The organism is Bacillus halotolerans (assembly GCF_001517105.1).
GTDB classification, from domain to species: domain Bacteria; phylum Bacillota; class Bacilli; order Bacillales; family Bacillaceae; genus Bacillus; species Bacillus halotolerans.
Genome location: NZ_LPVF01000008.1, coordinates 980,415 through 1,026,941 on the forward strand (window position 1 = coordinate 980,415; position 46,527 = coordinate 1,026,941).

The 46,527-nt window shown below is 41.1% G+C and carries 44 protein-coding genes and 3 pseudogenes (1 of these 47 cut by a window edge); 20 read left to right on the plus strand and 27 right to left on the minus strand.

Annotated elements, in window-relative coordinates:
- Positions 1 to 66, minus strand: the 5' end (the start) of a protein-coding gene (locus AU387_RS07400; RefSeq protein ID WP_044160230.1) for an MBL fold metallo-hydrolase. It extends 597 nt beyond the left edge of the window; only the first 66 of its 663 coding nucleotides appear in the window; it begins with the start codon at positions 64 to 66; its stop codon lies off the left edge, out of view.
- Between the two features lie 630 nt (positions 67 to 696).
- On the minus strand, positions 697 to 1,377 hold the full coding sequence (locus AU387_RS07405; RefSeq protein WP_059292128.1) for an ArsR/SmtB family transcription factor: 681 nt from the start codon (positions 1,375 to 1,377) through the stop codon (positions 697 to 699).
- 89 nt (positions 1,378 to 1,466) lie between these two features.
- Here AU387_RS07405 and AU387_RS07410 point away from each other — a divergent pair, with 89 nt between their 5' ends.
- Together AU387_RS07410 and AU387_RS22290 are read left to right on the plus strand one after the other, a co-directional pair.
- Entirely contained in the window at positions 1,467 to 2,090 is a 624-nt protein-coding gene (locus AU387_RS07410) for a flavin reductase family protein (protein ID WP_044160235.1), read from the plus strand.
- 99 nt (positions 2,091 to 2,189) lie between these two features.
- Positions 2,190 to 2,600, plus strand: a pseudogene (locus AU387_RS22290) (hypothetical protein).
- Positions 2,601 to 3,161: 561 nt separating this feature from the next.
- Here AU387_RS22290 and AU387_RS07420 read toward each other — a convergent pair.
- The 3 genes from AU387_RS07420 to ydfH form a co-directional block, all read right to left on the minus strand.
- A complete protein-coding gene (locus AU387_RS07420) occupies positions 3,162 to 5,336 on the minus strand; it encodes an MMPL family transporter (RefSeq protein WP_059335335.1) in 2,175 nt (724 codons plus the stop codon).
- A 117-nt stretch (positions 5,337 to 5,453) separates the two neighbouring features.
- Positions 5,454 to 6,095, minus strand: coding sequence for a two-component system response regulator YdfI (gene ydfI, locus AU387_RS07425; RefSeq protein WP_044160239.1), 642 nt, complete (start codon positions 6,093 to 6,095; stop codon positions 5,454 to 5,456).
- Positions 6,088 to 7,308 carry a two-component system sensor histidine kinase YdfH gene (ydfH, locus tag AU387_RS07430; RefSeq protein WP_059335336.1) on the minus strand — a complete coding sequence of 407 codons (1,221 nt, stop codon included), beginning with the start codon at positions 7,306 to 7,308 and terminating at the stop codon, positions 6,088 to 6,090. The genes ydfI and ydfH overlap by 8 nt, the downstream gene beginning before the upstream one ends.
- Before the next feature lie 443 nt (positions 7,309 to 7,751).
- On the opposite strand from ydfH, the gene AU387_RS21105 reads away from it, so the two are divergent.
- The 8 genes and pseudogenes from AU387_RS21105 to AU387_RS07460 all read left to right on the plus strand — a co-directional run bounded on the left by AU387_RS21105 (position 7,752) and on the right by AU387_RS07460 (position 14,411).
- Entirely contained in the window at positions 7,752 to 7,922 is a 171-nt protein-coding gene (locus AU387_RS21105) for a hypothetical protein (protein WP_081720807.1), read from the plus strand.
- A 217-nt stretch (positions 7,923 to 8,139) separates the two neighbouring features.
- Positions 8,140 to 8,244, plus strand: a pseudogene (locus tag AU387_RS21110) (DUF255 domain-containing protein); the annotation flags it as partial.
- A 179-nt stretch (positions 8,245 to 8,423) separates the two neighbouring features.
- The gene (locus tag AU387_RS07435) at positions 8,424 to 9,236 is read left to right on the plus strand and encodes a MerR family transcriptional regulator (protein WP_059335337.1); all 813 of its coding nucleotides are present in this window, start codon (positions 8,424 to 8,426) and stop codon (positions 9,234 to 9,236) included.
- 90 nt (positions 9,237 to 9,326) lie between these two features.
- Positions 9,327 to 10,016: a DUF554 domain-containing protein gene (locus tag AU387_RS07440; RefSeq protein WP_059335338.1), complete on the plus strand. Its 690-nt coding sequence runs from the start codon at positions 9,327 to 9,329 to the stop codon at positions 10,014 to 10,016.
- 17 nt (positions 10,017 to 10,033) lie between these two features.
- Positions 10,034 to 10,165: pseudogene (locus tag AU387_RS21480) on the plus strand (AraC family transcriptional regulator); the annotation flags it as partial.
- An 816-nt stretch (positions 10,166 to 10,981) separates the two neighbouring features.
- On the plus strand, positions 10,982 to 11,356 hold the full coding sequence (locus AU387_RS07450) for a MerR family transcriptional regulator (RefSeq protein ID WP_232460831.1): 375 nt from the start codon (positions 10,982 to 10,984) through the stop codon (positions 11,354 to 11,356).
- Positions 11,353 to 12,270 (plus strand): DMT family transporter, encoded by a 918-nt coding sequence (locus AU387_RS07455; RefSeq protein ID WP_059335340.1) that lies wholly within the window; start codon positions 11,353 to 11,355, stop codon positions 12,268 to 12,270. The genes AU387_RS07450 and AU387_RS07455 overlap by 4 nt, the downstream gene beginning before the upstream one ends.
- 71 nt (positions 12,271 to 12,341) lie before the next feature.
- Positions 12,342 to 14,411 (plus strand): thioredoxin domain-containing protein, encoded by a 2,070-nt coding sequence (locus AU387_RS07460; RefSeq protein WP_059335341.1) that lies wholly within the window; start codon positions 12,342 to 12,344, stop codon positions 14,409 to 14,411.
- Here the strand turns inward: AU387_RS07460 and AU387_RS07465 are convergent.
- Entirely contained in the window at positions 14,408 to 15,307 is a 900-nt protein-coding gene (locus AU387_RS07465; RefSeq protein ID WP_059335342.1) for a CPBP family intramembrane glutamic endopeptidase, read from the minus strand. The genes AU387_RS07460 and AU387_RS07465 overlap by 4 nt on opposite strands.
- A gap of 228 nt (positions 15,308 to 15,535) precedes the next feature.
- Between AU387_RS07465 and AU387_RS07470 the strand changes: the two genes are divergently transcribed.
- Positions 15,536 to 16,888 (plus strand): MFS transporter, encoded by a 1,353-nt coding sequence (locus AU387_RS07470; RefSeq protein ID WP_059335343.1) that lies wholly within the window; start codon positions 15,536 to 15,538, stop codon positions 16,886 to 16,888.
- Positions 16,889 to 16,918: 30 nt separating this feature from the next.
- Here the strand turns inward: AU387_RS07470 and AU387_RS07475 are convergent, their stop codons facing one another.
- The 11 genes from AU387_RS07475 to AU387_RS07525 all read right to left on the minus strand — a co-directional run bounded on the left by AU387_RS07475 (position 16,919) and on the right by AU387_RS07525 (position 25,585).
- A complete protein-coding gene (locus AU387_RS07475; protein WP_059335344.1) occupies positions 16,919 to 17,473 on the minus strand; it encodes a maltose acetyltransferase domain-containing protein in 555 nt (184 codons plus the stop codon).
- An 18-nt stretch (positions 17,474 to 17,491) separates the two neighbouring features.
- Positions 17,492 to 17,872 (minus strand): VOC family protein, encoded by a 381-nt coding sequence (locus tag AU387_RS07480; protein ID WP_059335345.1) that lies wholly within the window; start codon positions 17,870 to 17,872, stop codon positions 17,492 to 17,494.
- Between the two features lie 56 nt (positions 17,873 to 17,928).
- On the minus strand, positions 17,929 to 18,864 hold the full coding sequence (ccpB, locus tag AU387_RS07485) for a transcriptional regulator CcpB (RefSeq protein ID WP_059335346.1): 936 nt from the start codon (positions 18,862 to 18,864) through the stop codon (positions 17,929 to 17,931).
- Positions 18,865 to 18,924: 60 nt separating this feature from the next.
- On the minus strand, positions 18,925 to 19,683 hold the full coding sequence (gene xth / locus AU387_RS07490; protein WP_059335347.1) for an exodeoxyribonuclease III: 759 nt from the start codon (positions 19,681 to 19,683) through the stop codon (positions 18,925 to 18,927).
- A gap of 65 nt (positions 19,684 to 19,748) precedes the next feature.
- Complete coding sequence (gene rpsR, locus AU387_RS07495) at positions 19,749 to 19,988, minus strand: 30S ribosomal protein S18 (RefSeq protein ID WP_010332656.1); 240 nt, start codon at positions 19,986 to 19,988, stop codon at positions 19,749 to 19,751.
- A gap of 42 nt (positions 19,989 to 20,030) precedes the next feature.
- Positions 20,031 to 20,549: a single-stranded DNA-binding protein SsbA gene (gene ssbA, locus AU387_RS07500; protein ID WP_010332657.1), complete on the minus strand. Its 519-nt coding sequence runs from the start codon at positions 20,547 to 20,549 to the stop codon at positions 20,031 to 20,033.
- A 40-nt stretch (positions 20,550 to 20,589) separates the two neighbouring features.
- Positions 20,590 to 20,877 (minus strand): 30S ribosomal protein S6, encoded by a 288-nt coding sequence (gene rpsF, locus AU387_RS07505; protein ID WP_010332658.1) that lies wholly within the window; start codon positions 20,875 to 20,877, stop codon positions 20,590 to 20,592.
- 110 nt (positions 20,878 to 20,987) lie between these two features.
- Positions 20,988 to 22,088 carry a redox-regulated ATPase YchF gene (gene ychF / locus AU387_RS07510; protein WP_059335348.1) on the minus strand — a complete coding sequence of 367 codons (1,101 nt, stop codon included), beginning with the start codon at positions 22,086 to 22,088 and terminating at the stop codon, positions 20,988 to 20,990.
- 126 nt (positions 22,089 to 22,214) lie between these two features.
- A complete protein-coding gene (locus tag AU387_RS07515; protein ID WP_059335349.1) occupies positions 22,215 to 24,218 on the minus strand; it encodes a molybdopterin-dependent oxidoreductase in 2,004 nt (667 codons plus the stop codon).
- A gap of 50 nt (positions 24,219 to 24,268) precedes the next feature.
- Positions 24,269 to 24,475 carry a DUF951 domain-containing protein gene (locus tag AU387_RS07520; RefSeq protein WP_044160282.1) on the minus strand — a complete coding sequence of 69 codons (207 nt, stop codon included), beginning with the start codon at positions 24,473 to 24,475 and terminating at the stop codon, positions 24,269 to 24,271.
- 93 nt (positions 24,476 to 24,568) lie between these two features.
- On the minus strand, positions 24,569 to 25,585 hold the full coding sequence (locus AU387_RS07525; protein WP_059335350.1) for a YkvI family membrane protein: 1,017 nt from the start codon (positions 25,583 to 25,585) through the stop codon (positions 24,569 to 24,571).
- Between the two features lie 507 nt (positions 25,586 to 26,092).
- On the opposite strand from AU387_RS07525, the gene yyaC reads away from it, so the two are divergent.
- On the plus strand, positions 26,093 to 26,710 hold the full coding sequence (gene yyaC, locus AU387_RS07530; protein WP_044160286.1) for a spore protease YyaC: 618 nt from the start codon (positions 26,093 to 26,095) through the stop codon (positions 26,708 to 26,710).
- Between the two features lie 38 nt (positions 26,711 to 26,748).
- On the opposite strand, the gene spo0J is transcribed toward yyaC, so the two are convergent.
- Positions 26,749 to 27,597 (minus strand): stage 0 sporulation protein Spo0J, encoded by an 849-nt coding sequence (gene spo0J / locus AU387_RS07535; protein ID WP_044160288.1) that lies wholly within the window; start codon positions 27,595 to 27,597, stop codon positions 26,749 to 26,751.
- Positions 27,590 to 28,351 carry a sporulation initiation inhibitor protein Soj gene (soj, locus tag AU387_RS07540; RefSeq protein WP_010332665.1) on the minus strand — a complete coding sequence of 254 codons (762 nt, stop codon included), beginning with the start codon at positions 28,349 to 28,351 and terminating at the stop codon, positions 27,590 to 27,592. The genes spo0J and soj overlap by 8 nt, the downstream gene beginning before the upstream one ends.
- A gap of 248 nt (positions 28,352 to 28,599) precedes the next feature.
- On the opposite strand from soj, the gene AU387_RS07545 reads away from it, so the two are divergent.
- A complete protein-coding gene (locus AU387_RS07545) occupies positions 28,600 to 29,040 on the plus strand; it encodes a PH domain-containing protein (protein ID WP_059335351.1) in 441 nt (146 codons plus the stop codon).
- 43 nt (positions 29,041 to 29,083) lie between these two features.
- On the opposite strand, the gene noc is transcribed toward AU387_RS07545, so the two are convergent.
- The 8 genes from noc to rpmH all read right to left on the minus strand — a co-directional run bounded on the left by noc (position 29,084) and on the right by rpmH (position 36,577).
- On the minus strand, positions 29,084 to 29,935 hold the full coding sequence (gene noc / locus AU387_RS07550; RefSeq protein WP_003219249.1) for a nucleoid occlusion protein: 852 nt from the start codon (positions 29,933 to 29,935) through the stop codon (positions 29,084 to 29,086).
- Positions 29,936 to 30,056: 121 nt separating this feature from the next.
- Complete coding sequence (gene rsmG, locus AU387_RS07555; protein ID WP_024123575.1) at positions 30,057 to 30,776, minus strand: 16S rRNA (guanine(527)-N(7))-methyltransferase RsmG; 720 nt, start codon at positions 30,774 to 30,776, stop codon at positions 30,057 to 30,059.
- 13 nt (positions 30,777 to 30,789) lie between these two features.
- Positions 30,790 to 32,676 carry a tRNA uridine-5-carboxymethylaminomethyl(34) synthesis enzyme MnmG gene (mnmG, locus tag AU387_RS07560; protein ID WP_059335352.1) on the minus strand — a complete coding sequence of 629 codons (1,887 nt, stop codon included), beginning with the start codon at positions 32,674 to 32,676 and terminating at the stop codon, positions 30,790 to 30,792.
- Positions 32,677 to 32,696: 20 nt separating this feature from the next.
- Entirely contained in the window at positions 32,697 to 34,076 is a 1,380-nt protein-coding gene (mnmE, locus tag AU387_RS07565) for a tRNA uridine-5-carboxymethylaminomethyl(34) synthesis GTPase MnmE (RefSeq protein WP_059335353.1), read from the minus strand.
- Positions 34,077 to 34,391: 315 nt separating this feature from the next.
- Positions 34,392 to 35,018, minus strand: coding sequence for an RNA-binding cell elongation regulator Jag/EloR (gene jag / locus AU387_RS07570; protein WP_044160291.1), 627 nt, complete (start codon positions 35,016 to 35,018; stop codon positions 34,392 to 34,394).
- Positions 35,015 to 35,800: a YidC family membrane integrase SpoIIIJ gene (gene spoIIIJ / locus AU387_RS07575; protein WP_081638392.1), complete on the minus strand. Its 786-nt coding sequence runs from the start codon at positions 35,798 to 35,800 to the stop codon at positions 35,015 to 35,017. Before spoIIIJ ends, jag begins: the two co-directional genes overlap by 4 nt.
- Positions 35,801 to 35,941: 141 nt before the next feature.
- On the minus strand, positions 35,942 to 36,295 hold the full coding sequence (gene rnpA, locus AU387_RS07580) for a ribonuclease P protein component (RefSeq protein WP_010332672.1): 354 nt from the start codon (positions 36,293 to 36,295) through the stop codon (positions 35,942 to 35,944).
- Positions 36,296 to 36,442: 147 nt separating this feature from the next.
- Positions 36,443 to 36,577, minus strand: a complete 135-nt coding sequence (gene rpmH / locus AU387_RS07585; protein WP_003178075.1) for a 50S ribosomal protein L34 — start codon at positions 36,575 to 36,577, stop codon at positions 36,443 to 36,445.
- A 630-nt stretch (positions 36,578 to 37,207) separates the two neighbouring features.
- On the opposite strand from rpmH, the gene dnaA reads away from it, so the two are divergent.
- The 7 genes from dnaA (at position 37,208) to gyrA (ending at position 46,269) form a co-directional block, all read left to right on the plus strand.
- Positions 37,208 to 38,548, plus strand: a complete 1,341-nt coding sequence (gene dnaA / locus AU387_RS07590; RefSeq protein ID WP_003242674.1) for a chromosomal replication initiator protein DnaA — start codon at positions 37,208 to 37,210, stop codon at positions 38,546 to 38,548.
- 191 nt (positions 38,549 to 38,739) lie between these two features.
- Entirely contained in the window at positions 38,740 to 39,876 is a 1,137-nt protein-coding gene (dnaN, locus tag AU387_RS07595; protein ID WP_010332674.1) for a DNA polymerase III subunit beta, read from the plus strand.
- A gap of 131 nt (positions 39,877 to 40,007) precedes the next feature.
- Positions 40,008 to 40,223: a ribosome maturation protein RlbA gene (gene rlbA / locus AU387_RS07600; RefSeq protein WP_003219264.1), complete on the plus strand. Its 216-nt coding sequence runs from the start codon at positions 40,008 to 40,010 to the stop codon at positions 40,221 to 40,223.
- Positions 40,224 to 40,238: 15 nt separating this feature from the next.
- Complete coding sequence (recF, locus tag AU387_RS07605; protein ID WP_024123582.1) at positions 40,239 to 41,351, plus strand: DNA replication/repair protein RecF; 1,113 nt, start codon at positions 40,239 to 40,241, stop codon at positions 41,349 to 41,351.
- 17 nt (positions 41,352 to 41,368) lie between these two features.
- The gene (gene remB, locus AU387_RS07610; protein ID WP_059335354.1) at positions 41,369 to 41,614 is read left to right on the plus strand and encodes an extracellular matrix regulator RemB; all 246 of its coding nucleotides are present in this window, start codon (positions 41,369 to 41,371) and stop codon (positions 41,612 to 41,614) included.
- Between the two features lie 55 nt (positions 41,615 to 41,669).
- Positions 41,670 to 43,586 (plus strand): DNA topoisomerase (ATP-hydrolyzing) subunit B, encoded by a 1,917-nt coding sequence (gyrB, locus tag AU387_RS07615; protein WP_024123584.1) that lies wholly within the window; start codon positions 41,670 to 41,672, stop codon positions 43,584 to 43,586.
- 211 nt (positions 43,587 to 43,797) lie between these two features.
- The gene (gyrA, locus tag AU387_RS07620) at positions 43,798 to 46,269 is read left to right on the plus strand and encodes a DNA gyrase subunit A (protein ID WP_044160296.1); all 2,472 of its coding nucleotides are present in this window, start codon (positions 43,798 to 43,800) and stop codon (positions 46,267 to 46,269) included.
- Positions 46,270 to 46,527 lie beyond the last annotated feature (258 nt).

Genomic DNA, 46,527 nt, shown 5'->3' on the forward strand with positions numbered 1-46,527 from the left:
ATGAATCGGTACATCGAGTTCAAATTCACACTGATAGACATGTTCTGATATTTGTATTAAGTTCAAGCAAACCACTTCCTTTGTATATTTTTGTTACCATTACTGTAATACATATTCCAAATAAGTTGGATATGTAATGATGCACATTTTTGTAACTTAAATTACGAGGTGACGATACGGGAAATCGGTTCAATGGGTATGGTGCTTGCAGTGCAGAAGGAAAAAAGCATGTCCTGCAGAAATGACTTTACACATTATCCGCGGAAAATGGAAAGGGAATCATCATCGATATCCTATCTCATCAACCGGTCAGGTTTAATGAACTGAAAAGATGAATACCAGGTATCAGACAAAGGATGCTGACGTTGCAGCTAAGGGAACTACGCAGATGGTATATTCTTTAACAGAACTCGGCGAAAAAGCTATCTCCTATCATTTCATCGATGGGGAATCGAATATCTGAGTCATTCAAAAACCGCCCAGAGCGTCATGAAAGGGACATGGCTGACTATGAGACATAGCTTCATGCCAATTAAAAAACCTGGACGAAAAAATTCAAGATCATCACAGGCTTTAAGTATTTCAAAATATAAGGAATTACATCACTTTACTTTGCGTTTTTATCAATATGGCGCCGTCCATCTGCTTTGTACACTCTCTATGTTCTTTTTACAGATGGAGAAAGTATGTTTTCTATTAGATACTCAATTTAAAGTATTTCTCAAATGCAGCTTTTCCGCTTTGTGTAACCTTAATAGCTCTAGTTTTAGGCATACGCACAATCCATTGTTGTTCTAGCATCCTATCTAATAATGCATGTCCCAAAGCGCCTGCTAAATGATGCTGCCGCTCGCTCCAATCTAAACAGCAAAGCGCAAAAGATCTCCTCTTATTTCTTTGTTTTTCTTCGTCGACTCCAAAATCCTTGAAAAACAAAGAGCCTTCTGAAGTCACCTCGAACTGTAAATCCGCTTTTCGTAAGAAGCCCTGCTCGACTAATGAATGTGTCACTTGCACGCCGATGTAACCAGCCAGATGATCATAACAGGTACGGGCAAAGTGTAAATCACTTTTTTCTTTTGAATCATTGAAAGACTTCACTTTTGAATCAGGCGAAATACTGAGCAATTGTTCGATCACTTTTGCAGCATCGGCGCTAGCCAATTTATAATACCGATGTCTTCCATGCTTCTCTACACTGATGAGCTGTGCTTCAAGTAATTTTTGCAGGTGAAAGCTCGCAGTTTGAGGCTTGATTTTAGCGAAATATGCAAGCTCTCCAGCAGGGTGTATTCTTCCATCCATAAGGCTCAAAAGAATAGAAGAACGCGTGGGATCAGATAGTAACGAAGCAACCTTTGCAATATTAGGATTCATCATTCTCCTCCTTACATTCATATTTCGATGATAGTTGAAATGTTAAACCTTTACAATATAAATAAATAATGATTAGGAGGCAGTAAGCGTTGAACAGTGAAAAACAAGACACCCTTCATTTTAAAGAAATCAAACCAAACATTATGTACTATGGCACATCAACATTCCTTCTTTCCACTTTGAATGAAGACGGAACCACCAATATTAGTCCGATGTCTTCCTCGTGGGCGCTTGGAAACTATATTGTTCTGGGCGTAGGACTAGGAGGAAAAGCCATTGAAAATATAAAGAGACACAAAGAATGTGTCATTAACTTGCCCAGCCCCGATTTATGGAAAAACGTTGAAAGAATTTCGTCTTTTAGCGGAAAAAAGAATATCCCGCCTTTGAAGAAACAGCTCGGGTTTACTTACAAAAAAGAGAAATACGAAGCGGCAGGGTTAACACCTTTACCATCAATGACAGTAGCACCAACAAGAATTAAAGAATGCCCTATCCAAATAGAAGCAGAAGTGAAACATATTCGGATACCAGATTACGAACCATCATTTGCGATTGTGGAAACACAAGCTTTACATTTTCATGCCGAGGAAAAGATCATATTGAACGACAACCACATTGACCCTTCAAAATGGAGTCCGCTTATTTATAATTTCAGACACTATTTTGGTTTAGGAAAAGAAATAGGAAAAACCTTTCGTTCGGAAACATGACTCAATAAACCTTTTAATGGGAAATTGCGTATTATACCCCTTCTATGCTTCAATGGAAATCGTTAGTAACAGCTTAAAATAAAAACGGAGATATTGAAAATGAGAATTTTAAATACGAGATTTAAACGTTTATTGAGATTAAGAGATTTTGAATTCTTTCAAGTAGAATGAAACGATGATGAGAGATGTGCTTTTTTATTATACGTTGATGAAAGATTTCCAGATTCTGAAGAAGGTAACAATATTAATGTTTTTTTGATTTCTCACTTTGAGCTACCTGATTCATCATATCAAGCTGTGCTACGTTTTAATGATGACCTATTGGGTATGAAACATAATTGTTCATATGTAATGGACACTTTAACTGTTACAGAGGAATTTAATTTCGATTTCCCATTTGATATGCCAGCTATTCGTGAATATGTTCAAGAGTTATTGTCCGCTTTAAAAATTGACAAAAAACTTCCTGAATTTGAAGAAACGGATTTCAATTATTTATCTCAAGAATAGTAAAGGATTAGCATGTATAACCAGTAATTTTGGATATGGTGTACAAAGTATTGTATATGCATTAAGAAAGTGTTGTTTGATTTGCACAGAGAAACATTAAAATTCATACTAACTTTATTTGCAGTCTATGCTACATCCAAGTTACAAATGAAATTGGTCCTGCTAACGATTGGTTTCTAAAAAGACTTATTCAGTTTTTAATTTGTATAGTTGTTTTTTTGGTTATTACTTTTATATTCCCCCCAAAAAAGAATAAGTGAATTTCATTTTGGAAAAAAAGAGCTCTCATTGAGCTTTTTTTTAAGTTGTGTACTTCTGGTAAGTCTATATGCTATTCTACTCTGCATTGATGCCATGACTATTAGAATAACCATTTCTTCATTCAGATGACGGAATGAAAAAAGAGTAGACCTTTCAGTCCACTCTTAAATAAATTTTATTTCTCTCGTTCTATATATTCTTCTTTTGTTGTTTATTGCCCATAAAATTTAACCTCTAATACTTTGCCATTAGTTGTATTCAAGCTACATCCTTACATGTTATGAGAACGAGCCTATATGGCTACATACTGATTCGGTGTTTTTGTTCAGTATCTATCTCGGGCTGTATCTCCTTTGTTAGATGATGACCCTCTATATCTACATTCGGAATGATTTTGTCTAACCATTTTGGTAAATACCAAGCTGCATTCCCCATCAACTTCATGATACTTGGAATGAGTGTCATTCTTACAATAAATGCGTCAAACAATACACCAAAGGAAAGAGCTAATCCATTTGCTTTGATAGAAGCTTCACCAGCAAAGATAAATCCTGCAAAAACAAATATCATGATTAGCCCGGCTGCGGTGACAACAGGTCCACTGTGTTTTAATCCAGCTTGAATCGCTTGTACTGGATTCTTTGTTTTCACATATTCTTCACGCATTTTGCTTACAAGGAATACCTGATAATCCATTGCTAAGCCAAAAAGAATACCAATCGTTAAAATAGGCAGAAACGCGAGAATCGGCCCTTTTTCAGGTATATTGAACAAGTCAATAAGATTTCCATCCTGTAACACAAATACACAAACCCCAAGAGTTGCTGTCATTGTTAATATGAAACCTGCTACAGCAACAAGAGGTACTAGCAGCGAACGGAATACGATTGTCAGCAAGATAAACGCAAAACCAACAATGAGTACAGCAAATACTGGTATTGCATCATTAAGACGATCTGAAATATCTATATTCACTGCCGTCGATCCAGTGACGAGCAAATCTACTCCGTTTTGATCTGCTAAACTGCGTACATCTTGTACCAAATCCTTAGTAGCTTTATCGTTTGGACCTGTTGTAGGAACAACCGTAATAATAGCAAAATCGCCTTTTGCATTAGGCATTGCAGGAGTAACACTTGCTACATGGTCTAAATCCTTAATTTCTTTTACTGCATCTGCGAATGCTTCAGCTTTATTTTCTGTAACATTTGTGGCATCCGCCACTATCGTTAATTGGCCATTAAACCCTTCTCCAAAACCTTCGGCAAGCAAGTCGTAAGCCCGGCGCTCGGGATTATCCTTAGCTTTCATTCCTGCATCAGGTAAACCTAGCTCCAAATGCATAGATGGAATACTAATGACTAGCAAGATGAGAATACTAAATACACTTAAAAGAATAGGGTTCTTTGTGACAAAGCGTCCCCAGAAATTTGTTTCAGCGTTTTGTATTTCTTTTTTCTTGTTTGCTTTCGGAATCATGCGTTTCCCTGCTATTGATAAAACGGCAGGCACTAATGTAATTGAAGCTAATACAGCCATGAGCACACTGAGCCCTGCTGTTAGCCCCATTGCGGACATAAAAGGAATATGAACTACAGTCAATCCGCAAAGTGCGACAATAACTGTGAGTCCGGCAAAAACGACAGCACTTCCAGCTGTTCCCGCAGCTCTCGCAATTGATTCATTTTTTTGTATACCTTCACCTAAAAACTGGCGGTGTTTCGAAAAAATAAACAAAGCATAATCAATACCAACTGCAAGGCCGATCATTCCGGCTAATGAAAGACTGACGGAGGCAATATCAAATACTTGTGTTCCAATCAAAGTCAGCCCAATGCTTACACCTAAACCAATAAGTGCAGTTAAAATCGGTAAGCCTGCTATTAATAAAGAGCCAAATGTAATAGCTAGAACAACAAAAGCCAAGACAATACCGACTATTTCTGATACACCGCCAATCTCCATCTCGGCTCCTGGTATATCTCCGCTTAACTCCGTTTGTAACCCATCATCATCAGCAATGGACAAACTATCTTTCACATGTTTTATAGAGTAATCTTTTATATCATCTGCTGATGATTTGTATTTGATATCAGCATAAGCCACTGTCCCATCTTTTGCGATCGTTCCTGCAAGAAAAGGACTTGCAATCGAATCAATGGAATCGTCTTTATTCATTTCCTTTAGTGTATTCTCTATTGCTTCTTTTGCTGATTTGGCAGTAAGTTTCTCCCCATCCTTAGCACCGAATATGATCCGTATGCTCCCTTTATCAGGACCATGAGGAAATTCTTTATTGATCACCTTCATTGCTTTTTCCGAAGGCGTGTCAGGTATTGACATATTCTCAGAAAAACTGGGTTTTAATATGCCGGCTGCCCCTATCGTTGCAATCAACACAACGATCCACGCACATATTACTTTAATGCGATGGCGAGCGACCCATCCGCCTAATTTATATAACATTCTTGACATCATAATCTCCTTTCAATATATTGCTTGATAACATTCTTCCTAATTGTAGTTCATAAAGAAATGAAAAAAACGTACATTCGGGCATGTACGTTTGGGCAACTTTTAAATAACCTTGTGTTATATATCTAAAGTTAAAATACCTCTCTGCATGGCAATCGCGACTGCTTCTGTTCTAGAATCCGCTCCCAATTTATTATAAATGGACGTGAGTCTTGACTTCACGGTTCTTTCTGAGATTCCTAAATCAAAGGCTATCGCTTTGCTTTTGAATCCTTTTGCAATTGCCTTTAGAACAACGATTTCCTTTTCCGTTAACTGAGTATCGCTGCTTGGTTTCTTCATTCTTTCCAATTGAATTTCTTGAAAACGTTTAAGAATGTCAGGCTGCAACAGCACTTCTCCTCTTACTGCTGCATCCATTGTATGAAATAGGGTTTCTGAACTCGTATCCTTCAACAGATATCCTTTTGCTCCTAATTCAATCCCCTCAATCATCAAGTGATCTTCATTATAAGTAGTCAAAATAATAATGGGTATGCTGTGTTTTTCTTTTATGTGTTTAATCGCTTCTAACCCACTCATTTCTGGCATGTATAAATCCATAAGAATGATATCTGGCTTTAATTCATCTGTAAGATAAACCGCCTTTTTTCCATTTTCCGCCTCTCCGATTATTATGTAGTTATCATTCGTCTCAATTAACAGCTTGAGACCTTCTCTCACAACCAGATGGTCATCAACGATTAAAACCTTATTCATCTTCAATCTCTCCCTGATTTGACAAGATTATCTCGATTTGTGTGCCTACTGATTTTTCACTCGTTATATTGAATTGGCCTTTCATTGCTCTGACGCGTTCTTGTATACCAAGAAGTCCATAATGTCCTCTCTTTTTCCTGCCTTTTTCAACATCAAAGCCTTTTCCATTGTCTCTGACGGTTAAATGGAGGTTTCCTTTCTCATCCCAAACTGATACCCATATCGTTTCTGCTTCAGCATGTTTTGCTGCATTTGTAAGGCATTCTCCTATGATGTAATAACAATTTTCAGCAGTGCGAACATCAGGCAATTGAGTTAATCTGTAGTCTAAAAAACAAGACAGACCTGTTGCATCTTTAAAATGATCCATTTGTAAGGTAATTCTTTCTTTTAAAGAATCGATTTCTTCTGATTTGCTGCGAAGATTGTCAATAGCTGAACGTGCATCAGCTAATGTGCTTTTCACTCTATTCATAGATTGTTGAATGATTTCTTTTGCTCTATCTGTGTTACCTTTCGATATATGAACATTAATAGCATCCAGCTGCATATTTAAACTGACCAGCCCTTGAGCAAGCGTATCGTGTAAGTCCCGGGCCATACGCTGCCTTTCGTTTTGCAGCGTCAGCTGTTCGACCTGCTGATGAGCCAGCCCCAGCCTTTCAAGAGTCAGCTGCGCTTTTATTTTTTCATCAACTTGGGCAAATAATGTAGCGGCATAAGTAATAATCACGATCATAATAGGTACGGCAATGACAAGAAAATGCAAATATTCACCTTTGTGAATCTGATGTGTTGCATTGATTGACAGCAGAAGCAGTAAATACAGTATGAGGAAAGTCCTTCTTCTGTCTGCTATTCCTGCAATCTGTCCAATCAAAAATGCATAAAGGCCAATAATGATCAGCACTAAGAAGCCAGTCATGATATTAGCCAGTGTAAAAGTGATCAAACCTTGCAGCACAAAATATAAAATGACCCTTTTCTTAACCCAGCGATATGAATGCCAATGCAACAAAGCAAAAATGGCGGTCAATACTGTAAACACATGAAGCAATATAATGGACCAGCTCCCAATAATAAATTGCAGCACGATAGAGGCTATATATATCATGAGAATAAAAGCTAAGCCTGGCACTCTGAGAGCAAGCATATTTAATGCCCGCCTATTTCGTGAAAAGTAGTTTTTATCAAAAGGCTTTCTTCGAAACATATTGCTTCACTTCCTTTCCTTTGACAGTATAATCACAAAGGATCCACAATAAAAATAGGAACAATCCAGTCATATTTGTCATCTTATCATAAGAGCCGGCAGGCATTTCATTTATCGGCCAGCACGGCAAGAAGAAAACGCAAGATGAACAAAAGTTTAAAAATGCCCCAACGTACATAAGGATATGCCCTTATGTACGTTTTCTATATTCAATTTTAAAATTAAAATAGATGGAGAGTTACTTTCATATGGGAGGATTGCATTTATTGAAACCAATTGATCTCATCATTATAAACTTACAAAGAAAAGGAATCAGGGCTGAAAAAACATTTAAAAATCGGACCCCTCATACATTAAAATCCTCAAAGAAGTAAAGCAGAAGGGCTCTGCAAAATGCCCCCTTAAAGAATAAAGAAAACCTATAGAGAAAAGAGGAACAAGGTATGTATTGGTTTTTTGGTGTTTTATTGTACCTTCTCATCGGTACTTGTATATTCATAGGAGTCATCAAAGACACTCAATCAGGTTCTTGGTTACTACTTGCATTAGCAGCTCCACTCATCATCTTTGGCTATCCTTACTTTTGTTCAAAGCAGCTTCTTTCCAAAAGATAAAGATATATATTGATTACGGAGTTCTTGAAAATAATGATAAATAACCTTTCAAACTCAAACTCAATATTTACCTTCAAGACACAGACAAGACATATCATGCTGCGAACCATTGCCCCTGAAACGATATAAATAGCTAAGTCCTGACATGTACCGGTGCCATGTTCGTTTAGAATAACCAAAACCAGTAATTTGCAGTCCGCACTTTATGAACGTTTTCATTGATTGGTTCCCTCGGGGATAGAAAGCATTTGAAAAAGCGCAACGTGAAAACAAGCCGGTTCTTGTCAGCATCGGCTATTCGACTTGTCATCATTGCCGCGTTCGCTAAAGTAACCATCTGTATTCACCTCAAATCAAATAAAGAATAGATATATCAACTCAATCTTGATTATGGCCGTCTATATAAGGAAAAACTTTACCTTTGGGGTTACTGCATCATATATAATGTGGATGTACATAAACAGTCACTAAACACGCTTTAATAACAGAGAGGTTGTTAGGATGAAGGAATTTTTCTCTATTGGAGAAGTATCTAAGTTATTCAATGTAAACATACCTACTCTTAGGTATTATGATGAAATTGGTCTCTTAAAACCAGAATTTACAGACGAACATAATAACTACAGATATTATTCTACACAACAATTTGAAAGATTGAGTACAATCAAGTACCTGAGAACATTAGGTTTGCCAATAAATAAACTACTTGATTTTTATAATTCTCTTGAGGTAGATACTCTGATTCACTTGCTGAAAGACCAGCAAACCGAAATTGACCGAAAAAAGAGGGAATTGGCACGTATTGAGAGAAAGATCTCTCGTCGCATTAAACAAATGGAAGACGCAGTTAATATGCCGCTAGAAGAAATTTCAAAAATGAAACTTCCTGAACTGCGTGTGGCGTATTTACAACATGAATATATTCTTGGTCAAGATATTGAGTATCCGGTAACAGAATTGAGAACTAAGTTTAAAGTCCACAAAGATCTATTTTTAGGAAAAGTAGGATTATCCATTTCAGCAACAAATATAAAATCAAATCAGTTTGACCGATATTCCAGTATATTTATGGTTCTGGAAGATGAAGATGAAATACATTCACCTGAAATCACTTTCCCCTCAAGAGAATATCTGCAAATTAGATTTAAAGGGTCACATTCAGAAGCAGCACAATACTACGAAATGTTACTTACATATATGAAAAAGCATCATTATGAATTGGCTGGCGACTCAATCGAAATAACACTGATTGATTACGGGGTAACTAATAATCCAGACAATTATGTGACTGAAATACTTTTGCCAATCAAATAAACTTAATTAATGGCTGTTACATACACTTGACCCTCAAGTTACTTGAGGGTTTATTTTTTTGAAAGGAACTATTATTGGAGGAGATAGCCTATGTTTGGAACAATTTTTAACACAGTTATGATCATTGCAGGAAGTTTAATTGGAGGTATATTCAAAAAAGGCATGAAAGATCAGTACCAAGAAATACTTATGCAGGCAATGGGATTCGCCGCAGTTGGACTAGGGATCAACGCCTTTACACAGCATTTGCCTACTAGTAAATACCCAATTCTTTTTATTGTCAGTTTAGCTATTGGGGGATTGATTGGTCAGAGCATAAATCTAGAACTAAGATTTAACAATTTAGTCAACAAGTTCTCCAAAAGCAATTTAGCCGAAGGTTTATCAACTGCAATCTTATTATATTGTATAGGTTCGTTGTCAATATTAGGCCCTGTTAACGCTGCTCTGCATGAAGATTATACTTATCTCCTAACAAACGGTATATTAGATGGAATCACTTCCATTGTTCTCGCTTCCACATTTGGTTTTGGAATAGCAGCATCTGCGGTTGTAGTATTTACCTGGCAAGGCTCAATATATTTATTTGCAAAATTAATGGAAAGCGCATTAAATACAGACCTTATTAATGAAATAACAATTGTCGGCGGTGTATTAATCCTTAGTTCAGGGTTAAGTATTCTGGGAATTAAAAAATTTAAAACTTTGAACCTCCTGCCATCACTGTTAATTCCGCCTATTGTCATTTTAATTATTCATGTGTTTGGATTACCATTTTAAATCCTTAATCTACAATTAACCTGTGGGAAAGTTTAGATGAAGCTGCAATAAATAAACTTAAAAAGCTTTCTAATATAGCGCCTTTGGGACTCATTAGTGCTTCCACGAACTTTTCTGAAGGCCAGACAGAAGAGAAAGGAGAGCTTGATGTTATATTTCTTTAGGGCGGAAATTAATAACGGTATTCGGAAAATCAAAATGTAAAGAAAAAATTACCTGATGCAATCTATAAAAAGTTTCCTAGTGCATTAAAACGCAAACTTTCATGTGCCCAATGGTTTTCTTTTTGGAACGGAATCGTACTTAAGGGTCCATTAGAAGAAGTATATGATACAGTAACAGACTATCTTGATAAGTATGTTTGGCATGCAGTAGCTAGTTCTTGTGGATAAATTGCACAAGATGTTGTATTTGCAATTCTCTAAAGAAAGTGTTGATTAATTTGAACAAAGAGTCGTTTAAATTCATACTAATTTTATTTGCTGTTTTTGCTGTCATTCAGGTGACAAATGAAATTAACTTTACTAACTATTGGTTTATAGACAGACTTATTCAGTTTGCAATTTGTATTATTGTTTTTTTAGTTATGACTTATATATTCCCCGTTAAAAAAACAAGTGAACTTAGGATAGAGCTTCATTGAGCTCTATTTTTTTATAAGATTTGTATTTAAAGTGAGATTATAGGCTATTCAACTCGGCATTGATGGCCTAGGATAATCAACTCGTGTAGTACTCCATTAAAAGATAACAGAAGCCATTTTAAACGGTAATACCATTTGTTCAAATAATGCAGTTTACCTTTTATGTCATTCATTGTTTAAAACCTGTAATCCGTAACCATGCGGTAGCAGGTTTTTTTATTCGCTTGACTTAGAGTTAACTCTAAGTTGTAAACTAACTTTAATCAAAAGAGAGGGATGATGTTTGTTGTATTCCATTAGTAAAGCTGCTGAGAAGACTAGTATGAGCTCGTATACATTAAGATATTACGAAAAGATTGGGTTACTTCCACCACCAAAACGAAAAAACAGTGGAAGGCGTTTTTATACAGAGACTGATATTCAGTTCATGACATTCCTGAAAAGTTTAAAGGAAACAGGTATGTCTTTGGAGGATATGAATGAGTTTGTCAAAGACGGCTGCATCCTGGAAAAAATCAATTCTGATGTTAAATCGGCACAACTCTCTCCATCTATAAATAAACGTATTGAGATTTTAACCAAGCACTTAGAGAAAATGGAAATTAAAAAAAGGGAGCTGGAAGAAGTGATTTCTACTACAAAAGGAAAACTGGATACATATTATTCAATTTTGAAAGAGGAAGTGGAAAACAAATGAAACATTTAAATATATACCTGATGTTACTTGGTTTCTCTATTTTCACGGGAGCTACTTTTAATCTTGCAAAATATACAGTTGGATATTTTTCTCCATCGTCTTCAGCGGCATGGCGTTTCGGTTTAGCTGCTGCGGTGATGCTCATCATTTTGATTTTTACTGAAGGTATAAAGAAGAGTCAATTACGGAAAAACGCCGTTTCATACATTGTTCTTGGAATTATAGGAATCTTTGGATTTAATGCCTTGTTTTTTGTTGGGTTGAAATATACATCTCCCGTTAACGGGGCATTAATAATGGGGCTGAATCCTTTATTAACGGCAATTCTCGCTCGAATTATCTTAAAGGACAAAATGACAAAAAAACAAGTACTCGGTATATTCTTTGCTTTCATTGGTGTATTGCTAGTCATTACACAAGGTTCTATCGAAACCATTAAAACCTTATCAATTTCAGGCGGAGACTTAATAATCTTTACAGGTAACGTTTGTTGGGCACTTTATGGTGTACTTGGACGTCGGTTTGTAAAGGATGGTACTCCGCTATCTACAACCACTTATACGATGGTTATCGGTGCTATTAGTTTAATAGTAGTTTCCTTATTTACATCCAACCCTGTTTCTTTATCGAACATCCCGATTGGAGTTTGGGGGGCAATTGCCTTTATGGCTTTCTTTACAAGTGTTTTGGGTTACCTATGGTGGAATCAGGGGATTAAAGAGATTGGGGCAAATAAAACATCTTTATTTTTCAACCTTGTTCCCGTTGTAACGATGATTATTTCATTTGCCGTTGGAACACCGATAAAAGTATTTCAAGTTATTGGAGCTGTGTTAGTTATATTAGGCGTTTTAACTGCTTCGGGGGTATTACGTATTCCTAAGTACAATACTAAAGAACAGTCAGCTGTATAAAGAAACAGGGATTATTTTTGAGAAAATGTGTTAAGTTAAATATACACTAATTATAGAAAGAAGGTGATCCAATGCCCACTAACAATAGACCCAATAGATTAATCGCTGAGAAATCACCTTATTTGCTTCAACACGCTTATAATCCAGTCGACTGGTACCCTTGGGGAGAAGAAGCCTTCGACAAAGCAAAACGCGAAAACAAGCCGGTTCTCGTCAGCATCGGCTATTCGACATGCCATTGGTGCCACGTCATGGCTCATGAAAGCTTCGAGGATGAGGAAATTGCGCGTCTCCTCAATGAACGGTTTGTGGCGATTAAAGTGGACCGGGAAGAGCGCCCTGATGTTGATTCTGTTTATATGAGAATCTGCCAACTGATGACCGGACAGGGCGGCTGGCCGCTGAATGTGTTTATCACGCCTGATCAGAAGCCATTTTACGCGGGTACATATTTTCCGAAGACGAGTAAATATAATCGTCCGGGCTTTGTTGACGTGCTTGAGCATCTTTCAGAAACGTTTGCGAACGATCGTGAGCATGTCGAGGATATTGCAGAAAACGCCGCTAAACATTTACAGACAAAAACAGCGGCTAAAACAAGTGAGGGGTTGAGCGAATCAGCGATCCATCGGACATTCCAGCAGCTTGCCAACGGTTTCGATACAATCTACGGCGGCTTCGGACAGGCGCCGAAATTTCCTATGCCTCATATGCTCATGTATTTGCTCCGTTATTATCACAAGACGGGGCAGGAAAACGCTTTGTACAACGTCACGAAAACACTGGACAGCATGGCAAATGGAGGCATCTATGACCATATCGGCTATGGGTTTGCCCGCTATTCGACCGATGATGAGTGGCTCGTCCCTCACTTTGAAAAAATGCTGTATGACAATGCGCTCCTGCTGACAGCCTATACTGAAGCTTATCAAATTACGCAAAACAGCCGTTACAAAGAGATTTGTGAGCAGATCATTACGTTTATTCAACGGGAAATGACCCATGAAGACGGGAGCTTTTTCTCTGCTTTAGACGCGGATACAGAAGGCGAAGAAGGAAAGTACTACGTGTGGTCAAAAGAAGAGATCTTGAAGACGCTCGGAGAGGATCTCGGCACGCTGTATTGCAATGTGTATGACATCACAGAAAAAGGAAACTTTGAGGGCAAAAACATTCCCAACCTCATTCACACCAAGCGGGAACAGATCAAAGCGGATAGCGGCTTAACCGAAGAAGAGCTCAGCCGCAAGCTTGAAGATGCAAGACTGAAGCTGTTAGAGACGCGTGAAGAAAGAACATATCCGCATGTTGATGATAAGGTGCTGACGTCATGGAACGCACTAATGATTGCGGGTCTCGCTAAAGCGGCAAAGGTATTCCAGGAACCCCAATACCTCACCTTGGCTGAAGACGCTATCACCTTTATTGAAAACAATGTAATCATTGACGGCCGGGTGATGGTTCGGTATCGTGACGGCGAAGTGAAAAACAAAGGATTTATCGACGATTATGCCTTTCTCTTATGGGCTTATCTCGACCTCTATGAAGCCTCGTTTGATCTATCATATTTAGAAAAAGCGAAGAAGCTGTCAGACGATATGATCGATTTGTTTTGGGACGAGGAGCATGGGGGGTTCTACTTTACCGGACACGACGCAGAAGCGTTAATTGTCAGAGAAAAAGAAGTGTACGATGGCGCCGTGCCTTCAGGAAACAGCATGGCGGCCGTTCAGCTTCTGCGCCTCGGGCAAGTCACAGGCGATTTGTCGCTGATTGAAAAAACCGAAACGATGTTTTCCGTGTTCAAGCCTGAAATCGAGGCATACCCGAGCGGCCACTCTTTCTTTATGCAAAGTGTGTTAAAACATATGACGCCTAAAAAGGAAATTGTGATTTTCGGGCGCCCGGACGATCCAGACAGAAAACAAATCACAAGCGCGCTTCAACAGGCCTTTATTCCAAACGATTCCATCCTGGTGGCAGAGCATCCCGACCAGTGCAAAGACATTGCGCCATTCGCGGCTGACTATCGCATCATAGACGATCAAACAACCGTGTATATTTGTGAAAATTTCGCCTGCCAGCAGCCGACAACAGACATCGAAGAAGCCTTACAAACATTAAAAAGCAGCAGGGATTAAACGCCTTGCTGCTTTCTTTTTGATCTCTTATGGTATTGTACAACGATAAACGCAAAGAAAAGATTAACAACAACCGTAAAGAAAGTCTCCCACATCGGATTTCCCCGTGTGATGGCAAATAATGAAGGAATATCTCCATATACACTGTTTTTTTCAGTAATAAAAAGACATAAAAACATATTATTCGCGGCATGCACACCAAGTGAAATTTCAAGGCTGCCTGTTTTGACCGTGTAATACGTTAAAAGAATCCCAATTGTTACATACTCAATGCCTGCCCAAAAAGCGCCATTACTCATTTCAGGATTGCCAAAGTGTACAACCCCAAATAGACCGCCGACAATCAGCGTCAACACAAAAGGGTTCTTTATTACTTTTCCAAAAGCCTGCAATAAAAATCCCCTAAAAAACAGTTCTTCCGCAGAAGTCTGGAGCGGCACCAATAACAGAGTTGCCACAAGCAGCCAGAGAAAACGTGAGGCGTCAAAATCCTGAAAAGTGTATTTCGCCGGATGAATCGCATAATCAATCCCCTGAACCACAGCCATCAGCAAGAAATAAGCGAGAAAGCCAAAGAAAATGCTGCGCCAGTTGATTTTTGCATGCGGTGTAATGACTGACCGAAACGGGCGTTTCAGGATAAATCGAACAGCCAGCCAAACCCCAGGAATCGCAAATACATAAACGATATGAGCTAAAAACAGATCAGCCAAAGAATCGGTTAACATACCTGTATCCACATCAAACGCGATATTCGGACTTAAAAGTGCAGTCAATAACATCATAAATACATAAACAATGCTTCCAAAAAAGAATAAGCCAACCATCACCAAAAAGGAGAAAAAATATCTCCACAATGTATTGTTTCCTTCTAGAGGACGGATAAATGAATTCATTCCTTCTATGACTCTTCCTTTCAATGAGAATATTACTATATATTTGCATAATTTGGTCTATTAATCTACTGTTTTGGAAATCTTTTAAACGAAATTAAGGCGAAAAGTGTGAATTTAGTTCTTTCATCTAGTGATTTGAACTCTGTCCCCAATGAATCATGATACTTATAATAATGCCAAGAGGGGAATGTTCAGTCTTTCTCCCGCTATTAAAAAAGGGGGTTTTTTATGAATACGGGCGTCAAACAGAAACATACATATCCTTTTTCAAACGCGGCAAACCGTTTAGACCGCCTCCCGATTTCACGTGTCCACTTCCAAGTATTAACCGCTCTCGGCATTGTTTACTTCTTTGATCTTGCGGATTTATTTACTCTCAGCAATGTAGCGCCGGCACTGATCGAGCATTGGGGCATCCAGCTTTCAACCATTGCCAATGTAACGGCTGCTTCGTTTTTAGGCATGTTTTTGGGAGCATCACTTGGGGGACGGCTTTCAGATCGAATCGGCCGAAAAAAAGCCTTGAACCTATTTGTCTTCATTTTCTCAATCGCATCGTTATGCAATGCCGCGGCATGGGACATCCCATCCTTAATGGCGTTTCGTTTCCTCACTGGGTTTGGCGTCGCAGCTGCCATGATCATCACCAATAGCTATTTAGCAGAATTTTTCCCGTCCAGTGTTCGCGGAAAATATATTTCTTTCTGTGCCATGATCGGCTTGATCGGCGTTCCGATCACCAATATCGTATCAGCCTTTGTCATTCCGCTCGGCTCATGGGGATGGAGACTTGTCTTTGTGTGGGGCGCTGTTGGTCTTATATATTTTTTCTTTATTCGGCGGCTGGAGGAATCACCCCGCTGGCATGAAAATCGCGGTGAATATGAAAAAGCCGATGCCATCCTGAAAAGGATTGAAGCAAGCGTTGAAAAAGAAAAAGGCCCGCTTCCTGCTCCGGCGCCGCAAACCTCAAGCGGACAAGTTCAACATGCGGGTTACGCGGGATTATTAAAGGGGAGAAACCTTAAAATAACCATTGTGTTATCCGCGGTATGGATTTTTGAAACCTTTGGATTCTACGGCTTTGCCTCCTGGGTTCCCAGCCTGCTGAAAAGCAACGGGGTCACGATGGAAAATACATTATGGTATAACGTATTGCACTCGGTCGGCGCTCCGCTCGGCGCATTGCTGGGTTCAATGATTTCTGAAAAATTTCAGAGAAAGTGGATATTGGCCGCCAGTGCGTTTCTGACTGCCATCGCAGGTCTTTTATATGGCATGACCTTCATTCCAATCATGATTATCGTGTTTGGTTTCATCGTCAATATTACGGAACGGGTTTTCACATCCAACTTATATGCGTATACATCTGAGCCTTTCCCAACAGAATATCGCTCGTCAGGCAGCGGTTTAGCTTATGGGCTCGGGCGCTTTTCGAACATCTTCGGATCATTGCTCGTCGGTTTTATCGCAGTTCAGCTCGGCTATGTCAGCGTCTTTTTCTTTATAGGCGGCTGCTGGCTCGCATGCTCCATTTTGTTAATCTGCTTCGGTCCCAATACGAATGCCAAGCAGATATAAAAAGTCAGTGCGGCGTTAACCGCACTGATTTCAATTCAAATCCTTCAGCTTTCTCGCAGGGTTTCCCCCTACAACCGTATTCGCAGGCACATCCTTTGTCACTACGGAACCCGAAGCAATCACCGCATTATCGCCGATCGTCACTCCCGGGTTTATCACTGCCCGGCCGCCAATCCAAACATTATCTCCTATTGTAACAGGCTTACCGAACTCCTTCCCCGACTTCCTTTCAAGCGGGTCGAGAGGGTGACCTGCCGTGTAGATATGCACCCCTGGAGCAATCAAACAATCACGCCCTATACGAACTTCACAAACATCAAGAATGACACAGTCAAAATTAACAAATGTACGATCCCCCATATGAATGTGATAGCCGTAATCACAGCGGAATGTCGGCAAAATGGTGACTTGATCACCGATCGAACCCAGCAGATTTTTCAAAAGTTCCGTTCGCACTGACTCATCTTCTGGTGATTCGTTATATTGTTTAATCAGATTTCTCGCATGTTTACGCTCTAGTGATAATTCTCGGTCTTCCGAATTGTATAATTCTCCGGCTGCCATTTTTTCTTTTTCTGTCAGCATTCAAGTCACTCCAAGATTTTAAATAGTAATCTCTATTAGATTTCCTTCCTCATCTTCAATTACGCTTTCATAGTAGCCGTCCCCCGTCGTCCTTGGGCCGCTAACTACAGCGAATCCGTCCTGCTTTAACCTTTCTGTCAGTTCATCAACATTCTCTTTGCTTCCAGTGGAAAAAGCGATATGCGCCCAGCCTGTCATCGTTTGTGACGGCTGATCAGTCACATCTCCTTTTTTCATGATTTCCAGCCTAGCTCCGGAATCAAACGTCATAAAATACGACTTAAAATCTTTCTTCTCATTATGATAAAGAGAATTGGCTTTGCCATGAAAGTACGTTTCATAAAAAGCCTTCATTCGCTCTAAATCACTGACCCAGATGGCCGTGTGCTCAATACGCATTTCTTCCTCCTCCTTTGTCTTTCAATGAAGTTATAAGGTATGAAATGCATTTCAGTTCAAGCTTTTTTCATGAATTGGTGCAGAATTTTTATATCTTTGGGACGCTCCTGCAAAAATAACGAAAATGCTGCGGTGCCCAGCTGCTCAAGATTCAGATCAAGCGATGGGAAACAGAGGGCACGGCTGATAGAAGAATTTCCTTCTCCAATGATCTCAACATCCCAGTCTTTCTTTTTGGCAAATACATAAATTCCCGCTGCCACTTCATCACTGTTTGCATAAATAGCTGTTGGAGCCCGGCCGCTTGTATAGAAATACGCACCCGCCTGCTCTCCGTCGTCCATATGATTACAGCCGGTCAGCATATGGCGGTCCTCCAGGCTTCCATAGACGGCCTGATAAGCCGCTGCTTTATCCGCTGTACTCGGGCTCTTGTCAGCGCTTCGCACGCTTGTAAAAGCGATATGTTCATGTCCGCGGTTCTTTAGATATCGAAAGCTTTCTATGTAGGCTGCTTTTCTGTCATTGTAAGCACAAGGAATATCCATGTCTCCAGTATCCTCACAAGCGATAATCGGTCCATATTCTTGATAGGCTATCATACTGTCCCAATGATTGGCTCGTGATGTAATAATAAGGCCATCTACTTTTTTCATTCTTAACAGCTCTACATATTTGATTTCAATGTCGGGGTTATAGTTGGTAGGGAGAAGGGTTGTTGCATATTCATGTCTAAATGCCGCCTTTGTGATGCCGTTTACGATTTTATCAAAGCAAGGGTGATCGCTGTAAGGCAGGATTACACCGATCGTTTGAGTCTTGCCGCGAATAAGATCGATCGCAGTTCGATTCGGTGTGTAGTCTAATTCCTCCATGACTTGACGCACCAGCTTCCTTTTTTCTTCAGACACATACGGATGATGATTCAGTACACGTGACACAGTCGAAACAGATACATTCGCCAATCTCGCAATCTCTTTTATGTTTGCCATCTCTTTCTCCTTTTTTCATCATAAAAAAAGCAGTAAGTCTCAATCCTTACTGCTATCTCATCATATATTGATCGTAAGTTCAACAGGGCAATGGTCGGAGCCCAAGACGTGTGCTGATATCTTGGCATCATCAATCTGCCCCTTAAGACTCTCAGAAACAATAAAGTAATCCAGACGCCAGCCGATATTTCTGTCCCGGGCACCCGCACGATACGACCACCAGGAATAAGCGCCTTCCAGATCAGGGTATAAATAACGGAATGAGTCGATAAAGCCGGCTTCCAAGAAACGAGTGAATGCTCCTCTTTCTTGATCAGAAAAACCCGCGTTATTCCGGTTTGCTTTTGGATTCTTCAAATCAATTTCCTGATGAGCCACATTTAAATCACCGCACAGGATAACCGGTTTTTTCTTGTCCAATTCGAGAATAAACGCTAATAAAGCCTCTTCCCATTGCAAACGGTAATCAATGCGTTCCAGCCCTCTTTTTGCATTAGGCGTGTAAACGGTCATCACATACACGTTTTCAAATTCCAGCGTAATCACTCTGCCCTCTTGATCATGCTCTTCTATTCCGATTCCGTACATGACACGCAGCGGCTCTTGTTTTGAAAAAACAGCCGTGCCGGAATATCCTTTTTTCACAGCATAGTTCCAATACACATGATAGCCTTCAGGCTGAACATCAACCTGGCCATCCTGTATCTTTGTTTCCTGAAGACATATGATATCTGCATCCTCTTCCTTCAGATAAGAAAAGAAATCCACCTTTCTCATGACAGCCCGCAGGCCGTTTACATTCCAAGAAATCAGCTTCATATTTGTTTCATCCCCCCTATAAAAAAGAGCAAGAACCCGAAGGTCCTTGCTCTTTACGTATCAGCTTACTCACCAGTTACGTATGGAAGTAAAGCCATTTGACGAGCGCGTTTGATCGCTGCAGTCAATTTACGTTGGTATTTAGCGTTTGTTCCAGTTACACGACGTGGTAAAATTTTACCGCGCTCAGAAACAAACTTTCTAAGAAGATCTACATCTTTGTAGTCGATGTGCGTGATACCGTTAGAAGTGAAATAACACACTTTACGGCGCTTCGCACGACCGCCTCTGCGTCCTCCTGCCATTGTCATTTCCCTCCTTTCTTTGTCAATTTAGCGATATTCTCATTAGAATGGAAGATCATCATCCGAGATGTCAATCGGCTTGCCGTCGTTGGCAAATGGGTCATCATTAAAGCTGTTCCCCTGATTGCGTCTCTGGTTGTTTTGATTTCCCCCGAATGGATTATCATTTTGGCCTCCGCCAAAGTACTGGCCTCCGCCGCTGTTTCCTTCGTTGTATCCACCTGAACCAGAACCGCCGCCGCTTTTCGGCTCAAGAAATTGAACACTTTCAGCTTGGACCTCGGTCACGAAGACACGCTGCCCTTGCTGGTTTTCATAGTTTCTTGTTTGTAAACGGCCATCTACGCCTGCAAGGCTTCCTTTTTTCAGGAAGTTTGCAACGTTTTCGGCTTGTCTTCTCCAAGTGACACAATTAATGAAATCGGCCTCACGTTCTCCAGACTGGTTCGTAAATGTACGATTCACAGCAAGAGTAAACGTGGCAACAGCCGCACCGTTTGGCGTATAACGAAGCTCTGGGTCTTTTGTCAGTCTTCCGACTAATACAACTCGGTTAAGCATAAGAAAGACCACCTTTTACCATTATATATTTCAAAATTGCTTATTCTTCTTCTTTAACAACAATGTGGCGAATGATATCATCACTGATCTTAGCTAGACGGTCAAATTCTTGAACTGCCGCAGCATCAGCTTGAACATTTACGATTTGGTAGAAACCGTCGCGGAAATCGTTGATTTCGTAAGCAAGACGACGTTTACCCCAATCCTTTGTTCCAGTGATCTCCGCACCGTTAGAAGTCAGAACGTTGCTGAAACGCTCGATAACTGCTTTTTTAGACTCGTCGTCAATGTTTGGGCGGATAATGTACATAACTTCGTACTTTCTCATCTGTTTGCACCTCCTTTTGGACTAAGCGGCCCGTAATGGGCAAGGAGCAATAATTCTATTACTCACAATTTTATATTATACCAAAGCTCTTGTCCCTTTACAACTGCATCCTATACATTAAATCGGAAATGAATAACATCTCCGTCTTTTACCACGTAGTCTTTTCCTTCAAGACGGACTTTTCCGGCTTCCTTCGCTCCTGCCATGCCTCCGCCCGCAAGAAGATCATCATAAGCAACCGTTTCAGCGCGAATGAAGCCGCGTTCAAAGTCACTATGAATAATTCCAGCGCATTCTGGGGCCTTCATGCCTTTTTTGAATGTCCAAGCTCTGACTTCCTGCTCACCGGCTGTGAAATATGTTGCCAGCCCAAGCAGAGAGTAAGATGCTTTAATCAGCTGATCAAGACCTGACTCTTCAATTCCCAGCTCTTCAAGGAACATTTGCTTTTCATCGCCTTCAAGCTCAGCGATTTCAGATTCAATCTTCGCACAAACAACGATGACTTCTGCGTTTTCGCCGGCAGCGTATTCACGAATCTTCGCTACATATTCATTGCCAGACGGATCAGCCACTTCCTCTTCACTTACATTCGCAACATACAAAATAGGCTTTGAAGTCAGCAAATGAAGCTGCTTTACAAGCTTTTGCTGCTCTTCAGTAAACTCAACAGAACGAGCAGGCTTTTCATTTTCAAACGCTTCTTTCAGTTTAGACAAAATGTCAAACTCAAACACAGCCTCTTTATCTTTTTGCTTTGCAAGCTTGCTGACACGTGTAATCCGCTTTTCAACTGTTTCCATATCAGCGAGAATCAGCTCAAGATTGATCGTTTCGATATCATCAATCGGATCAACTTTACCGGAAACGTGTGTAATATTATCATCAAAAAAAGCACGGACAACGTGGCAGATCGCGTCAACCTGGCGAATATGAGAAAGGAATTTGTTACCGAGACCTTCTCCTTTAGACGCGCCTTTTACGATTCCTGCAATATCAGTGAATTCAAAAGCAGTCGGCACAGTCTTCTTCGGTTTGACCAGCTCAGTCAGCTTTCGCAGACGATCGTCCGGTACTTCTACAATTCCCACGTTCGGATCAATTGTACAGAACGGGTAGTTGGCTGATTCGGCACCGGCCTGTGTAATTGCGTTAAATAATGTTGATTTCCCGACGTTCGGCAAACCGACAATTCCAGCTGTTAAAGCCATTCTTTCATCTCCTCTATATAAAACCGTCATTGCATTAACGTATTTTGAACCTAGAGCAATTATAAGGAGGTTCACTGGAAAAGACAAGCTGACAAAAAAGCATTTTCAGCCTGCTGAACCCTCTCATTATGCTTTTTTCAAGCCCACTAAACAGTCAAAAAGCGTACTTCCCATTCCATTATCAGAATTTGTATCATTTGTCAGCGTATTAACGGAGCCGCCAAAAGCCGCCCACATGCCTTCATCTATATTTATCGTCTTCGGATGAGCCTGTTTCATCACTTTAACTTTACCATTCAAACGGCCCCGATCATTGAAAATGACAACCTCGTCTCCATCCTGAAGATTCTGCTCAGCCGCTATATCTGAAGAAATATCAACCTGTATGTGCTGAAGCTTCTCGATGAACGGAACATGCTGTGAATGATTAGAGCGCTGCGGATGAATGGACAAAAGCGTGTAAGGGTATTTTTCGGCAAGTTCTTCGTTATGGTAAACAGACTCCTCAGGCACTTCCAATTGAAGTGCACCGCTAAATCCTTTTTCTTCAGCTAAAGACGAGGTGAACTCAAATTTTCCGCTTGGCGTCAGAAACGTAAAGTCATCCCACGGCACCTGTTTAACCGGAAGCGGGAGGTGGCCTTTTTCTTTCAAGTGCTCAAGCGTTACACCGTCTGCCTCCAATGAAGAAAGCCCCATCTCCAAAAGGTCTTCAGTACTGTGTTCAAAAAGCTCTCCAAATCCAAGGCGCTTTGCAAGCTCTGACCATATCCATCTGTCTGACTTCGCTTCACCCTGCGGTTCCACCAGCTTCTTCCCATACTGAACATAATGATGGTACATACTGGAATAATAAATATCCTCTTCTTCAAAAACAGTGGCAGTGGGCAAAACATAGTCGCACAGCTTTGCCGTATCGGTCATGATGGAATCAATCGCTACTGTCACCGGAACCTTTTCAAACACCTGTCTTACTTTATTGGTATTCGGCACCTGAGTCAGCGGGTTCCCGCATGTCACGATAATCATCTCGATCGCAGGATCATCAGCGGTTAAAACCTCTTCAGCCTGTGTCATCATTGAAAAAGAACGTGATTCCGTTTTTAATTCCGGCAGCGCCAGCTTCGTTTTTGCAAAGCTTTCACCAATCTGGACATTGCCAAAATTTGCACCGCCGCCTTTAATCCCAACGTTTCCGCTTGCCGCAACAAGCGCATCAATCCAGCGAATCGTCCCGCCGCCATTTTTGTACCGCTGCATACCAAGCCCCATAAAAGTAGACACTGGACCATCCGCATACAGACCTGCAAGAAACTCCAGCTCTTCCATCGTAGTTTCTGTTTTCGCAGTAAACTCCTCGAGAGAAACCGTGCTCAAAAGCTCTTTTACATCATCAAACCCGACAGAATGCTGAGAAATAAAATCCTCATCCGTTCTTCCCGTCTCGATCAGAACCTTCAAAACAGCCGCGGCAAGCCAGCCATCCATTCCCGGCTTTACAGAAATATAACGGTCAGCCAGTTTTGCTGTCGGATTAAAAATCGGATCAATCACCATCAGCGTTGCGCCCTTTTTCTTTACCTGCTGCAAATGGTGATAAAGGTGCATATTTGTCCTTGATACATTTCTGCCCCACACAACGACGTGTTTGCTGTTGTAAATATCAAGCGGCCCGTGCCCATACGAACGGCCGAAATCCCAGCTTTGCGCCTCTATACCCGAGCCCCAGCAAATGCTTCCGACAATCTCTGTCACACCGCCATACGCATTAAAAAAACGCTGATCTAGCGCTTTTAACAAACCGTTATTGGCATAATCATGGCTGTGCAAAACTGCTGTTGTTTCTGACGTCTCCTTAATGTCCCGAAGTTTATCGGCGATTTCATCAAGAGCCTGCTCCCAGGAAATCCGCACAAACTCGCCATTTTGTTTTTTCATCGGATAGCGAAGCCGATCAGGCGAATTTGTTTTCGTTTCTAGCATTCTGCCGCGGCCGCAGATTTTCCCTTCCGTAATCGGATGGTTTGGATCTCCGTCCACTTTTGTTACCTTTCCGTCATCAACAGTCACCACAAAACCGCAGCTGTCCCAGCAATTCAGAGGGCATGCTGACTGATGCACTTTGCTCATCGCCGTCTTCTCCTTACCTTCTATATGAAAAAGCATGAGTGTCAGCCTTTTTATGAAGTAGGCTCCTCATGCTTGACCAGTACTTTTTTTACTTTTCTTTCAAATTCTTTTCTCGGAATCATCACGCTGTGAGAGCAACCCTCACACTTAATCCGAATATCCATTCCCATACGTATAATTTTCCATCTGTTTACTCCGCATGGGTGCGGTTTCTTCATTTCTACAATATCTTTCAGGCCAAAGTCTTTATCCGCCAAGACCCTTCACCTCTCTTCATAAACTGCTGAATCTATTGTACAAAAAAACTGATCATTAGAGCAATCATCATACCCAAAAAGAAAGGAATCCTCTTATTTCCATTTACTTAAAATAGGGTATAACAGCAAACAAACTAATAGATAAAGATTCAGCATTCCATAAATGGGATATAAAAAAGCGATTAAATCGGAAAAACCGAAAGAAGTAAAAGGCACCATCAACACTAACAGAATCAATACGATTATCCATCTCGGCATGTGAAGAAAAGCCATCAGCCGGCTGGACAATCCGAATAAACCAGCCACCGTCGTCGTATATATGGCAAGGCACAGCACCGCAGTCATACATAAAAAAAGAAGATAAGGGGCACCCTCCAGAATGGCAAATAGCGGAATTTCAAATTGAGAAAGGGAGCCAGCCAGCTCTACCAACGTTTCATTATATACAAAAGAGATCACGCCAAAAATAAGACCGCTGGCCACACTGGCGATTTTAGCTTCCCCCAGCCCTTTCATTTCTTTCCCGACAGACGATAAAATCGCGACAACCGAAAGAATATTTAAAGAAGTAAACGTTATGCTGGCAGGCCAGTTATACTGCCGGCTCAAATCTATCGTCCACGTATGGTGATGAGTGCTCTGAAATGAAAATAACGCATACATCAGCCCGGCAACTAAAATAGGAATTAAAATGCCATTCACAGATAAAATCCCTTTCACATCCCAGAAAAATAAAAACACCGTCACGATGCAAAGCAGCGCAATTCCCCACCAAAAAGGGAGCTTGTACATTTGCAGCGTCACTCCGCCTCCGGCGATCATCACCATGGTTGTAGAAAATAAATAAAAGACAATGAGAATATCATAAATTTTCGCCAGCCACGGCCCCATTAAATGTTCAAGAACCGGAAGAAAGTGAGTGGATTGAACCTTAAAACTGATTTTCATCACAATATAAGACGAGAAAATGAACATCACTGTAAACAGCACAATAGCCAGTCCGCTTTCTGCGCCAAAAAACTGCCATATCTCCTGACCGCTTGCATATCCGGCGCCGATCAGGCTGCCTAATATAAGCAGCATCCACCTCATTCCAGCTCTCCACAACATTATCACCTCATAAGTACAGAGTTCAGCTTGTTTCCGTTATTGTTACTATATAGAGCACTAATAACAAAAATGCCTATTTTCATAGGAAAACAAAAAATAATGGTTGAATTTGAAAATACCATACAAAATACACATAAAAAAAGACTGCCTAAACAGACAGTCAAAACATAGAATCCCATCCTCCGCTTTCTTTACCATTCCTTTATACGCTTCTTCACCAAGATATCATTTTCAATCATTCAGTTATTCCAATCTTATCGTAATCTTCATTAGGCGTTCCGCATATTAATGATTCCTTTTACCAAAACAGCAGACCGTATCTTGCTTCACCTGAAGCGCTGCGGCACAATACTTGTAAATAACCTCTATCTTCTCCTCTTTGTATCCAAAATCATTAAACAGACACAAAGCATAAAAAACCTAACTGCTGGATATAATGTAAACAACCTTACATACCAAAAAAACACATCCCTAGCAATTCCGATACCTAACAAGGAAGTGAAACCTATGAATCGAAAAGGCGGGCTTTTTTCTTCTCAGGAACGAGTAAAGCAATATGTTTCACATACAGATACAGCTGCAGCAAAACAAATACAAACGATTCTTTCTTCATCCTTACGTAAAGCTGCCGGCAGACCGATTGTTGTGGTTTGTATCGGAACAGACCGTTCAACTGGTGACTCATTAGGCCCGCTCGTAGGAATGAAACTCAAACAGATGCAGCTCACCAGATTCCACGTCTACGGCACTCTGTCTGATCCTGTGCATGCTGTAAACATGAAGGACAAATTGATGGAAATTCACAAATTACATAAAAACCCATTTATTGTAGCAGTGGATGCTTGCTTAGGGCGTGTGAAAAGCGTAGGTTCATTCCAGATCGGAGATGGCCCACTAAAGCCTGGTGCCGGTGTACAGAAGGATCTTCCTGAGGTAGGAGATCTCCATGTGAATGGAATTGTAAATGTGAGCGGTTTCATGGAGTACTTTGTTTTACAAAATACAAGACTTCACTTGGTCATGAATATGGCAAATGTTCTTGCTGAAGGACTGAGTTTAACAGATCGAACAGAGTGGCGGCAGGAACGGCTTAGTCCGCTGCAAAGACTCACAGGACGATTATAAAACAAAAAACCATCTTCAATAGAGATGGTTTTCTTTCATTACGATTCTCGTTCTGATAAAAGCTCTAAGATCCGTTCAAGATCCTCATTGGAGAAAAACTCAATTTCGATTTTGCCTTTTTTCTTTTGTCTCTTAATATTTACTGTTGTACCAAAATAATTTTGGAGATACGATTCCCGTTCTTTGATAATCGCATCTTTTACAGGCTCTTTTTTCTTTGTTTCACGTGGAACATTCTGATTTAATTGCTGAATCAGCTGCTCAAGCTGGCGAACGTTAAGCTGTTCTGCAATCACTTTTTGCACAAGCGGTTCAAGCTTGTTTTTATTTTTCAAACCAAGAAGTGTGCGGCCATGCCCCATAGAGAGCGTGCCTTCCGCAATCAGCTGCTGAATGTTCTCAGGCAATGTCAGCAATCTTAAATGGTTGGCAATATGCGGTCTGCTTTTTCCGAGACGTTTTGCAAGCTGCTCTTGCGTGACATCTAAGTGTTTGAGCAAAGAGTCATAAGCCTGAGCCTCTTCCAGCGGTGATAAATCCTCACGCTGAAGGTTTTCCAGTAAAGCAATTTCTCTCATTAACGCCTCTGATAATTCACGGACAATCGCTGGAACTGTTTCTAAACCTGCAAGCTTTGCCGCCCGAAAGCGCCGTTCACCCGCAACGATATCATAGCCTTTTAAAGATTTTCTGACGATAAGCGGCTGGAGAATGCCATGCTGCAGCACAGATTCTTTGAGCTCAGCCAGAGCTTCGTCGTCAAAGTGTTTTCTTGGCTGATAAGGATTAGGGCGTAAATCGGTAACTTTGATTTCCTCAACTGTCTCTTCAGACAAATCAACCTGATTAAACAACGCATTAATCCCTTTTCCAAGGCCTTTAGCCATTCGCAGCCACTTCCTTTGCTAAATCTAAATATACTTCCGCACCTCTTGACCGCGGATCGTATAAAATGATGGGTTTACCGTGACTCGGTGCCTCACTCAGACGTACATTACGCGGAATAACAGTCTGATATACTTTATCTCTAAAGTATTTTTTTACCTCTTCAATCACTTGAATGCCAAGATTTGTCCGGGCATCAAGCATCGTCAGCAATACGCCTTCAATCATTAAATCAGTATTCAAATGCTTTTGCACAAGACGTACGGTATTTAATAATTGGCTCAGTCCCTCCAAGGCATAGTATTCGCACTGTACAGGAATGACAACTGAATCTGAAGCAGTCAACGCGTTAATTGTCAACAATCCCAATGACGGAGGACAATCAATAATTATATAATCATAATTCTGCTTCACTGCTTCAAGCGCTCTCTTAAGTCTCACTTCTCTTGAAATTGTCGGAACCAGCTCGATCTCAGCTCCTGCAAGCTGTATCGTCGCAGGAATCACATCCAAATTCTCTACTGAAGTTGCTTTAATAATATCTATTACATCTGCATCATCTACTAAAATATCGTACACACACTGATCTACATCGGCTTTTTCAATCCCCAATCCGCTCGTTGCATTCCCCTGCGGATCAATATCTACCAGCAGAACCCTTTTCCCTATGTAAGCTAAGCATGCTCCAAGGTTGACAGACGTCGTTGTTTTTCCGACTCCGCCTTTTTGGTTCGTAATTGCTATGATTTTTCCCACGATGTCACCTACTTTCACATGAACATGTACTGTCATGTTTCTATTTTATCAAAAAAAGATTAAAGCGTTTCACTTTTTTCATCATTTTGTTTTTTATCAGAAGGGAATATTTGAAAATTTAATCGGCGCTTTATGGCTTTCTCTTATAAATTCTTAAACTGATATGTTTTTTTGACTTAAAAAAGGGATTTCTAATAGAAAAAAAGAAGAAGTTACAATGCAGAAAGTACAAACAGGACGGTGATCATATGGTTTACAAAACAAAAAGAGATGCACCCGTTACTCTTATGATTGTGTTTCTCATATTACTGATACAAGCAGATGCCATAGTTCCTTTTGTGCTGGGACATATGAGGATATCCGGCTGGATCATTTTTGTTCTGCTGACTCTTTTAAACGTGCTCATCATTTGGAGTTTCATTGATCTGAAATATGTATTGAAGGAGCACCGTTTGATCATTAAAGCCGGATTGATCAAACATCAAATTCCTTACGAAAAAATCGACAAAGTGATACAGCAAAAGAAGCTGTGGTCAGGTTTTCGGCTTATTGGCTCACGGCATGCGATTACGATTTATTATCGGGGAGGCTGGGGACATGCAGTCATTTCTCCAAAAGACATGGAAGAATTTATCCACAAGCTCAAAGAAAAGAATTCTAATATAACAATCGTAACTAAAAGTAATTAATTCCCTTTTAGCGAAAAAGCTCTCCTGAACAGCAGGAGAGCTTTTATTTTGGTATGCGAATCGTCAATTGAATATATTCTTCAAATTCCTCTTCTTCCGTATTCAATTTTACGCCGCTGTCTTCAACCATTGACAGTGACTGACGAATCGTGTTCATTGCAATTCTAGTATCCCTGCTGAACGCTTTGCGTCTAGGCTTTGGTTTTCTCTGGCCTTGCTCCAGCATTTTAACCACGCGGTCTTCTGTCTGCTTTACATTTAAGCTTTTCTCAATTATCTCTGTGAGCAGTGTGACTTGGAGCTCAGGCTGTTTCAGGGGAATCAGCGCTCTGGCATGACGCTCTGTGATTTTCTTCTCCATGATTGCGTCTTGAACCGGCTGAGGCAGCTTTAATAGCCGCAGTTTGTTCGCAATCGTTGACTGCCCTTTTCCTAAACGCTGCGCCAGTGCTTCCTGTGTTAAATCATGAAGCTCAAGGAGCCTTGCGTAGGCATGCGCTTCCTCAATCGAAGACAATTCCTCACGTTGCAAATTTTCAATTAACGCCACAGAAGCGGTTTCCGTGTCGGAAAAATCCTTAATAATGGCCGGAATCTTTTCCCACTCGAGCGATTGCACCGCTCTCCAGCGTCTTTCACCTGCAATGAGTTCGTATTGGCCCTCTTCTTCTGTATGCCTGACAACAATCGGCTGAATAATGCCGTGTGTATGAATGGTCATTGCTAACTCTTTGATTTTTTCATCTGAGAAAATGGTGCGTGGCTGAAAACGGTTGGGAACGATAGCATTTACCGGTATTTCCAGAATCTCTTCTTTGTTTGTCTCATGTTCAGCAATCTCCGGTTCCTGTTCCTTCTCACCAAGCCCGAAGAAACGAGAGAATGAATGCTTCATGTACCTACACCACCTTTAAAAACTGCCATTTTTATAATTCTATTTTCTCATGGTTTTTCCTGCTGTACCGTCATTAATTTTGAAGAAAATATGATGGTATTGTCATATCAGGCTGTCTAAATTACCCTTCAATTGGCGATTTATTAGGAGTTCCCGGTTTTCTTGGATACTTCTTAGGTGTATTTTTGATCTTGCGTATCACCATAATATTACGATCGCTTTCTTCAATAGGCAGCTTAAAGGAATGGGTATTCTCAAGTTCTCCTCCAAGCGTTGTGATTGCTTTTTTCCCCGCATTTAATTCTTCTTCAGCAGATGCGGCTTTTAATGCAACAAATAAACCGTTTTTCTTAACCAGAGGCAGGCAAAGCTCACTTAAAACAGAGAGTCTCGCAACCGCTCGCGCTGTCACGATATCATAGCTTTCCCTTACGTCCTTCCGTTGTCCGAATGTTTCAGCTCTGTCATGGCAAAATGTCGTATTCTCCAATTGTAAAGCTTCAGACAGCTTTTCTAAAAACGTTATTCGTTTGTTTAGTGAATCTACGATTGTGACATGAAGGTGCGGAAAACATATTTTAATCGGCAGACTCGGAAAACCCGCTCCCGCTCCGACATCACAAATCGTATTCATCTGATTGAAGTCGACATAAAATGCAGCTGTAATGGAATCATAAAAATGCTTCAGATACACTTCTTTTTTCTCTGTAATCGAAGTCAGATTGATTTTTTCATTCCACTCAACCAGCATATCGTAATACAGCTCAAATTGCTCCAGCTGACGAGGAGAAAGGGAGATCCCTTTTTCCGCCAGTCCAGAAGTGAATTCTTCAATATTCATGCCGTCATCCTTTCTACTCGGCTATCTTGGCAATGCGGCCCTGCTCTAAATATACCAATAGAATTGAAATGTCTGCCGGGTTCACACCGGAAATACGGGAAGCTTGGGCAACAGACAAAGGCCGTACGTTTTTCAGCTTTTGACGAGCCTCGGTTGCAATCCCCTTAATTGCGTCATAATCAATTCGATCAGGGATTTTTTTGTTTTCCATCTTCTTCAGTTTTTCCACTTGCTGAAGGGATTTTTCAATATACCCTTCATATTTCACTTGAATTTCTACTTGTTCTGCCACTTCTTGCGGAACCAGCACTTCTGGCGGCGCCAGTTTTGTAACAGTTTCATAGTTCATTTCAGGACGTTTCATCAAGTCTGTGCCGCGTACCCCATCTTTCAATTCGCTTCCGCCAAGAGAACGGATATATTCTTGATTTTCTGGAGACGGCTTGATAATCACAGAATGCAGACGTTTTTTCTCCGCTTCGATCGCCGCTTTTTTCTTCTCAAAAGCCGCAAATCGTTCATCAGAAATCAATCCAATGCGGTGGCCGATTTCTGTCAGACGCAGATCTGCATTGTCATGACGAAGAAGCAATCTGTATTCAGCGCGAGATGTCAAAAGACGGTATGGCTCATTTGTCCCTTTCGTCACAAGGTCATCAATGAGAACACCAATGTAGGCGTCAGAACGGCTTAGAATCACTTCTTCTTTTCCAAGCGCTTTTCGTCCTGCATTGATTCCCGCCATAATCCCTTGTCCTGCAGCTTCTTCATAACCGGATGTTCCGTTAATTTGGCCAGCAGTGTAGAGATTGGTAATTTTCTTCGTTTCAAGCGTCGGCCATAGCTGAGTCGGTACAATCGCATCGTACTCAATCGCATAGCCGGCTCTCATCATTTGAACGTTTTCCAGACCCGGAATCGTTGCAAGCATTCTTTGCTGCACGTCCTCTGGAAGACTAGTAGACAAACCTTGAACATAAACTTCCTGCGTATTTCTGCCTTCTGGCTCAAGGAAAATTTGATGACGCGGTTTATCATTAAAACGAACAACTTTATCTTCAATTGACGGGCAGTATCTCGGACCTGTACCTTTGATCATACCGGAATACATCGGCGAACGGTGCAGGTTGCTGTCAATAATTTCATGTGTCTCAGGGCTCGTATATGTCAGCCAGCAAGGAAGCTGATCTGTGATATATTCAACCGTTTCATATGAGAAAGCGCGAGGCACTTCGTCACCAGGCTGAATTTCCGTTTTGCTGTAATCAATCGTGTCGCTTTTGACGCGAGGCGGCGTACCTGTTTTAAAACGAACAAGGTCGAAGCCCAGTTCTTCCAAATGCTCAGAAAGCTTAATAGAAGGCTGCTGGTTGTTCGGACCGCTTGAGTAAGAAAGATCACCGAGAATGATACGTCCTCTCAAATATGTTCCTGTCGTCATAACAACTGCTTTCGCGCGGTAATTCGCACCGGTTTGTGTAATGACACCGCGGCACTCGCCGTCTTCAATGATCAGACGCTCTACAATTCCTTGCAGCAGCGTTAAGTTTGGTTCTTTTTCAAGCGTATTTTTCATTTCATGCTGATATTGGAATTTATCTGCTTGCGCACGCAGCGCACGGACAGCAGGACCTTTTCCTGTATTCAGCATTCTCATTTGAATATGCGTTTTATCAATATTTCTGCCCATTTCTCCGCCAAGCGCGTCAATTTCGCGGACGACAATCCCTTTTGCAGGGCCGCCGACAGACGGATTACATGGCATAAACGCAACCATATCTAAGTTGATGGTCAAGACAAGCGTTTTGGCGCCTTGACGTGCTGATGCGAGGGCAGCCTCAACACCGGCATGCCCGGCGCCAATCACTATCACATCGTATTGGCCTGCTTCATACCCCATGATTCTAGTTCCTCCTTTATTTATTTTCCTAAACAGAACTGTGAAAAGAGCTGATCAATTAAGCTTTCATGGACAGCGTCTCCAATGATTTCGCCCAGAAGCTCCCAGCATCTTGTAAGATCAATCTGCACCATGTCGATCGGGACATCCTGTTCTATGCCGCTAAGCGCGTCTTCAATGGCGCGTTTTGCTTCCTGTAAAATTGAAATATGGCGTGTATTGCTGACATACGTTAAATCTCCGCTTTCAATAGCACCTGTATAGAACAGCGATTGAATCGCTTCCTCCAAATCATTAACGCCTTCTTCTTTTAGAAGAGATGTCGTTACAACAGGACGTCCATTGGCCAGCTCGCGTACACGTTCTATGTCAATTTTCGCCTCTAGGTCAGTCTTATTCATAATGACGATGACGTCCATTCCCTCAACGGCTTCAAAAAGCTTCACGTCTTCTTCAGAAAGCTCTTCACTATAATTGAGCACAAGTAAAATCAGGTCTGCTTCCTTCAGAACCTGACGAGAGCGTTCAACACCTATCCGTTCAACAATATCCTCTGTTTCACGAATACCTGCAGTATCAACAAGACGAAGCGGAACACCTCTTACATTCACGTATTCCTCAATCACATCCCGTGTCGTACCCGGAATATCGGTAACAATAGCTTTTGCCTCCTGAACCAGGCTGTTAAGAAGAGAAGACTTTCCGACATTCGGACGGCCGATAATGACAGTAGAAAGACCTTCCCGCAAAATTTTGCCCTGCTCAGACGTTCTAAGCAGCGCCTCAATTTCTTTTTTAACGGAGCTTGCCTTTTCAACTAAAAGCTGATGTGTCATTTCTTCTACATCATCATACTCCGGATAATCTATATTTACCTCAACATGGGCCAGCGTTTCTAAAATATCATCGCGCAAACGGCGAACCAAAGCAGAGAGACGCCCTTCCATTTGATTCATAGCGACGTTCATTGCCCGATCCGTTTTCGCTCTGATTAAGTCCATCACCGCTTCCGCCTGTGAAAGGTCGATTCGCCCATTTAAAAACGCGCGTTTCGTGAATTCACCAGGCTCCGCCAGTCTCGCTCCCTCTCTTAAGGCGAGCTGGAGCACTTGGTTTACTGTCACAATTCCCCCGTGGCAGTTTATTTCTATAACATCTTCACGTGTAAAAGTTCTCGGTGCTTTTAACACCGATACCATTACTTCCTCCACGACCCGATCCGTACGTTTGTCTACAATATGGCCGTAATGAATCGTGTGTGATTCGACCGAGCTGATCATTTTTCCTTTCGGCCCTTTATACATTCTGTCGGCGATCTGGATGGCTTCCGGTCCGCTCAGCCGCACAATAGCAATCGCACCCTCTCCCATCGGTGTAGAAATGGCAGCAATTGTATCCATGTTGTTCACCTCTCTTTTCTATACTCTCATTCATCTATATAAAAAAATATTTTATTATGCCAAAACTAAAAGATAACATAGTTTGGTTCGAAGTGGAAGATGTGTTATCCACAGACTTAGAAATTCATCCCTTATTACTTTAACTTATCCACATGTGAATAACAATTAATTTTATTTCCTGAACTTCCTTTTTATCAACAGGATACACCTAAAAAGGAAAAACTTAAACGGAAAAAGCTTGATATTACAAGGAAAAATAGATTTTTCTATACAAAAAAACCGAAGCTCCGATTTTTACCGGACTTCGGTTTTATGTTATCTTTTCTGGGAAATAACGAGGTGGCGATTTTCGCCTTCACCCATTGAATACGTTTCGATCTGCTGATTTGCATATCTGGAAAGAGCATCATGAATGATTTTTCTTTCACTGGACGGCATCGGTTCTAAATGAACATCTTTTTTCGTTTTCAAAACCTGGTCTGCCAGTCTCACAGCCAGCTGACTCAGCGTCTCTTTCCTTTTCAAACGGTAGTTTTCTGCATCTACCGTCACATTTAAATACTGATCTGAATAACGATTAAGGACAAGCTGGGTCAAAGTTTGAAGTGCATTTAAGGTTTGTCCTCTTTTTCCAATTAACAATGCCGCTTTTTCACCCGTTATATGGAAACTCACTGCCTTTTTGCTTTCTTTTACAGTCACATCAGACTTTCCGGCAATGGATTCGGCAATTCTTTCAAGATACATCTTTGTTTCCTGAATTGGATCAAATTTTTCAGCCAGCTTCACGATTGCCGGCTTTTTGCCGAATATACCGAGAAAACCTTTGTTTCCCTCTTCAATAACGGTAATTTCAACTTCATCTATCGTTAATTGCAGTTCTCGTAATCCGGACTGTACTGCTTCATCGACATTTCGCCCTGCAGCAGTCACATTCCTCACTTTTTCTTTCCTCCGGCTTTTTGCGGCTGAGGATCTTTTTTAATATCAGGCCCTTTAATGAGGAAAGTTTGCGCAATCATAAACAAGTTACCGACTACCCAATAAAGAGAAAGCGCCGCCGGGAAGTTGATCGCAAACACAATGATCATAATCGGCATAATCCAAAGCATCATTGCCATTTGCGGATTTTGCTGCGCATTGCCCGCCATCATTAATTTTTGCTGTACGAAAGTGGCAACACCGGCAACAATCGGAAGAATATAGAAAGGATCTTTTTCTCCTAAGTCAAACCATAAGAAACTGTGCTCTGAAATTGCCTGTGTTCTCATAATCGCATGATAGAATCCGATTAAAATCGGCATTTGAATTAAAATCGGGAAACACCCTGCCAATGGGTTGACGCCATGCTTTTGAAATAAAGCCATTGTTTCCTGCTGAAGTTTTTGCTGCGTTTTTTGATCCTTTGAGCTGTATTTTTCTTTAAGCTTTTGCATTTCCGGCTGTAAAGCCTGCATCGCTTTCGAGCTTCTCAGCTGCTTGATCATCAGCGGCAAAATTAATAAACGGATTAAAATTGTAACAATAATAATTGACAGTCCATAGTTGTCTCCCGTCAATTTCGCAACATACGTAATGAGCTCAGACAATGGGAATACTACGTACTTGTCCCAAAAATGCGGACTATCTGCAGTGATCGGCTCTTTGACACTCGAGCATCCAGCCAATAGCATGAATACGCCGACCATACTTAATAGCAACCATATTCTCCTTTTCAACAACATTTCCTCCTATAATCATTCTTTACACTCTCTTATTACAAAACATACTTGTATGTATTTTAGCATCTTTCAGTTTTAAATGGTGTCTTTTTCTGATCAACCAGAAAGGAAGCGCTTTTAAAAGTTTTAAGAAAGCAGTGGCATCTACTTTTTTGACGAAGTTTTCTTATATAATGAGGCCTTCCTGAATAAATGCTGCAAACTTTTTTTCGTTTCCTCAAATGTCAGCTGACTTGCTGGTTTTCTGGCAATAATAATATAATCCTTTTCCTTCAGCCTGTCTCTCTCTTCTAGAAAAGCTTGCCGGATCAAACGTTTTATCCGATTCCGCATTACTGCATTGCCAATTTTTTTGCTGACGGAAAGACCAACGCGCAGCTCATCGTTTTCAGGCTGATCAAGCGTATATAAGACAAACTGGCGATTCGCTACTGATGTGCCATGCTTGAACACTTTTTGAAAATCTTCATTTTTCTTTAAACGATTTCGCTTCTTCAAATTGACTCACTCCGATACTGGCTGGCAGAAACTTTTAATTTTATTTGAAAATGAGATGCGCAGAGACAGGGAGATCCCCCTGCTCATACACATCACATATATCTTTTCCCTTAAAGTGAAAAAAGACCACTGACATTATTCAGTGGCCTAAGCTGATAATACTTTTCTGCCTTTGCGGCGACGGCGTGCTAAAACTAGACGACCGTTTTTTGAACTCATACGGCTTCTGAAGCCATGAACTTTACTGCGTTTACGGTTATTCGGTTGGAATGTTCTTTTCATTTATGACACCTCCCTCGAGGAATAGCTGTTAAAGACAGTCTTACTTATTATATTTGCGTTACCTATTCATTGTCAACTTAACTAGTGCTTTTATTTCTTGCAACCATAATAGGATACCATACCTTCTCGACTTTCGAAACCTTATTTTTCAGATTCCTGAAATTAACGAAAAAAAGTCCTGATTCAAATAACATTCTGAGCTGAAAATACGTGATGTGGATATCTTTTTTCCCTTTTTTCAATATCCACAAAGGTTATCGACAACATTTTCACACCGCCAACCCCTGTGGACAAATTTTTTTCAACAGGTTGTCCGCTTTGTGGATAAGATTATGACAACCATTGCAAGCTCTCGTTTAATTTGGTATTATATTTGTGTTTTAACTCTTGATTACTAATCTTGCTTTCACTCATTATCCACAAACTGTGGATAACTTGTGGATTGATTTCACACAGTATGTGTAGAAAGTTGTCCACAAGTTGTGAAATTTGTCGAAAAGCTATTTATCTACTATATTATATGTTTTCAACATTTAATGTGTACGAATGGTTACCGCCATTTGCTCTTTTTTTGTGTTCTATAACAGAAAAAGACGTTATTTTCTTAGAAAAGGAGGGACGTGCCGGAAGATGGAAAATATATTAGACCTGTGGAACCAAGCCCTTGCTCAAATCGAAAAAAAATTGAGCAAACCGAGTTTCGAGACTTGGATGAAATCAACGAAAGCCCACTCACTGCAAGGAGATACATTGACAATTACCGCTCCTAATGAATTTGCCAGAGACTGGCTGGAGTCCAGATACTTGCATCTCATTGCAGATACTATATATGAATTAACCGGGGAAGAATTGAGCATTAAGTTTGTCATTCCTCAAAATCAAGATGTCGAAGACTTTATGCCAAAACCGCAAGTCAAAAAAGCGGTAAAAGAAGATACATCTGATTTTCCTCAAAATATGCTCAACCCAAAATATACATTTGATACTTTTGTCATCGGATCTGGAAACCGATTCGCTCACGCAGCTTCCCTGGCAGTAGCGGAAGCACCTGCAAAAGCATACAACCCTTTATTTATCTATGGGGGAGTTGGCTTAGGGAAAACACACTTAATGCATGCGATCGGCCATTATGTAATAGATCATAATCCTTCTGCCAAAGTGGTTTATCTGTCTTCTGAGAAATTTACTAACGAGTTCATCAACTCTATTCGGGATAATAAAGCAGTTGATTTCCGCAATCGCTACCGAAATGTTGATGTGCTTTTGATAGATGATATTCAATTTTTAGCCGGGAAAGAACAAACGCAAGAAGAATTTTTCCATACTTTTAACACGCTGCACGAAGAAAGCAAACAAATCGTCATTTCAAGTGATAGACCGCCTAAAGAAATTCCGACACTTGAAGACAGATTGCGTTCACGCTTTGAATGGGGTCTGATTACAGATATCACGCCTCCTGATTTAGAAACGAGAATTGCGATTTTAAGAAAAAAAGCTAAAGCGGAAGGCTTGGATATTCCGAACGAGGTTATGCTTTATATCGCAAATCAAATCGACAGCAACATTCGGGAGCTGGAAGGGGCGTTAATCAGGGTCGTTGCTTATTCATCTTTAATTAATAAAGATATTAATGCCGATCTGGCCGCTGAGGCATTGAAAGATATTATTCCTTCCTCAAAACCGAAAGTGATTACAATAAAAGAAATTCAGAGAGTAGTAGGCCAGCAATTCAATATTAAGCTGGAGGATTTCAAAGCAAAAAAACGGACAAAATCGGTAGCATTCCCGCGTCAAATCGCTATGTACTTATCGAGAGAAATGACCGACTCCTCTCTCCCTAAAATCGGAGAGGAATTCGGAGGACGTGACCATACAACCGTTATTCATGCGCATGAAAAAATTTCAAAACTGCTGGCAGATGATGAACAGCTTCAGCAGCATGTAAAAGAAATTAAGGAACAGCTGAAATAATAGGGCCGGGGATAAATCGGGAGAAGTGTGAATAACTTTTCTAAAGTCATGCACAGTCTGTCCACATGTGGATAGGCTGTGTTTCCTGTCTTTTTCACAACTTATCCACAAATCCACAAGCCCTACTATTACTTCTACTACTTTTTTTAAAAAAATATATATATTAAACATTATCCGTTAGGAGGATAAAAATGAAATTTACGATTCAAAAAGATCGTCTTGTTGAAAGTGTCCAAGATGTATTAAAAGCAGTTTCATCCAGAACTACAATTCCGATTTTGACCGGTATTAAGATCGTTGCCTCAGATGAAGGGGTATCTTTTACTGGAAGCGATTCAGATATTTCCATCGAGTCTTTTATTCCAAAAGAAGAAGGAGATAAAGAAATCGTTACGATTGAACAGCCAGGCAGCATTGTATTACAAGCCCGCTTCTTTAGTGAGATTGTAAAAAAACTCCCGATGGCAGCTGTAGAAATCGAAGTGCAAAATCAATATCTGACGATTATCCGCTCTGGAAAAGCCGAATTTAACCTAAATGGGCTTGATGCTGATGAGTATCCGCACTTGCCGCAGATTGAAGAGCATCATGCGATTCAGATCCCTACGGATTTATTAAAAAACCTAATTAGACAAACAGTGTTCGCGGTGTCCACCTCAGAAACACGTCCTATCTTGACAGGTGTAAACTGGAAAGTGGAGAAAAGTGAATTATTATGCACTGCAACGGATAGCCACCGTTTAGCTTTAAGAAAAGCGAAACTTGATATTTCAGAAGACAGATCCTATAACGTCGTGATTCCGGGTAAGAGCTTAACTGAGCTCAGCAAGATTTTGGATGACAACCAAGAACTTGTAGATATCGTCATCACAGAAACCCAGGTTCTGTTTAAAGCAAAAAACGTCTTGTTCTTCTCACGCCTGCTGGATGGAAATTATCCGGATACAACCAGCCTTATTCCACAAGAGAGCAAGACAGAAATCATTGTGAACACCAAAGAATTCCTTCAGGCGATTGATCGTGCATCTCTATTAGCCAGAGAAGGACGCAATAACGTGGTGAAGCTTTCTGCAAAACCTGCTGAATCAATTGAGATTTCTTCTAATTCACCTGAAATCGGAAAAGTGGTGGAAGCGGTTCTTGCAGATCAAATCGAGGGTGAGGAATTAAATATCTCATTTAGTCCAAAATATATGCTGGATGCATTAAAGGTGCTTGAAGGAGCAGAGATACGTGTAAGCTTTACAGGAGCTATGAGACCTTTCTTAATTCGCACGCCGAATGATGAAACAATCGTACAGCTTATCCTCCCTGTCAGAACCTATTAATCCGATATACGGCTGCCGACCTGCTCGGCAGCTTTTCTATTCGTAATCTGCTCCGTCAAGTTTTCCCTTTCCCTAATTCGTTTTTTTTTAGTACAATTAGATATTAGTGATATTTGAAAGAGGTCGATATAATGGCAAATCCGATTTCTATTGATACAGAGATGATTACACTCGGGCAATTTCTGAAATTAGCCGATGTGATTCAGTCAGGCGGCATGGCAAAGTGGTTTTTGAGCGAGCATGAAGTGCTTGTGAACAATGAGCCGGACAATCGCCGCGGCAGAAAGCTGTATGTTGGAGATGTGGTAGAGATTGAAGGATTTGGTTCATTTCAAGTCGTCAATTAAAGCGGGTGACACTGATTGTATATCCAGAACTTAGAACTGACATCTTACCGCAACTATGAACATGCTGAGCTTCAATTTGAAAATAAAGTAAATGTGATCATTGGAGAAAATGCTCAGGGGAAAACAAACCTCATGGAAGCGATCTATGTCTTGTCCATGGCAAAATCGCATCGGACTTCAAATGACAAAGAACTTATCCGATGGGACAAAGACTATGCTAAAATAGAGGGAAGAGTGATGAAGCAAAACGGAGCGATACCGATGCAGCTCGTCATCTCCAAAAAGGGTAAAAAGGGCAAGGTCAATCATATCGAACAGCAAAAGCTCAGCCAGTATGTCGGCGCCCTCAACACCATCATGTTTGCGCCGGAAGATTTAAACCTTGTAAAGGGAAGCCCTCAAGTGAGGCGGAGATTTCTTGACATGGAAATCGGCCAAGTTTCTCCTGTCTACCTGTATGACCTTTCTCTTTACCAGAAGATTCTTTCCCAACGAAATCATTTTTTGAAACAGCTGCAAACAAGAAAACAAACTGACAGAACAATGCTTGATGTTCTGACTGATCAGCTTATTGAAGTTGCCGCAAAAGTCGTCGTAAAACGTCTGCAGTTCACGGCACAGCTCGAAAAATGGGCGCAGCCTATCCATTCGGGCATCTCAAGAGGGCTTGAGGAATTGACGCTGAAGTACCATACGGCGCTTGAGGTATCAGATCCTGAAGACTTGTCGAAAATAGGAGATAGCTATCAAGAAGCGTTTTCTAAATTAAGAGAAAAAGAAATCGAGCGCGGCGTCACGCTGTCTGGACCTCATCGGGATGATGTTCTTTTCTATGTGAACGGACGCGATGTGCAGACGTATGGGTCTCAAGGACAGCAGCGGACGACGGCATTATCCCTTAAGCTGGCTGAGATTGACCTGATCCATGAAGAAATCGGAGAATATCCCATTTTACTATTGGATGATGTGCTGAGTGAGCTGGATGATTATCGCCAATCGCACTTGCTTCATACCATCCAGGGCCGTGTACAAACGTTTGTCACAACGACAAGCGTTGATGGCATTGATCACGAAACCTTACGGCAAGCAGGAATGTTCCGTGTGCAAAACGGTACGTTAGTGAAGTGAAGAAATGAGGTGGGCAATTGTATATTCATTTAGGTGATGATTTTGTGGTTTCAACACGCGATATTATTGGCATTTTTGATTTTAAAGCCAACATGTCGCCAATTGTTGAAGAATTTCTGGAAAAACAGATACACAAGCTGGTGCCTTCCGTAAACGGCACACCCAAATCTATCGTAGTCACGGTTCAGAATATATATTACTCTCCCTTATCTTCCAGCACATTAAAAAAACGTGCGCAATTTATGGTTGAAATAGATTCTTAGTGATTTTTTATAACGAATATATTGTTTAAGAAAAGTGTAGGTGAATAACGTGGCTATGGAACAGCAGCAAAATAGTTATGATGAAAATCAGATACAGGTACTAGAAGGATTGGAAGCTGTTCGTAAAAGACCGGGGATGTACATCGGTTCAACCAACAGTAAAGGCCTTCACCATCTGGTATGGGAAATTGTCGACAATAGTATTGACGAAGCCCTGGCCGGTTATTGTACAGATATCAATATTCAAATTGAAAAAGACAACAGCATCACGGTAATTGATAATGGCCGCGGGATTCCAGTCGGTATTCATGAGAAAATGGGTCGTCCTGCGGTTGAAGTCATTATGACTGTGCTTCACGCCGGCGGAAAATTTGACGGAAGCGGATATAAAGTGTCCGGAGGCTTGCACGGTGTAGGTGCCTCGGTCGTTAACGCGTTATCAACAGAGCTTGATGTGACTGTTCACCGTGACGGAAAAATCCATCGCCAAGTCTATAACCGCGGTGTCCCGGTTTCTGATCTTGAGGTTATTGGCGAAACGGATCATACAGGAACGACTACACACTTTGTTCCAGATCCTGAAATCTTCACGGAAACAACTGAGTATGAATATGATTTGCTTGCTAACCGTGTTCGCGAACTAGCCTTTTTGACAAAAGGCGTAAACATCACGATTGAAGATAAACGTGAAGGCCAAGAGCGCAAAAATGAGTATCATTACGAAGGCGGAATTAAAAGCTATGTAGAGTATTTAAACCGCTCCAAAGAAGTTGTCCATGAAGAGCCGATTTATATTGAAGGCGAAAAGGACGGTATTACGGTTGAAGTCGCTCTGCAATACAATGACAGCTACACAAGCAATATTTACTCATTTACAAACAATATCAACACGTACGAAGGCGGTACCCACGAAGCCGGTTTTAAAACGGGGCTGACTCGTGTCATCAATGATTACGCCAGAAAAAAAGGACTCATAAAAGAAAATGATCCAAACTTAAGCGGAGATGATGTGAGAGAAGGGCTTACCGCGATTATCTCGATCAAACACCCGGATCCGCAGTTCGAAGGCCAAACGAAAACAAAACTAGGCAACTCAGAGGCGCGGACGATCACAGATACGTTATTTTCTGCGGCGTTGGAAACATTTATGCTGGAAAATCCAGATGCGGCCAAAAAAATCGTTGACAAAGGTTTAATGGCAGCAAGAGCAAGAATGGCTGCGAAAAAAGCGCGTGAATTAACGCGCCGCAAAAGTGCTTTGGAGATTTCAAACCTTCCTGGTAAATTAGCGGACTGCTCTTCGAAAGACCCGAGCATCTCCGAGTTATATATCGTAGAGGGTGACTCTGCCGGAGGATCTGCAAAACAGGGACGTGACAGGCATTTCCAAGCCATTTTGCCGCTAAGAGGTAAAATCCTAAACGTTGAAAAAGCAAGGCTTGATAAAATTCTTTCTAACAACGAAGTTCGTTCTATGATTACTGCACTCGGCACAGGTATCGGGGAAGATTTCAACTTGGAAAAAGCCCGTTATCACAAAGTCGTCATTATGACAGATGCCGACGTTGACGGCGCGCACATCAGAACATTGCTGTTGACGTTCTTTTACAGATATATGCGTCAGATTATCGAAAATGGCTACGTGTACATCGCACAGCCGCCGCTCTACAAAGTCCAGCAGGGTAAACGTGTTGAATATGCATACAATGACAAGCAGCTTGAGGAGTTGTTGCAAACTCTTCCTCAAACGCCTAAGCCTGGATTGCAGCGTTACAAAGGTCTCGGTGAAATGAATGCCACCCAACTTTGGGAGACAACTATGGACCCGGGCTCAAGAACGCTTCTGCAGGTGACTCTAGAGGATGCAATGGATGCGGATGAAACGTTCGAAATGCTGATGGGAGACAAAGTAGAACCGCGCAGAAATTTCATAGAAGCAAATGCGAGATACGTAAAAAATCTCGATATCTAATAATACAAAGCCTTATTTCCAATAAGAAATAAGGCTTTTTTCTGAACGGGACAGGACGCAGGAATTCTTGTGAAGCCTATATATTCTAGTAATTTAATGTGTATAAGTATAAGTTTATTGATATAATGGAGAATAGTGAAATCGTATTGAAGATCATAATGGACAATCTACTCCCACATAATTTCATGTGATACTTCAGGGAGGTTTTTTAATGAGTGAACAAAACACACCAAAAGTTCGTGAAATAAATATCAGTCAGGAAATGCGCACGTCCTTTTTGGATTATGCGATGAGCGTTATCGTATCCCGGGCACTGCCGGATGTGCGTGACGGTTTAAAACCGGTTCACAGACGGATTTTATACGCGATGAATGATTTAGGCATGACGAGTGACAAGCCGTATAAAAAATCGGCTCGTATCGTCGGAGAAGTTATCGGGAAATACCACCCTCACGGTGATTCAGCGGTATATGAATCTATGGTCAGAATGGCGCAGGATTTCAACTACCGTTATATGCTGGTGGACGGTCACGGAAACTTTGGTTCTGTAGACGGAGACTCAGCCGCTGCGATGCGGTACACCGAAGCCAGAATGTCTAAGATCGCCATGGAAATTCTGCGAGACATTACAAAAGACACGATTGATTATCAAGATAACTATGATGGTTCAGAGAGAGAACCTGTTGTCATGCCGTCAAGATTCCCGAACCTGCTTGTAAATGGAGCAGCTGGTATTGCAGTCGGAATGGCTACAAATATACCGCCGCACCAGCTTGGAGAAATTATTGACGGAGTGCTTGCCGTAAGCGAGAACAAGGACATAACAATCCAAGAGCTGATGGAATTCATTCCTGGACCGGATTTCCCGACTGCCGGACAAATTTTAGGCAGAAGCGGAATTCGCAAGGCATATGAATCCGGAAGAGGTTCTATTACGATTCGGGCAAAAGCAGAAATTGAAGAAACTTCGTCAGGGAAAGAAAGAATTTTAGTAACAGAACTCCCTTATCAGGTGAATAAGGCGCGTCTAATTGAGAAGATTGCTGATCTTGTCAGAGATAAGAAAATTGAAGGAATAACTGATTTGCGTGACGAATCTGACCGTAACGGTATGCGGATTGTCATTGAAATCAGACGAGATGCCAATGCGCATGTTATCCTGAACAATCTTTACAAACAAACGGCCCTGCAAACTTCCTTCGGGATTAACATGCTGGCGCTGGTTGACGGTGAGCCGAAAGTATTAAATTTAAAGCAATGCCTCGTGCATTATCTAGATCACCAAAAAGTCGTTATCAGACGCCGTACTGCTTATGAATTGCGTAAAGCGGAGGCGAGAGCGCATATCTTGGAAGGGTTAAGGATTGCTCTTGATCATCTTGATGCAGTTATTTCCCTTATCCGCAACTCTCAAACGGCTGAAATTGCGAGAACAGGGTTAATTGAACAATTCTCGCTGACCGAAAAACAAGCCCAAGCTATTCTAGACATGAGGCTCCAGCGTTTAACAGGGTTGGAACGAGAAAAGATTGAAGAAGAATACCAATCCCTTATTAAATTAATTGCAGAGCTTAAAGAAATCTTGGCCAATGAAGAAAAAGTGCTTGAGATCATCCGTGAAGAGCTCACAGAAATTAAAGAGCGTTTCAACGATGTAAGACGCACTGAGATTGTTACTGCCGGCCTTGAAACAATTGAAGATGAAGATCTCATCGAAAGAGAAAACATCGTTGTCACTCTGACGCATAACGGATATATCAAACGTCTGCCTGCTTCGACTTACCGCAGTCAAAAGCGCGGAGGAAAAGGCGTTCAGGGAATGGGGACAAACGAAGATGATTTCGTTGAACATCTGATTTCTACTTCAACACATGACACGATTCTCTTCTTCTCCAACAAAGGGAAAGTGTATCGTTCAAAAGGGTATGAAATTCCTGAATACGGTAGAACTGCTAAGGGAATCCCGATTATCAATTTGTTGGAGGTAGAAAAAGGTGAATGGATTAACGCAATAATCCCAGTCACTGCATTCGAAGAAGATCTCTATCTCTTCTTCACAACAAAACATGGGGTTTCAAAACGCACTTCACTGTCTCAGTTTGCTAATATCCGTAACAACGGCTTAATTGCGCTGAGCCTGCGTGAAGATGATGAATTAATGGGTGTCCGGCTTACTGACGGCACAAAACAAATCATCATCGGAACGAAAAACGGCCTGCTGATTCGTTTCTCTGAAACAGATGTTAGGGAAATGGGAAGAACAGCGGCAGGCGTAAAAGGCATCACCCTTACTGACGACGATATTGTCGTCGGCATGGAAATATTAGAGGAAGAATCTGATGTCCTTATCGTGACCGAGAAAGGTTACGGCAAACGAACTCCGGCTGAAGAATACAGAACTCAAAGCCGAGGCGGAAAAGGACTGAAAACATGTAAAATCACGGAGAACAACGGCCATTTAGTAGCGGTGAAAGCTACCAAAGGTGAAGAGGATCTGATGATTATTACTGCCAGCGGTGTACTGATCAGAATGGATATCAATGATATCTCAACTACCGGACGCGTAACTCAAGGTGTACGTCTCATCAGAATGGCGGAACAAGAGCATGTGGCCACAGTCGCATTAGTTGAGAAAAACGATGATAATGAAGAAAATGAGCAAGAAGAGACAGAAGAAAGTTAAGAAAAAGCGCAGCCGTACCAGCTGCGCTTTTTTATATCAAAAACTCTTTACAACGAGAAGATTTATGGTATAATCATTTCTGTTGTCTTTTAAAAGACATAGACATTACTAGATGAAAACATTTTTTAAAAAAGTGTTGACCTAGTTAACTAAAAATGTTACTATTAAGTAGTCGCTTCGAGAGAGGCGCACAAAGTTCTTTGAAAACTAAACAAGACAAAACGTACCTGTTAATTCAAAGTTTTATTATAAAATCGC

Excerpts from the sequence above, each read along its gene's own strand:
- AU387_RS07455 (WP_059335340.1), top strand. The coding sequence starts at position 11,353 with ATGAAACATTTAAATATATACCTGATGTTACTTGGTTTCTCTATTTTC.
- AU387_RS07480 (WP_059335345.1), bottom strand. The coding sequence starts at position 17,872 with ATGCGTATTGAGCACACGGCCATCTGGGTCAGTGATTTAGAGCGAATG.
- spoIIIJ (WP_081638392.1), bottom strand. The coding sequence starts at position 35,800 with ATGTTGTTGAAAAGGAGAATATGGTTGCTATTAAGTATGGTCGGCGTA.
- xth (WP_059335347.1), bottom strand. The coding sequence starts at position 19,683 with ATGAAGCTGATTTCTTGGAATGTAAACGGCCTGCGGGCTGTCATGAGA.
- yyaC (WP_044160286.1), top strand. The coding sequence starts at position 26,093 with ATGAATCGAAAAGGCGGGCTTTTTTCTTCTCAGGAACGAGTAAAGCAA.
- rlbA (WP_003219264.1), top strand. The coding sequence starts at position 40,008 with ATGGCAAATCCGATTTCTATTGATACAGAGATGATTACACTCGGGCAA.
- AU387_RS07545 (WP_059335351.1), top strand. The coding sequence starts at position 28,600 with ATGGTTTACAAAACAAAAAGAGATGCACCCGTTACTCTTATGATTGTG.
- AU387_RS07465 (WP_059335342.1), bottom strand. The coding sequence starts at position 15,307 with ATGAATTCATTTATCCGTCCTCTAGAAGGAAACAATACATTGTGGAGA.
- ychF (WP_059335348.1), bottom strand. The coding sequence starts at position 22,088 with ATGGCTTTAACAGCTGGAATTGTCGGTTTGCCGAACGTCGGGAAATCA.
- AU387_RS21105 (WP_081720807.1), top strand. The coding sequence starts at position 7,752 with ATGTATTGGTTTTTTGGTGTTTTATTGTACCTTCTCATCGGTACTTGT.
- noc (WP_003219249.1), bottom strand. The coding sequence starts at position 29,935 with ATGAAGCATTCATTCTCTCGTTTCTTCGGGCTTGGTGAGAAGGAACAG.
- rpsF (WP_010332658.1), bottom strand. The coding sequence starts at position 20,877 with ATGAGAAAGTACGAAGTTATGTACATTATCCGCCCAAACATTGACGAC.
- spo0J (WP_044160288.1), bottom strand. The coding sequence starts at position 27,597 with ATGGCTAAAGGCCTTGGAAAAGGGATTAATGCGTTGTTTAATCAGGTT.
- gyrA (WP_044160296.1), top strand. The coding sequence starts at position 43,798 with ATGAGTGAACAAAACACACCAAAAGTTCGTGAAATAAATATCAGTCAG.
- AU387_RS07450 (WP_232460831.1), top strand. The coding sequence starts at position 10,982 with ATGAGCTCGTATACATTAAGATATTACGAAAAGATTGGGTTACTTCCA.
- AU387_RS07435 (WP_059335337.1), top strand. The coding sequence starts at position 8,424 with ATGAAGGAATTTTTCTCTATTGGAGAAGTATCTAAGTTATTCAATGTA.
- AU387_RS07460 (WP_059335341.1), top strand. The coding sequence starts at position 12,342 with ATGCCCACTAACAATAGACCCAATAGATTAATCGCTGAGAAATCACCT.
- ydfH (WP_059335336.1), bottom strand. The coding sequence starts at position 7,308 with ATGTTTCGAAGAAAGCCTTTTGATAAAAACTACTTTTCACGAAATAGG.
- dnaN (WP_010332674.1), top strand. The coding sequence starts at position 38,740 with ATGAAATTTACGATTCAAAAAGATCGTCTTGTTGAAAGTGTCCAAGAT.
- ccpB (WP_059335346.1), bottom strand. The coding sequence starts at position 18,864 with ATGGCAAACATAAAAGAGATTGCGAGATTGGCGAATGTATCTGTTTCG.
- AU387_RS07470 (WP_059335343.1), top strand. The coding sequence starts at position 15,536 with ATGAATACGGGCGTCAAACAGAAACATACATATCCTTTTTCAAACGCG.
- AU387_RS07525 (WP_059335350.1), bottom strand. The coding sequence starts at position 25,585 with ATGTTGTGGAGAGCTGGAATGAGGTGGATGCTGCTTATATTAGGCAGC.
- AU387_RS07475 (WP_059335344.1), bottom strand. The coding sequence starts at position 17,473 with ATGCTGACAGAAAAAGAAAAAATGGCAGCCGGAGAATTATACAATTCG.
- AU387_RS07440 (WP_059335338.1), top strand. The coding sequence starts at position 9,327 with ATGTTTGGAACAATTTTTAACACAGTTATGATCATTGCAGGAAGTTTA.
- ydfI (WP_044160239.1), bottom strand. The coding sequence starts at position 6,095 with ATGAATAAGGTTTTAATCGTTGATGACCATCTGGTTGTGAGAGAAGGT.
- rpsR (WP_010332656.1), bottom strand. The coding sequence starts at position 19,988 with ATGGCAGGAGGACGCAGAGGCGGTCGTGCGAAGCGCCGTAAAGTGTGT.
- gyrB (WP_024123584.1), top strand. The coding sequence starts at position 41,670 with ATGGAACAGCAGCAAAATAGTTATGATGAAAATCAGATACAGGTACTA.
- mnmE (WP_059335353.1), bottom strand. The coding sequence starts at position 34,076 with ATGGATACAATTGCTGCCATTTCTACACCGATGGGAGAGGGTGCGATT.
- mnmG (WP_059335352.1), bottom strand. The coding sequence starts at position 32,676 with ATGGGGTATGAAGCAGGCCAATACGATGTGATAGTGATTGGCGCCGGG.
- rsmG (WP_024123575.1), bottom strand. The coding sequence starts at position 30,776 with ATGAATATTGAAGAATTCACTTCTGGACTGGCGGAAAAAGGGATCTCC.
- rpmH (WP_003178075.1), bottom strand. The coding sequence starts at position 36,577 with ATGAAAAGAACATTCCAACCGAATAACCGTAAACGCAGTAAAGTTCAT.
- AU387_RS07515 (WP_059335349.1), bottom strand. The coding sequence starts at position 24,218 with ATGAGCAAAGTGCATCAGTCAGCATGCCCTCTGAATTGCTGGGACAGC.
- ssbA (WP_010332657.1), bottom strand. The coding sequence starts at position 20,549 with ATGCTTAACCGAGTTGTATTAGTCGGAAGACTGACAAAAGACCCAGAG.
- AU387_RS07405 (WP_059292128.1), bottom strand. The coding sequence starts at position 1,377 with ATGAATCCTAATATTGCAAAGGTTGCTTCGTTACTATCTGATCCCACG.
- AU387_RS07420 (WP_059335335.1), bottom strand. The coding sequence starts at position 5,336 with ATGTCAAGAATGTTATATAAATTAGGCGGATGGGTCGCTCGCCATCGC.
- dnaA (WP_003242674.1), top strand. The coding sequence starts at position 37,208 with ATGGAAAATATATTAGACCTGTGGAACCAAGCCCTTGCTCAAATCGAA.